Annotated in this window: 46 protein-coding genes, 3 pseudogenes and 1 riboswitch (2 of these 50 cut by a window edge); of the genes and pseudogenes, 31 read left to right on the top strand and 18 right to left on the bottom strand. The window is 41.3% G+C overall.

Annotated features, from left to right (window positions below; genetic code table 11):
- From tnpC to B6K08_RS06170, 4 genes and pseudogenes are all read left to right on the top strand, one after another.
- A pseudogene (gene tnpC, locus B6K08_RS06180) lies at positions 1 to 537 on the top strand (IS66 family transposase) (its annotated part extends 498 nt beyond the left edge of the window); the annotation flags it as partial.
- A gap of 11 nt (positions 538 to 548) precedes the next feature.
- Positions 549 to 959 carry an IS66 family transposase gene (locus B6K08_RS14185; RefSeq protein ID WP_080325697.1) on the top strand — a complete coding sequence of 137 codons (411 nt, stop codon included), beginning with the start codon at positions 549 to 551 and terminating at the stop codon, positions 957 to 959.
- A gap of 138 nt (positions 960 to 1097) precedes the next feature.
- Positions 1098 to 1322, top strand: a pseudogene (gene tnpA / locus B6K08_RS13965) (IS200/IS605 family transposase); the annotation flags it as partial.
- Positions 1311 to 2350 (top strand): annotated as a pseudogene (locus B6K08_RS06170) (terminase large subunit); the annotation flags it as partial. The pseudogenes tnpA and B6K08_RS06170, both read left to right, overlap by 12 nt.
- Here B6K08_RS06170 and B6K08_RS06165 read toward each other — a convergent pair.
- Together B6K08_RS06165 and B6K08_RS06160 are read right to left on the bottom strand one after the other, a co-directional pair.
- Positions 2347 to 2658 (bottom strand): helix-turn-helix domain-containing protein, encoded by a 312-nt coding sequence (locus B6K08_RS06165; protein ID WP_052212421.1) that lies wholly within the window; start codon positions 2656 to 2658, stop codon positions 2347 to 2349. The pseudogene B6K08_RS06170 and the gene B6K08_RS06165 sit on opposite strands and share 4 nt — an antisense overlap.
- A 4-nt stretch (positions 2659 to 2662) precedes the next feature.
- Positions 2663 to 3016 carry a hypothetical protein gene (locus B6K08_RS06160; protein ID WP_039210514.1) on the bottom strand — a complete coding sequence of 118 codons (354 nt, stop codon included), beginning with the start codon at positions 3014 to 3016 and terminating at the stop codon, positions 2663 to 2665.
- Positions 3017 to 3428: 412 nt separating this feature from the next.
- Positions 3429 to 3531, top strand: a riboswitch (glycine riboswitch).
- Between the two features lie 109 nt (positions 3532 to 3640).
- Between B6K08_RS06160 and B6K08_RS06155 the strand changes: the two genes are divergently transcribed.
- The gene (locus tag B6K08_RS06155) at positions 3641 to 5056 is read left to right on the top strand and encodes an alanine/glycine:cation symporter family protein (protein WP_039210518.1); all 1416 of its coding nucleotides are present in this window, start codon (positions 3641 to 3643) and stop codon (positions 5054 to 5056) included.
- Between the two features lie 80 nt (positions 5057 to 5136).
- Here B6K08_RS06155 and B6K08_RS06150 read toward each other — a convergent pair whose 3' ends face one another.
- Together B6K08_RS06150 and B6K08_RS06145 are read right to left on the bottom strand one after the other, a co-directional pair.
- The gene (locus tag B6K08_RS06150; protein ID WP_039210513.1) at positions 5137 to 5838 is read right to left on the bottom strand and encodes a response regulator transcription factor; all 702 of its coding nucleotides are present in this window, start codon (positions 5836 to 5838) and stop codon (positions 5137 to 5139) included.
- Between the two features lie 60 nt (positions 5839 to 5898).
- On the bottom strand, positions 5899 to 7509 hold the full coding sequence (locus B6K08_RS06145) for a sensor histidine kinase (protein WP_200810395.1): 1611 nt from the start codon (positions 7507 to 7509) through the stop codon (positions 5899 to 5901).
- Positions 7510 to 7677: 168 nt separating this feature from the next.
- On the opposite strand from B6K08_RS06145, the gene B6K08_RS06140 reads away from it, so the two are divergent.
- The 3 genes from B6K08_RS06140 to fba all read left to right on the top strand — a co-directional run bounded on the left by B6K08_RS06140 (position 7678) and on the right by fba (position 12359).
- Positions 7678 to 8424 (top strand): hypothetical protein, encoded by a 747-nt coding sequence (locus B6K08_RS06140; RefSeq protein ID WP_039210509.1) that lies wholly within the window; start codon positions 7678 to 7680, stop codon positions 8422 to 8424.
- 131 nt (positions 8425 to 8555) lie between these two features.
- On the top strand, positions 8556 to 11240 hold the full coding sequence (locus B6K08_RS06135; RefSeq protein ID WP_039210508.1) for a 3'-5' exonuclease: 2685 nt from the start codon (positions 8556 to 8558) through the stop codon (positions 11238 to 11240).
- Positions 11241 to 11390: 150 nt separating this feature from the next.
- On the top strand, positions 11391 to 12359 hold the full coding sequence (fba, locus tag B6K08_RS06130; RefSeq protein ID WP_039210506.1) for a class II fructose-1,6-bisphosphate aldolase: 969 nt from the start codon (positions 11391 to 11393) through the stop codon (positions 12357 to 12359).
- Between the two features lie 111 nt (positions 12360 to 12470).
- On the opposite strand, the gene B6K08_RS06125 is transcribed toward fba, so the two are convergent.
- The 4 genes from B6K08_RS06125 to B6K08_RS06110 all read right to left on the bottom strand — a co-directional run bounded on the left by B6K08_RS06125 (position 12471) and on the right by B6K08_RS06110 (position 16291).
- The gene (locus B6K08_RS06125) at positions 12471 to 13388 is read right to left on the bottom strand and encodes an RluA family pseudouridine synthase (RefSeq protein WP_080325694.1); all 918 of its coding nucleotides are present in this window, start codon (positions 13386 to 13388) and stop codon (positions 12471 to 12473) included.
- Position 13389: 1 nt separating this feature from the next.
- Positions 13390 to 14637 (bottom strand): uracil permease, encoded by a 1248-nt coding sequence (uraA, locus tag B6K08_RS06120; RefSeq protein WP_080325693.1) that lies wholly within the window; start codon positions 14635 to 14637, stop codon positions 13390 to 13392.
- Positions 14638 to 14763: 126 nt separating this feature from the next.
- A complete protein-coding gene (locus B6K08_RS06115) occupies positions 14764 to 15267 on the bottom strand; it encodes a hypothetical protein (protein WP_080325692.1) in 504 nt (167 codons plus the stop codon).
- A 7-nt stretch (positions 15268 to 15274) separates the two neighbouring features.
- A complete protein-coding gene (locus tag B6K08_RS06110; protein WP_234985254.1) occupies positions 15275 to 16291 on the bottom strand; it encodes a site-specific integrase in 1017 nt (338 codons plus the stop codon).
- Positions 16292 to 16409: 118 nt separating this feature from the next.
- Between B6K08_RS06110 and murI the strand changes: the two genes are divergently transcribed.
- Positions 16410 to 17189, top strand: a complete 780-nt coding sequence (gene murI / locus B6K08_RS06105) for a glutamate racemase (RefSeq protein WP_080325715.1) — start codon at positions 16410 to 16412, stop codon at positions 17187 to 17189.
- Between the two features lie 56 nt (positions 17190 to 17245).
- Here murI and B6K08_RS06100 read toward each other — a convergent pair whose 3' ends face one another.
- Both B6K08_RS06100 and B6K08_RS06095 read right to left on the bottom strand, forming a co-directional pair.
- A complete protein-coding gene (locus B6K08_RS06100) occupies positions 17246 to 17809 on the bottom strand; it encodes a chromate transporter (RefSeq protein ID WP_039210297.1) in 564 nt (187 codons plus the stop codon).
- A gap of 14 nt (positions 17810 to 17823) precedes the next feature.
- Positions 17824 to 18432 carry a chromate transporter gene (locus tag B6K08_RS06095; RefSeq protein ID WP_080325691.1) on the bottom strand — a complete coding sequence of 203 codons (609 nt, stop codon included), beginning with the start codon at positions 18430 to 18432 and terminating at the stop codon, positions 17824 to 17826.
- A 383-nt stretch (positions 18433 to 18815) separates the two neighbouring features.
- Here B6K08_RS06095 and B6K08_RS06090 point away from each other — a divergent pair, with 383 nt between their 5' ends.
- The 8 genes from B6K08_RS06090 (at position 18816) to B6K08_RS06055 (ending at position 27621) form a co-directional block, all read left to right on the top strand.
- Positions 18816 to 19040: a hypothetical protein gene (locus B6K08_RS06090; RefSeq protein WP_039210294.1), complete on the top strand. Its 225-nt coding sequence runs from the start codon at positions 18816 to 18818 to the stop codon at positions 19038 to 19040.
- 108 nt (positions 19041 to 19148) lie between these two features.
- The gene (locus B6K08_RS06085; RefSeq protein ID WP_080325690.1) at positions 19149 to 20528 is read left to right on the top strand and encodes an amino acid permease; all 1380 of its coding nucleotides are present in this window, start codon (positions 19149 to 19151) and stop codon (positions 20526 to 20528) included.
- A 125-nt stretch (positions 20529 to 20653) separates the two neighbouring features.
- Complete coding sequence (locus tag B6K08_RS06080) at positions 20654 to 21805, top strand: L,D-transpeptidase (protein ID WP_159446716.1); 1152 nt, start codon at positions 20654 to 20656, stop codon at positions 21803 to 21805.
- Positions 21806 to 21867: 62 nt separating this feature from the next.
- Positions 21868 to 24561 (top strand): DNA polymerase I, encoded by a 2694-nt coding sequence (gene polA / locus B6K08_RS06075; RefSeq protein ID WP_052212373.1) that lies wholly within the window; start codon positions 21868 to 21870, stop codon positions 24559 to 24561.
- 14 nt (positions 24562 to 24575) lie between these two features.
- Positions 24576 to 25406, top strand: a complete 831-nt coding sequence (mutM, locus tag B6K08_RS06070; RefSeq protein ID WP_039210084.1) for a bifunctional DNA-formamidopyrimidine glycosylase/DNA-(apurinic or apyrimidinic site) lyase — start codon at positions 24576 to 24578, stop codon at positions 25404 to 25406.
- A gap of 39 nt (positions 25407 to 25445) precedes the next feature.
- Positions 25446 to 26048, top strand: coding sequence for a dephospho-CoA kinase (coaE, locus tag B6K08_RS06065; RefSeq protein WP_039210082.1), 603 nt, complete (start codon positions 25446 to 25448; stop codon positions 26046 to 26048).
- Positions 26048 to 26683, top strand: a complete 636-nt coding sequence (locus tag B6K08_RS06060; RefSeq protein ID WP_052212372.1) for a lytic transglycosylase domain-containing protein — start codon at positions 26048 to 26050, stop codon at positions 26681 to 26683. The genes coaE and B6K08_RS06060 overlap by 1 nt, the downstream gene beginning before the upstream one ends.
- Positions 26684 to 26688: 5 nt before the next feature.
- Positions 26689 to 27621 (top strand): Abi family protein, encoded by a 933-nt coding sequence (locus B6K08_RS06055; protein WP_039210079.1) that lies wholly within the window; start codon positions 26689 to 26691, stop codon positions 27619 to 27621.
- A 123-nt stretch (positions 27622 to 27744) separates the two neighbouring features.
- On the opposite strand, the gene larA is transcribed toward B6K08_RS06055, so the two are convergent.
- On the bottom strand, positions 27745 to 29031 hold the full coding sequence (gene larA, locus B6K08_RS06050) for a nickel-dependent lactate racemase (protein WP_039210077.1): 1287 nt from the start codon (positions 29029 to 29031) through the stop codon (positions 27745 to 27747).
- A gap of 236 nt (positions 29032 to 29267) precedes the next feature.
- Between larA and B6K08_RS06045 the strand changes: the two genes are divergently transcribed.
- Positions 29268 to 30152 carry an Ltp family lipoprotein gene (locus B6K08_RS06045; RefSeq protein WP_052212369.1) on the top strand — a complete coding sequence of 295 codons (885 nt, stop codon included), beginning with the start codon at positions 29268 to 29270 and terminating at the stop codon, positions 30150 to 30152.
- 67 nt (positions 30153 to 30219) lie between these two features.
- Here the strand turns inward: B6K08_RS06045 and B6K08_RS06040 are convergent, their stop codons facing one another.
- From B6K08_RS06040 to B6K08_RS06030, 3 genes are all read right to left on the bottom strand, one after another.
- Positions 30220 to 30909 carry an MgtC/SapB family protein gene (locus tag B6K08_RS06040; RefSeq protein ID WP_407639835.1) on the bottom strand — a complete coding sequence of 230 codons (690 nt, stop codon included), beginning with the start codon at positions 30907 to 30909 and terminating at the stop codon, positions 30220 to 30222.
- Between the two features lie 539 nt (positions 30910 to 31448).
- A complete protein-coding gene (locus B6K08_RS06035) occupies positions 31449 to 32579 on the bottom strand; it encodes an acyltransferase family protein (RefSeq protein ID WP_159446715.1) in 1131 nt (376 codons plus the stop codon).
- 51 nt (positions 32580 to 32630) lie between these two features.
- Positions 32631 to 33212 (bottom strand): TetR/AcrR family transcriptional regulator, encoded by a 582-nt coding sequence (locus B6K08_RS06030; protein ID WP_039205965.1) that lies wholly within the window; start codon positions 33210 to 33212, stop codon positions 32631 to 32633.
- A gap of 231 nt (positions 33213 to 33443) precedes the next feature.
- Between B6K08_RS06030 and B6K08_RS06025 the strand changes: the two genes are divergently transcribed.
- Positions 33444 to 34436, top strand: a complete 993-nt coding sequence (locus B6K08_RS06025) for a Fic family protein (protein ID WP_039205964.1) — start codon at positions 33444 to 33446, stop codon at positions 34434 to 34436.
- 136 nt (positions 34437 to 34572) lie between these two features.
- Positions 34573 to 35802, top strand: coding sequence for an ATP-binding protein (locus B6K08_RS06020; protein ID WP_039205963.1), 1230 nt, complete (start codon positions 34573 to 34575; stop codon positions 35800 to 35802).
- Positions 35803 to 35950: 148 nt separating this feature from the next.
- Here B6K08_RS06020 and fucO read toward each other — a convergent pair whose 3' ends face one another.
- The 3 genes from fucO to B6K08_RS06005 all read right to left on the bottom strand — a co-directional run bounded on the left by fucO (position 35951) and on the right by B6K08_RS06005 (position 41160).
- Positions 35951 to 37096 (bottom strand): lactaldehyde reductase, encoded by a 1146-nt coding sequence (fucO, locus tag B6K08_RS06015; protein ID WP_027407017.1) that lies wholly within the window; start codon positions 37094 to 37096, stop codon positions 35951 to 35953.
- Positions 37097 to 37285: 189 nt separating this feature from the next.
- Positions 37286 to 38410 (bottom strand): DUF362 domain-containing protein, encoded by a 1125-nt coding sequence (locus tag B6K08_RS06010; RefSeq protein WP_039205962.1) that lies wholly within the window; start codon positions 38408 to 38410, stop codon positions 37286 to 37288.
- Between the two features lie 95 nt (positions 38411 to 38505).
- A complete protein-coding gene (locus B6K08_RS06005; protein ID WP_080325686.1) occupies positions 38506 to 41160 on the bottom strand; it encodes a DUF4127 family protein in 2655 nt (884 codons plus the stop codon).
- Between the two features lie 161 nt (positions 41161 to 41321).
- Between B6K08_RS06005 and B6K08_RS06000 the strand changes: the two genes are divergently transcribed.
- The 9 genes from B6K08_RS06000 (at position 41322) to B6K08_RS05960 (ending at position 55721) form a co-directional block, all read left to right on the top strand.
- A complete protein-coding gene (locus B6K08_RS06000; RefSeq protein WP_039207875.1) occupies positions 41322 to 41870 on the top strand; it encodes a DJ-1 family glyoxalase III in 549 nt (182 codons plus the stop codon).
- 112 nt (positions 41871 to 41982) lie between these two features.
- Positions 41983 to 42534, top strand: a complete 552-nt coding sequence (gene apt / locus B6K08_RS05995; protein ID WP_039207877.1) for an adenine phosphoribosyltransferase — start codon at positions 41983 to 41985, stop codon at positions 42532 to 42534.
- Between the two features lie 15 nt (positions 42535 to 42549).
- On the top strand, positions 42550 to 43128 hold the full coding sequence (locus B6K08_RS05990) for a hypothetical protein (protein WP_039207879.1): 579 nt from the start codon (positions 42550 to 42552) through the stop codon (positions 43126 to 43128).
- Positions 43129 to 43234: 106 nt separating this feature from the next.
- Positions 43235 to 45703 (top strand): replication restart helicase PriA, encoded by a 2469-nt coding sequence (gene priA / locus B6K08_RS05985; protein ID WP_039207881.1) that lies wholly within the window; start codon positions 43235 to 43237, stop codon positions 45701 to 45703.
- 11 nt (positions 45704 to 45714) lie between these two features.
- A complete protein-coding gene (locus B6K08_RS05980; protein WP_039207883.1) occupies positions 45715 to 49374 on the top strand; it encodes a dynamin family protein in 3660 nt (1219 codons plus the stop codon).
- 148 nt (positions 49375 to 49522) lie between these two features.
- Positions 49523 to 52612 (top strand): type I restriction endonuclease, encoded by a 3090-nt coding sequence (locus B6K08_RS05975; RefSeq protein ID WP_143254850.1) that lies wholly within the window; start codon positions 49523 to 49525, stop codon positions 52610 to 52612.
- A gap of 12 nt (positions 52613 to 52624) precedes the next feature.
- Positions 52625 to 54268: an HsdM family class I SAM-dependent methyltransferase gene (locus B6K08_RS05970; protein WP_080325685.1), complete on the top strand. Its 1644-nt coding sequence runs from the start codon at positions 52625 to 52627 to the stop codon at positions 54266 to 54268.
- Positions 54261 to 55472 carry a restriction endonuclease subunit S gene (locus B6K08_RS05965; protein ID WP_039206969.1) on the top strand — a complete coding sequence of 404 codons (1212 nt, stop codon included), beginning with the start codon at positions 54261 to 54263 and terminating at the stop codon, positions 55470 to 55472. Before B6K08_RS05970 ends, B6K08_RS05965 begins: the two co-directional genes overlap by 8 nt.
- Positions 55473 to 55541: 69 nt before the next feature.
- On the top strand, positions 55542 to 55721 hold the full coding sequence (locus B6K08_RS05960) for a hypothetical protein (protein ID WP_039206971.1): 180 nt from the start codon (positions 55542 to 55544) through the stop codon (positions 55719 to 55721).
- A gap of 35 nt (positions 55722 to 55756) precedes the next feature.
- On the opposite strand, the gene B6K08_RS05955 is transcribed toward B6K08_RS05960, so the two are convergent.
- Positions 55757 to 56359 carry a hypothetical protein gene (locus tag B6K08_RS05955; RefSeq protein ID WP_039206974.1) on the bottom strand — a complete coding sequence of 201 codons (603 nt, stop codon included), beginning with the start codon at positions 56357 to 56359 and terminating at the stop codon, positions 55757 to 55759.
- Between the two features lie 615 nt (positions 56360 to 56974).
- Here B6K08_RS05955 and B6K08_RS05950 point away from each other — a divergent pair.
- Positions 56975 to 57358 carry a PBECR2 nuclease fold domain-containing protein gene (locus tag B6K08_RS05950; protein ID WP_039206976.1) on the top strand — a complete coding sequence of 128 codons (384 nt, stop codon included), beginning with the start codon at positions 56975 to 56977 and terminating at the stop codon, positions 57356 to 57358.
- Positions 57359 to 57630: 272 nt separating this feature from the next.
- Positions 57631 to 57671: the beginning of a diaminopimelate epimerase gene (gene dapF / locus B6K08_RS05945; RefSeq protein ID WP_039206979.1), read on the top strand. It continues 799 nt past the right edge of the window; only the first 41 of its 840 coding nucleotides appear in the window; its start codon is at positions 57631 to 57633; its stop codon lies off the right edge, out of view.

Here is a 57671-nt window from a genome sequence, read left to right as displayed (position 1 = left end):
CTGGTTCCCAATTCGCCGGTTACCCCATCCGTAATGACTGCCACCATGCTTAACAAATTCCAGTTTGCATTGCCACTGCAGCGGCAGGAAAAACTGTGGCAGATTATGGGACTTAACCTCAGCAAGCAGACCATGGCCAACTGGATTCAGCACGCATACAGGGATTATCTCAAGCCACTTATTGGGCTTATGAAAAAACAGCTTCTTGGGGAAAATATCCTTCATGCGGATGAAACACCGGTTCAGGTGCTTAAGGAGAAGGGACGCAAGAACAAGAGCAAATCCTATATGTGGCTGTACTCCACTGGACAATATGCCAAGCACCACATACGGGTCTTTGAATACCAGCCTTCCAGAGCCGGCGCATGTGCCAGCAAATTCCTTGAAGGATTCCATGGTTATCTTCACACGGATGCCTATGCAGGATACAGCCAAGTGGATGATGTAATCCATTGCTGCTGTATGGCCCATGCAAGGCGTAAATTTGTTGAGGCCCTGCCAGAAAATATTGAGCATCCAGAGGAATACCAGGATGTGTCATTAAGGAAATGGGCCGCGTATTTAAAATTGAACAGGATTGTCAGGAGCTTTCAGCTGAAGAACGGCAAAAACAGCGGGAAAAAGAGGCCAAGCCTATTCTTCTGGCTTTATTTGAGTACCTTGAAAAAGAACAGGGTCATGTTCCACAGTCATCCAAGCTTTCCAAGGCCATAAATTACTGCTTATCTCACCGCAATGAACTGATGAACTATCTGCGTGACGGTGATTGCAGCATTTCCAATAACCTTGCTGAAAGAAGCATCCGTCCATTCACCATCGGCCGAAAAAACTGGGTATTTTCCGGCTCTCCTGCCGGTGCCGAGGCCAGTGCCGCAGCATACAGTTTAATAGAGACATGCATAGCCAACAAAGTTGATACCAAAGAATATCTGGAATACATCTTTACAAACATGTCCTAGGAAGAATCCTTAAAGGACGATTCAGTTTTGGAAAAGTATCTCCCGTGGAATGTAGCCTTACCAACTAAATGATGAAATCATTACGCAGCCGACCGGCTGCGTTTTTATTTGGGCTTGTTTAGGCATAGGATATTTTGACGCTTACGAAGAAAAGTATTTTTTGAGGAAAAAAGGCTAGCAATAAGAGATATTTTACGGACTTTATGTGAATGGAAAGGTGTGGAAATAATAGAGGGTGAAATTTGCCCAGATCATGTTCATTTAATGGTTAGTGTACCACCGAAATTATCCATATCCAGTTTTATGGGCTACTTAAAAGGAAAAAGTAGTTTAATGATTTTCAAGAAATATGCCAGAATGCAGCCATTGTACTTTCTGATTACCACAGCGGGAACCGATACCAACAGTATCTGCTATGAAACACATCTGAAGGCCAAGGATATTCTGGAGGGACGCAAAAAAGATGCGACTTTCTATCCGGTAATCTATGGTGCTGATGAGCAGGATGATTGGACAGATCCGAAGGTATGGAAGAAAGCAAATCCTTCACTTGGGATTACAGTAGGTATTGATAAGGTCGTAACGGCCTGTGAGTCAGCCAAGCAGAATCCTGCTGAGGAAAATTCCTTCAGGCAGCTTAGACTCAATCAATGGGTAAAGCAGTCTGTACGCTGGATGCCAATGGATAAGTGGGATAAATGTGCCTTTGTTGTAAATGAGGATGATCTGGAAGGTCGCATCTGCTATGGAGGTCTTGACCTTTCAAGCACCACAGATATTACGGCCTTTGTGCTGGTGTTTCCGCCTTTGGACGAAGATGATAAATACTATATTCTTCCTTATTTCTGGATTCCTGAGGAAAACGTTGATGTAAGAGTAAGGCGTGACCATGTGCCTTATGATGTGTGGGAGAAGCAGGGAAAATTGCTGACAACTGAGGGCAATGTGGTCCATTACGGCTACATTGAGCAGTTCATTGATAAGCTGAATGAAAGGTTCAATATCCGTGAAATAGCCTACGACCGCTGGGGAGCTGTTCAGATGGTGCAGAATCTTGAGGGTATGGGTTTTACTGTGGTTCCTTTTGGCCAGGACTTTAAGGATATGAACCCACCAACCAAGGAGCTTATGAAGCTCACTTTGGAGCAGAAAATAGCTCATGGTGGTCATCCGGTCCTCAGATGGATGATGGATAACATCTTCATAAAGACAGACCCAGCCGGGAACATAAAACCGGACAAAGAAAAATCCACAGAGAAGATTGACGGTGCGGTAGCAACCATAATGGCGCTGGACCGTGCCCTAAAGGACTAGGCTTTGCCGTCGCAATCCGCTGTAGATTGGATAACAGTGAAAGTATTTATGATGAGCGTGGGCTGCTATTGATTTAAGACACAACAGGTGCTACAGCCTTTTTGGCCAATAGCTCAAGCAGACGCTTGGATGGTCCGTTTGGAGTGTTTCTGCCAGCTTCCCATGCTTCTATAGTTTTTTTGCTTACACATAAAAATTTGGCAAGTAGGTTTTGAGTAAGATTATTTTCCATACGGATCTTTCGTATTTCACTTGGGGTGAAGTTTCGTACAGTATCAACATCGATGGTCAATACAGTTTGTTTCAGATTGGCGCCGTCGGTAGTTTCAATATCATCGATAATCTCATTTAAAGATGCACTTATCATATCGTATGCTTTACTCATATTATTACACATCCTTTCTGACATAAATCTTCTCAAGTTTTTCAATCAATAATTTGATGTTGTTCTTTTCAGTTTTGGAGAGATTTTCCATCTCATTTTTCGCAAATACCATAATAAGGAAAATTGTACCTTTAATTTCAAAATCAACATAACAAACCCTGGCACAGTGGGATTTGCCTCTATTTCCATAGCTATAACGGACTTTTCTGAGACGGCCGGTGCCTTGCATAACAGGACCAATTTTAGGGTTTTCCAAAAGAATAGATTGAAGTTCCCTAAGATTTTCATCTGTCAGTCCCAGTTCTTTCCACTGCTTTTCAAATAATTCACCGTGGATAAATTTTCTGCTTACTTTCATTGGATTACCTCTATTTAGATTTACCCTATTCAGTAGGGTAGTTCAATATAGATATTATCATAGGATTATGAATATGTAAAGGAGGCATCAGCCTATGAATATATTTTCTTAACTGTTTCGTTCAAGGGACAAGCCAAGGGATTATCTGTCAATCCATTGGCCTTTTTTATTTGGCGGCACTGCCACTGGGAGAAATGTTAATGAACGGACATCCATGCCAGATTATGCCAGAATATAGCAATAATCATATATGTTTCAAGCCTTGGTAAATAAGGGATTATGGGAGAAATAGGGGGATCGGCTAATACAAATACAAATATCCGCTTGACACGAACATTAAACAGTAGTATATTACTCTATGTTAACTACATTAATCCGAAGAAGTCATCAGAATGCGATGCAAACTGGTGATGGAGGGTACTCTGGAGAATCCCATTAAATTGGGTGCCGAAGGTGCAAGGTTTACATTTAAAGTGTAAGCTGAATCTCTCAGGCAAAAAGACAGTGATGATGAGTGACATGCCAAGTAATGTTCTAGAAGTTATGCGGCCTTGTTTATTTATTTTGTCTTTATGGAGTATCGTCCTTCGGATGATACTCTTTTTTATTTTGGAGGATTTGATTATGGACTACTTATTAGAACTTGTACAAATGGTCAACACCTATTTATCAGATTACATTCTCTGTTTCCTGTTAATCGGTTTGGGACTGTATTATACCATTAGAACCCGCTTCGTTCAGGTTCGTTGCCTTGGTGAAGGCTTCAGACGTTTTTTTGGCAATTTCTCCCTTCATGGTGAAAATGGCAAGAGCGGTATGAGCTCCTTCCAGGCTTTGGCAACTGCGGTTGCAGCCCAGGTTGGTACTGGTAATGTGGTTGGTGCATCCGGTGCAATCCTTACTGGTGGTCCTGGTGCTATTTTCTGGATGTGGATTATTGCTTTCTTCGGCATGGCAACCAACTATGCTGAGGCAGTTCTCGCTCAGGTAACTCGTGTCGTTAAGGAGGACGGCACAGTTCTTGGTGGTCCTGTTTACTACATCCGTAAGGCATTTCCAGGCGCATTCGGCAAATTTTTGGCAGCATTCTTTGCAGTAGCAATTACCTTGGCATTGGGCTTCATGGGATGCATGGTTCAGTCCAACTCCATTGGTGAGACCAGTGAGGCTGCCTTTGGTATTCCGGCCTGGGGTGTTGGTATTATAATCGCATTATTGGCTGGCTTCGTATTTATCGGTGGTACCAAGCGTATTGCCAGAATTACTGAGAAGCTGGTTCCTGTTATGGCTGTTTTCTATCTCATCGGTGGTGCGGCTATTCTTCTGGCAAACTATGAAAGGGTGCCGGAGGCTGTTTCTCTTATTTTTTACTACGCATTTAACCCTGATGCCATTATTGGCGGTAGCTGGGGTATGGCAATAAAAACTGCTATTTCTCAGGGCGTAAAGCGCGGTCTGTTCTCCAATGAGGCTGGTATGGGTTCCACTCCACATGCCCACGCTTTGGCAAATGTTGAAAAGCCACATGATCAGGGCGTTGTTGCTATGGTTGGTGTATTTATTGATACCTTCGTTGTTCTTACCATGACTGCCTTGGTTGTAATTACTACCCTTTATACTGGTGACGGCGTACTGGCCAACGGTGCGGCAGAGGGCATTTCCAAGACAAATATGGCTCAGATTGCTTTCAGCAGTCTTTTTGGCAGCTCTTTGGGCAGTGCATTTATCGCTGTCAGCCTGTTATTCTTCGCATTTTCTACTATTCTCAGCTGGAACCTCTTTGCAAAGATTAACGTAGAGTACCTTATGGGCAAGTCTGCAGTAAAGGTTTTCTCTGTAATTGCTATTTGCTTTGTTTTCATGGGCTCCTGCCTGTCCAACAATCTGGTTTGGGAGCTGACTGATATGTTCAACAATCTCATGGTTATTCCAAACTCCCTGGCTCTGTTTGCACTTAGCAGTGTAGTAGTAGGTCATGTGGATACTTCCAACCTTGAGGAAAATGATGCAAATGAATATATTGTGCAGACTGATAATTAATTGTTAAATTTAAAAGCGGTTGTAGTCGTAAAGTCGATTGCAGCCGCTTTTTTAGTGTCAATATTTTATGTTAGGAAGGCTTATTTATTGCAAAATCTGTAGCCGGCTCCCCACACTGTTTCTATATAAATAGGGGAGGAAGGATTCGGCTCTATTTTTTCCCGCAGCCGGTTTATGTGTACCATGACTGTGGCAGTGTCACCCATGGCGTCAAGACCCCATATCTGGTCAAAGAGCTTGTCCTTGCTGAAGACAATGCCGGGGTTTTCCGCCAAAAATAACAGCAGCTCAAATTCCTTGTTGGTAAGGGTAATCTCATTGCCCTTATGATATACCATGTGGGTATCTGGCTGGATTTCCAGATCTCCCTTTTGAATAGCGCGGATTTTTGGCGTTGTGTCACCAGCTAGCTTGGTTAGACGCTGGTAACGGGCGAGATGAGCCTTGACTCTGGCCACCAGCTCACTGGGACTGAAGGGCTTTATTACGTAATCATCGGCACCGAGTCCCAGAGCCCGGATTTTATCGATGTCCTCATGACGGGCTGAAACCATAAGAATAGGTAGCTCCTTTTCCTTCCGCAGCTCACGGCAAATCTGAAAGCCGTCCTGTCCCGGTAACATTACGTCCAAAATAAGCAAGTCAAAATCCTCGGCTAAGGCCCGTTTTAAACCAGCCGTGCCGTCAGCTTCAATTTCCACCTGGAAATCGCTGGCTTCCAGATAATCTCTTTCCAGTTCTGCAATTCCTGAATCGTCTTCTATAATTAAAATTTTTTTCATGTAATCACTCCTCGTAAAAAATATAGCTTATCCATTAGCATCATGGCTGTCACTGGCCTTTTAAGAGGAAGGCGTTATTTGGGGCAGCTGTATTATAATGGTCAAACCTCCAGCTGGTCTATTTTCAGCCCAAATTTTTCCATTCATACCGTCAATGATTCGTTTGGTGATAGCCAGTCCCAGACCACTTCCCTTGGACACATTGCTGCGGGCCTGATCGGTGCGATAGAAGCTGTCAAATAGCTTTGGCAAATCCTCCGTTGGTACTCCCGGGCCATTATCGGCAAAGGTAATACGAACGCTGTCATTGAGGGCTTCAAGGCGAATGTTAATATCTACATTATCCCTGTTGGAATATTTACTGCTGTTGCTGATAAGGTTATCAATGACCCGCTGAAATTGAATTCGGTCAATGGAAACCAGTCCCTCGTCTTCATTTGCCAAATTAATTTCCATGGTGAGATTGATGTTCTTTTCTGCCAGGAGAGGCTTTTGCTCATTGTAAAAATCCGTAAAATAATATTTTAGAGGAACATTTTCCAAATTAAAGGGTATCCGCCCCAAATCCAGCTTTGAGAACAAAAACAGGCTTTCCACCAGCTTTTCCATGGTGGTGGCCCCTTGGAGTATCATTTCCACATAGTGGCGTTGCTTTTCAGGAGTTTTGGCAATTCCATCAAGAATGCCGCTGGCATAGCCCTTCATGGATGTAAGAGGTGTGGACAGGTCGTGGGAAATGCCGGCTATGAGTTCCTTGCGGTTTTCCTCGTATTTTTCCTGCTGTTCACGGGCTGCCTTCAGCTCCAGACGCATGGCCTCAAAATCACGGCAGGCATCACCAAATTCATCCTGGGTTTGGATATCTATAGGTGTATCAAGGTTACCCTGACGGATTTCTGCTGAGGCCTTACGGAGAGCGGACAGCGGCTCCAAAATTTGTCGTGACAGTAGTCGGGAAAAATATAATCCCAGCAGGATAATGGTTATGATGGCTACAATGATAATTACAGTAATAATATCATCCCAGTATAGAAGAGGGTTAGGCTTTGGCGGAGCATCCGGTGTAATAAGTGGTGCTTTTCCATAAGAATAGATTTGGGTACGTTGGTCAGAGGACTGATATTTAAATAAAAAAATATCATCGTCCCAAAGCATAATGGAGCTTCCATTACTACGTGAGGATACCTTTTGTATTATTTCCTGTGAGTCAGCCTCAGGGGATATATAGGTTATATTATTGTCCTGGGTCAATACACTTTGGATTCCCAGCTGCTCTAAATCGTGAAGTTCTTTTTCTATATTTGTGTCAAAGGGCATATTGAGTCCGGGACCTTGATTCATGCCCTTGCGCATACCACGACCATGATGGTGTCTTCCCATGCCTGGACCGGGCATAGGATCATTGCTGTTCTCCAGCTTTACCTTAATAGAGCTGATGGCAAACTGTATGGAAGGAGCCGGACCCTTTTCGGGCCACATAGAATTAATCTTGTCCTGGTTGGAGCCGTTTATCAGCTTCATCCCCAACATAAGACTGCTGCTGATAATGACTAGTACGCAGAACGGAATAAACACCATCATAAAATTAGTTATAAGTAAACGCTTTCTCACGGAAATATCCCGTAATCGCATGGAAACACCCTCTTTATACTTAATATTATTTAATTTCAATAATAGTATACGCCTTAATTCTAACAAATATTTAAACAAGTAAAAATCCGTATTTGTGAAAATATTAATGTACAGTTTATATTTTGTTTAGATTTAGGATTTATACTTCAGGTGTACCCAATAAGGATACACAAAATACAAGATGATAAATTCAAGGAGGAATTTACTATGGATAACAAAATTATTTCTAAAAAAACCATGAAGAAGGCAGGGGCTGCGTTGGTTGTATGTGTTGTGGCATTAGGTGGACTTGGCTGGTACGGCCATCAGCAGAAAATCAATCAATTCCATAATGTTGCACAGGCCAACAGCAAAATCGTGGAGACGAAATTAGCTGCCAATAATGTGGAAGTAATAGATGAAGCTAGTGTAAAGGCTGCAGCAGCTGAATCTATGGGGGTAGATGAGTCCAGCATTTCCTGGAGGGAAATCATACTCTGTGATGGTCCTGGCGGTCACTTCATGGCCCGTGGTAGAAATTTTGATGGTACCCAGGGCGTTTACAACGACAGATGCTATGGCCCTAATCATGATATAAACGACCATGGTCCATATTGGAATCGTGACGACAATGATAACAATGGTTGTTATGGATATGGTGGTAACGGGTATCATCGTGGTCCCCATCACGGTGGGCGTCATTACGGTGCCGGTTACCAGGGTGGTTCTATGAATGGAACTCAGGAAGGTCAGCAGTTTGGTCCTGGTAGAGGGCCTGGCTATGGAATGATGGCAAATAACGCGAATGCTCAGGATGCAAACGCTCAGGACGAAAATACCAAGTCTGCACCTGCACAAATGGAATTCCATCCAGTATATAATGTATTATGCAATGCCAATAAGGTAGACTACATGGTACATGTTGATGCAGTAACTGGTAAGGTTCTTCATTGTCGGGCTATCGCCAGCAGATAATTAAATATCATAAATCCTTAAGCGACTGATGCATTAATTTCAGTCGCTTTTTTTATTCAAAACATACATTTGTTTTTCTTTTGTGTTTATGGTTAAATATAAATAAGGATTTTATATTGGAGGTTTTAGCTTTGCCAGAGCAGGAAAGTGAAAAACAACGGGAACAGCTTAATGAAAAGCAGCTTGAGGTGGTCAACGAGCTGGAGAACAACATTCTTCTGATTGCCTCGGCAGGTACTGGAAAAACAAATACATTAGCTTATAGAATTGCCCATATCATAGAAGAAAAGAAGGCCGAGGGAAAAGAAATAGCCTGTCTTACCTTTACCAACAAAGCCTGCAGCGAAATGAAGGCACGGGTAATGGAGGTGGTGGGGGAAGCCGCCAATGATGTTACCATCAAGACCTTCCATGGGTTTTGTTATGAAATTATCCGTCAGGAGTCAAAGCATAGGGATATTGGTATTTCAGCAGATTCTATCATTTATGATGAGGAAGACTGTCTGGAAATTATCAAAAACGTGCCGGAAATGACGGATATGGCTGCTCAAACTGGTTGGGCTGGGGCTATACAGAAGATTATTGCTCTGGTTAAGGAGTATCGGGGAGAGTATGACTATTTTAGCGGTGAGCCCAGTGATGACTATCAGCGGGTAATTGATCGTTTGCTGACGGAAAACGGTCAGAGGTTTTCTGATGCCAGCCGTGTTAATTGGAAATCATGTACTGACCTTATTATGGAATTTCAGAATAGGGGCGGTTTTCTTGTTAGTGCTTATGATAATGCCCTTAGAATGGCCCATGGCATGGATTTTTGCGATCTTATCAATATTGCCTATGAGCTTTTGAAAAATCCTGAAGTACAAGGGGCATGGAGCTCCTATTTTAAATATTGGTGCATCGATGAGGTGCAGGATACCTCCCGCTTGGAGTACAGCGTACTGGAGCATTTATTCGGACAGAATAATGTCATTATGTGCGGTGATTTTTTTCAGACTATATATGAGTGGCGTGGATCTCAGCCGGATCTGATATTCGATAAGTTTTATAGCGAGTATCAGCCCCGGCTTATTGTGTTTAATAAAAATTATCGTTCCACAAGAATACTTTTGGATAGCTCATATTATTATTTGAAAAAGCGTTTTCCCGATAAGGTTACGAACTTTTTCCCGGATGACGCCTTGGCAATGAGTGATAATGAAGGGGAGAAAATAGTTCATGCCACCTTTAGGGATACATATATTGAGGCTGACTGGATTTATAACACCCTTCAGAGGCTAAGGCCCCAGGATTTGTCCAAGGTATGTATTTTGACCCGTTCCAATGTATATAACAAGCGGTTGTCAAATTGCTTCAGCAAGATAATGGAAACGAGGCAGAGAAATCAGATGCTCCAAAAGGGCGTATTTGATGATTTTCCTCTTGAATTTATGCTGGTGGATGAGTTTCATTTCTTCCGCAGGCAGGAGATAAAGGATGTTTTGGCTGTATTTAATATGCTGATTAATGAATGGGATGATACCAGCATTTGTCGGGTAGCCAAGGAATATGCCAAGGGTATCGGTGCCAGAACCATCGATAAATTACAGTCGGAGGAAGCGTTGGACTTGGGAATTCACCCTAGCGATATGGTTCATCCCTCTACTCTTAAATATGATGAACCCTTTGAAATGCTGCGTCGTGAACTGGAAAGGGGCAATGTGGTGGTATTTGATGTGGAATCCACCGGCCTTGACACTTCCAGGGATGAAATTATTCAGATTGCGGCCATAAGAATTGACAGGACTGGAAAGGTGCTGGATAAGCTGAATCTTTTTTTGAAGGCAACTAAGTCCGTGGGACAGTCCGTCAACACCCATCATATTACTGATGAACAGCTGCAGCGGGATGGCGTAGATCCTAAAAAGGGACTTCAGGCATTTTTGACTTTTGCCAATGACAGCGTTGTTGTGGGACATAATGTGGGCTACGATTTGACCATTTTGGCAAGTCAGCTTAAACGCTTGGGACTTGAAGGCCTTAAGTGTCAGGCCCATTATGATACTCTGGATATTTTTCGCCGGTTCTACCCAAAGCTGGAAAACCATAAGCTGTCTACAATAGGGGAGTTTGTTCAGGTCAGTCATAAGTCAACCCACGATGCCTTTGATGATATTTCTGCTACTGGTGAAATCCTTATATATGCAGTAAACAATAATATTGTTGAGGGCATAGATGAGCGACGTCGCTTTTTCAGCAAATATTCCAAGGTTTTTGCTCCCTTCGCTGATAAGATTAATGAATATAAGCGGGATATGTATGATATGAGACCTCAGGAGCTGATGAACAAGGTCATTAGGGAAGTGGGCATATTGGAGCGCTATACAAATGAGGATATACGAAATAACAGCACCAACAAGCCTAACAGCAAGGTGGGGAATCTTCGCCAGTTATATCGTTTTATGCGGGAGCGTGACGATAAAAAAATGTCCTGCCTTGACGGTATAAAGAATCTGCTGAATCTTACCTCCCTTTCAAATACTGAATTCGATTTAATGTTGGCATCACATCCGAAGATTCCAATTATAACAGTCCATCAGGCCAAGGGGCTTGAGTTTGAGCAAGTATTCTTTGCAGGACTACAGGAGGGAGTATTTCCAAGTAAATTCGCTATAGATGCGGATTATTTTGATGAGGAGGCCAGACTTTTTTATGTGGGGATTACCAGGGCGAAGAAGGCTTTATATCTTACTTCTGCTTTGGAACGGTCAAAAAATACCAACCCATGCAGATTTATTTATTCCCTTCCTCAAAAAAATATTGAAAATTGTCAGTAAATAATAAAGTAGTAAAAATTGTTTTTTCGTATTTATTGCGAAAAATACCACAAATCTGTAGATTTGTTTGATGATTTACCTAGTATTTAAAAGGTTTGTATGCTATAATACCAAATAAGAGAAATTTAAACAGAGAGGGAGGTATTATTTATGCCATTAGTTGATACCAAAGAGATGTTTAAGAGGGCATACGAGGGTGGCTATGCCATTGGTGCTTTCAATGTAAACAATATGGAGATTGTTCAGGGAATTGTTGCTGCCGCTGAGGAAACCCAGTCTCCAGTAATTTTGCAGGCTTCTGCTGGTGCCAGAAAGTACGCTGGTGCTGAGTATCTGTTCGGTTTGGTTGAATCTGCCCTGAAGGTCAGCACAGTGCCTATTGCCCTGCATTTGGATCATGGTGCAGATTTTGAGACCTGTAAATCCTGTATTGATGGTGGCTTTACATCGGTTATGATTGACGGCTCTGCCCAATCCTTTGAGGCAAATATCGCCATAACCAAGGAAGTTGTAGAGTATGCTCATGCCCACGGCGTAGTGGTAGAGGGTGAGCTTGGTCAGTTGGAAGGCATTGAGGATGATGTTAATGTGACAACAGGTTCATATACTGATCCTGATGATGTGGAGGAATTCGTATCCCGCACAGGTGTAGATTCCTTGGCTATTGCTATCGGTACCAGCCATGGCGCATTTAAGTTCAGACCAGAGCAGTGTACCAGAAACGAACAGGGTGTGCTGGTTCCACCAGATCTGCGTTTTGATATTTTAGAGGAAATTTCCCAGCGTCTGCCTGGTTTCCCTATCGTGCTTCATGGTGCTTCCTCTGTTGTGCCTAAGTATGTAGAGATTATTAACCACTATGGCGGTAATCTGAAGGATGCTATTGGTATTCCTGAGGATCAGCTCCGTAAGGCTGCCCGCAGTGCTGTTTGCAAGATTAATATCGACTCTGATATGCGTCTTGCTTTGACTGCTGGTATTCGTGAACACATGGCCAAGTATCCGGAGCATTTTGATCCACGTCAGTATCTGAAGCCAGCTCGTCAGAATATTCAGGATATCGTTGCTCATAAGATCAGAAATGTTCTTGGTTCTGATGGCAAGGCAATTGACGTTTAATAGGTTTATATTTCACTAAAAAATTAGGACCGGCCTGTGGGGCTGGTCCTTTTTTAGTGCATGAAGGCTTTTATTGTTTAAAAGCTTTATTCTGCTTTTGTTTCATGTAATTTATTTGTAAAAGGCCTGAATCATATCCTGAGGGATATCTGAATAAACAGAAATAGTTTCTCCGTTTAGTGGATTAAATACCTCCAGATGATAGGCGTGGAGGGCCTGACGGTTGATTACAGCATGATTACCGCCGTATAAATCATCTCCCAAAAGAGGATAACCAATGGAGGCAAGGTGAACCCTTATCTGATGTGTCCGCCCGGTTTTCAGCTCCAGTTTAATAAGGGATTTGCCATTATTAACTGCCACAGTTTCATAATGGGTTTCTGCATATTGACCATCCGGAGAGCATATCCGCTGTATAATGCTGTCTGGATGACGGGCAATGGGTAAATCGATGATTCCCTTTCTTTGAGGCAGTATGCCGTTTATAAGGGCAAAATAGCTTCTGTGAAAGAATTTTTGGGTAATATTATGCTTTTGCATATTTCCCTTTATACGGGAGCCCGGCTGGGTAAGGGCACTTTGAAGCTGGGGCAGCTTGGCTACTACAACAAGTCCGGTCGTATTTCTATCTAGTCGATGAACTGGGTGAAAATCAATATCCTGTCCAGTCAGCTGATAATAATATTTTAAGCCATTACCAAGAGTATTATCATGGTCCCCGCCAGTGGGGTGTACCAGAATACCATCTGGTTTATTCAAAACAATAAGGTATTCATCCTCGTAGCGAATGTCCAAAGGCATCTTTCTGGGAACAATGGAGGATTCTTCCTCCAATATGCAGGTGATTTTATCTCCGACCTTTACAGTTGCCATGGTGGCCTTTACTTTCTCACCATTAACTAAAATGGTTCCGTTCCATTTCAGACGTCGCCAGAGACCATGGGAAACACCACAGCTGCTTCTAAGAAAAGCCCTGACCGAAACAGGGGTCAGGGCTTCATTATCCTTAACTTCGTAAGTAATGTTCATTTTAGTTCTCACCGCGGAGCTTCTTGATTATATTGAAGCAGATGCTGAGAATAATGGCTACTACAGTTGCCAGGGACATACCGGCCAAGGTAGTGGAGCCAATGGTGATGCTGGCGGTAGATACGCCGATACCGAGAACAATAGCAGTAAGCATCAAATTAATTGGCTGATTGTAGTCAATTTTGGCATCTACCAGAACACGGATACCGGAAGCGGCAATTACGCCGAAAAGCAGCATGGAAACACCGCCCATTACAGGTACAGGAATACTCTGAATTGCAGCGGCCAGCTTGCCGAAGCAGGACAAAATAATGGCAAAGATTGCTGCACCACCAATAACCCAGGTGGAGAATACCTTGGAAATTGCCAATACACCGATGTTCTCGCCATAGGTGGTATTAGGGGTGGAGCCGAAGAAGCCAGACAGGATGGTGGAGATACCGTTACCGATGATGGAGCGGTCAAGTCCAGGATTCTTGGTGAGGTCAGAGCCTACAATGTTACTGGTTACAAAAAGATGGCCCACATGCTCGGCGATAACAACCAAAGCTGCCGGAAGAATAATTGTAATGGCAGTGAGATTGAATTCTGGGGTGTAGAAGGTAGGCAGTGCGAACCATGGAGCCTTTTCAACACCAGTAAGGTCAACAATGCCAAAGCCCAGGGAAATGATGTAACCGCAGATGATACCAATAAGAATTGGAATAATGCCCAAAAAGCCACGGAACACAATCTGGGAGAAAAGGGTAATAACCAGAGTTGCAACAGCCACGATAATGTTGCTCATATTAGGCTCTGCCTCGGTGAGACCAGCCATCTTAGCCGCAGTTGGCATAAGCTCCAGACCGATAACGGCCACAATGGCGCCCATGGCAGCTGGCGGGAAGATGAAGTCTATCCAGGAGGTACCTACGGCCTTCACAATTAAACCCACAATAACGAAAACAAGACCTACGGCAATGAAACCACCAAGAGCAGCTTCATAGTTGAACTGGGATAATACTGCAAATACAGGGGAAATGAAGGCAAAGCTGGAACCCAGATATGCCGGAATCTTTCCCTTACATATAATCAAGTAAAGCAATGTACCAATACCGTTAAACAGCAGTACAGTTGCAGGATTTACATTGAACAGAATTGGTACTAACACAGTAGAACCAAACATAGCAAATAAATGTTGTAAAGATAGCGGAATAGTTTTTGTAATAGGTGGCCTCTCATGGACCTGAATTACTCGATTCTCACTCATTAATAAAAACACTCCTTTAAGTAAATAGCAAAAGTGGGTTCAAAAAACCCTATAAGACTTTAACACAAAAAAAACAACTTGTCTATCAATCTTTGACAAGTTGTTCATGTATACAAAATAATTAAATTATTTTCGCTGATCCTTCAGGTGCTCCTTCCAGTATTCCATATCCGGCTCACTAAGTGGTAGCGAAACCTTATCACCATTGTCATAAGCAAATTGTATGGTGATTACCTCAGCCCTGCGCATGGAGTCGAAGGCTTCAGGAGGAAATTCCACAAAGAGCTTGTTGGTATTTTTTAAAGTGGTTTTGTCGTTATAGAATGCCACAGAATAGCTTGGGGGAGTTTGGCGGACAGCTGCTTCCATGGTGTAGGTATCATCGTCGCAGATCATGGTCATGGCGGCCAGCAGATTGGCACTGGAATAACGATAGTCCTGAATGGTTAGGTTTGCAGTGTTAATCTTGCCATTAATATCCACACCTGTTTGAAAATCAATATCGCAGTAGCCGGAAAGATTATCCGCAGGGCGATGGTCAAAAACATAGGTGAACCCCCAGCCAAAGCCACCTAATAAAATTAACATAATACCAATTCCCATAAAGAATTTACTTGGTGATTTAGACATTTAAAAATTAATCCTTTCTATGTGTAGGGCCAAACATACGATTAAGAGGGTTTTCTTTGAAGAGATTACCTTGTTCAATGTAGCGGTGAACCATTTTTTCAGATTTGTGCCTGGTTTGCCTCATAATGGAGAGTGCATCCAGGTCATGCTGGGCAGCAGAGGTGGCAAAGCCACGGCGTAAGCTATGACCGGCAAAATCATCAGGGTTCATTCCCAGCATTCCCATGTATTTTTTTACAATAATTGCCACAGATTTGTCGGAAAGCTGTGTTTCCCGTGGATCAAGGTTTCGCTTAAAGCCTCTGAAAAGTGGCCCATCCTTTATGTTTGCTGCTTCAATCCAATCCTGTACAGCGATTACAGCACAGGTGTGAGGATCAGGGGCGTAGGGAATGGCAATTTGACTTCCGTGCCCCAGCTGGTCACCTTTTGACTGAGGAATAAAAATAACCATACCCTGTGGGGAAAAGGTGATATCCCTAAGCTGTATAGCTACCAGCTCAGAACGTCTGAAGGCTCCTGCAAAGCCAAGAAAAAGTAAAGCCTTATCCCGAATGGACACCAAATCGCCTGCATCAAAAAGATCAGCCAAAAGGGACATGGTTTCCATCAATATAGGGGCCTTGCCGTGTTGGAAGGTACCCTTTTCACGGCGAATAGCCTGCATGGCATTGCGAACCATACCATCCTTGGCTGGATTGTTGTCATAAAAGCCGGCTGCAATATGGTTTTCAGAAATGGCGGTAATGCGCCTGGAAACCGTATTGGCATGGGCATGGTCTGCCAAATCATTAATATAGTTTACTATGGTTTCAGCTGTGCAAGGTAGAGGTGGCACCTCATGGGCCTCGCACCAGTCAGTAAAGTCATTCCAGTCAGCTGAATAGGATTTCAGGGTGTTATCAGCCTTGGATTTCCTCATTCTACGCTTACTTTTGGCAGACAGCTTTACATTTTGGTTTATATTGTCGTTTTTATAAAGTAGAAAATCATCACGAATATTCATAAACAATTCACCATTCATATTTTATACAAGAAAACTCTGTAAATCAATAGTCGTGCCTTTATCAAGGAGGCGTATAGGTGTATAATAATGAATTAATTATTGAAATATACCATTAATGGGAAAGGTTCTTGATAAAATGAATTCGGAAAATCCAATAGGAATTATGGATTCAGGTATGGGTGGAATTAGCGTTCTGAGGGAAATAACCAAGCTCATGCCTAATGAAAACTATATATTTTACGGAGATTCCAAAAATGCCCCATACGGCAGCAGAAGTACCCAGGAAATATATGAGCTTACGTCAGACGTGGTAGATAAAATGCTGGATAGAGGCGTAAAGGCTGTTGTTATAGCTTGTAATACAGCCAGCAGTGCTGCTGGAAAGCGACTTCGGGAAAAATATCCTCAGCTTCCAATTATTGCCATAGAGCCAGCATTAAAGCCTGCTGTAATAAACTGTCCCGGAGGCACAGTGCTGGTATTGGCTACAGAAGCTACTCTCAGGGAGCAGAAGTTTGCCACATTAATGGAAACATGGAAGGACAGAGCTGAAATTATAAAAATGCCACTTCCTGGACTTCCTGAGTTTGTGGAACGTGGTGAGCTTGATTCCCCTGAGCTGAGAGAATTCCTTATGGGTTATTTCAGCAAGCTGGAGGGCAAAAAAATTGATGGGGTAGTCCTTGGCTGTACCCATTATCCTTTTGTTCGAAAGGTAATTAGTGAGCTTTTTGATAATAAAGTGAAGATATTTGATGGAGCTGCTGGTACAGCCAGACAACTAAGAAGAAGGCTGTATTCCAGAAATATGATTAATACTTCCATGAAGTCGGGAACAATTACCTGGCTTAACAGCTCTGATAATCCAAAAATGATTGAGCTGTCAAAAAAACTGTATAATTTAAAGCTGGATTAATTAAAATAGGCTGATGCACTTTTTGCACCAGCCTATATTCTTAAGTAGCCTAATTTTTACATTAGTAATCCCAGAACTAAGCCTGCAACTCCACTACCAAATAGCAGAGTTATAACGCTGACCTTCTTTTTTACGGCGATCATGGCAATTACTAAAATAATGATACCTTTAATATCAAAGTCGGCAAAATTTGTGGGAACGCTTTCTGTGTTCCATACGGAAAGCCATATAAAGCTAAGACCTGCAGTGCAGATAAGGGCCACCACAGCGGGACGAAGGCCGTTTAAGGTTCCCTTTATTGCACTGAGCTCACCATATTTTTTCATGAGATAGGTTATTAAAAGACATAAAATCAGGGAAGGCGTTACAAAGCCAAGGGTTGCCACAATAGCTCCCAGTGTTCCCGCAATTTTGGTTCCTACAAAGGTAGCTGCATTTATGCCAATAGGTCCTGGTGTCATTTGGGAAATGGTGAATATATCAATAAATTCTGTCATGGTAATCCAGTGATAATCATCCACGACTGCAGCCTGAATCCAAGGGAGGGAGGCATAGCCACCACCAACGCAAAAAAGGCCAATTTTACAAAATTCCCAGTATAAAAGAAGTAATATATTCATTATACGGCCTCCTCTTAATTATATTTAGGGTCTCTCAACAGCATGAGTCCAATGATTGCATCCACCAGAACACAGTACATTGGATTTACATTGAAACAGAGAGAGGCTATAAAGGTTCCGGCAGCAATCAATATTGGAAGCAGCAGCTTCTTCTTGAAGAGCTTATATACCAGATTAAGTCCCACATCAATAATGACAGCAGTGGCACCACATTGCATACCCTTTAATAGCATTTGTACATAGTAGTTGTGGGCAAAGAGATCGTAAAAGAATGCGATAATTGTAATGGTAATAAGGGGAGGCAGCACGGTAGCCAGTATGGTAACCAAGGTTCCCATAAAACCTGCCATTTTATATCCCAGCATGATGGAGGCATTAACAGCCATTACGCCGGGAAGGGACTGGGCGATGGCAGTAATGTCCAAGGTGTCCTTGTCGTTAATCCAGCCATATTCGTCCACGTATTTTTTCTTCAGAAGTGGTATAATTACCATGCCACCACCTACAGTGAAGGCACTGATCAGAAAGGTGGATTTAAACAGCACCCAGAAGAAGTGGCGGGTACCAGGAACGATATTTAGTTTATTTACAGCATCATCCAGCTGTTGGTTTTCATTGCTCATAGACAACTCCTTACTATATTAATTCATCATACAATTTTAATATATAATATTAAAAAATGCAAAAAATAAGGAATGATGATGAAAAAAAGATAAAATAAAAGAAGCCCCTTGGAGATGAGGGGCTTCACACGGAGAAGGAATGATAATGGGATCTACATCAAGGTAATTTTTCTGTAACAAGCAATTGGAGAGGTTTGTCTGTTACATTAACCTTGATTAACCTTCATAGGGTAAAAAATACTCCCCTATGACGTACACTAATATTACTATTTATAAATTAAATAAATATGAAACAAAGATTAAAATAAGATTAAAAACTGCAAAGTATACATTTTAGTGTTACAATATGAATTGTAAAGTATTCTCTGAAAGGACTAATGATTATGAATATCCTAAAATTTTGTCTGGTAGCGGTGCTGGTTTTCTGGCTTATTTCTGAATTTGCACCGGAAAATGTATCTGCTGTAACAAGTATGATGGGGATTGCTGTAGCAGTGGTGGCCATGATTATGTACAACCAAAAGCATAATAACTCAAAAGAGGATTCTGATGAATATGATAACAGCAATGATGATAGTGCTAAAGAGGATTTGTTAGATAAAAAATAATTTTTATAGAATTGTGGTCATAAACGTGGTATATTTAACAGGATATTTGCATGATGTGCATATCGATGAATGAAAGGTTGTGTTAGTGAGGCAATGGAAGATAAAGGAATGAAAAGGGGATTGAAGAATCGCCATTTGCAGCTTATTTCCTTAGGTGGTGTAATTGGCAGCGGATATTTCCTTGGTACCGGCTATATTCTGGAAAAAGCAGGACCGGCTGCAATAGTTTCCTACTTGTTGGGAGGAGCCATTGTACTATGTGTCATGCTTTGTCTGGCAGAATTGGCGGTAGCTGAACCCATAGCGGGCTCTTTTGTAACTTATGCCAGAAAGTATATTAATCCAACATGGGCGTGTGGTGTAGGCTGGACATATTGGGTCACATGGGTTTCCTATGTCCCGTCAGAAATGATAGCCGCCGGCATAATAATGAATAATTTCGTGCCAGCGGTCAGTCAGCTTTGGTGGGCTGTTCTATTTTGTCTGCTAGTCACTTTAGTTAATCTGTTTCAGGTGGATAAATTTGGCGAAAGCGAGTTTTGGCTGGCAATCATAAAAATTGTTGCCTTGATGGCTTTCGTTGTGGTGGGTGTCCTAATAATACTTGGCTTAATCGGTGATCAGGGTTATCTGGGAACTACATTGCTGCTAGGCAGTGGTGGTTTTACCCCAAATGGTTATTGGGCTATTATTGTAACCATGACCATTATTTTAGTAAATTTTCAGGGAACTGAAATCATCGGTCTGGCAGCTGGTGAATGCGAAAAGCCAGAGGAGAGTATTCCTTTGGCAGTACGTAATGTAACATGGCGCATTATTGCTCTTTATATTATCCCAATTTCCGTTTTGATATCCATTTTGCCTTGGGATAAGGCGAGTCTGGAGGAAAGCGTATTTGCAGTGGCGTTGTCTGAATATGGCTTGGATAAGTTTGCAGCCTTCTTTAGCTTTGTTGTACTGACAGCGGCATTGTCTTGTACAAATTCTGGTCTTTATGGTACCAGTCGTGCTCTTTATTCATTGTCAAAGATTGGCATGGCTCCTAAAAAGCTTTCAACTTTAAACAGAAATGGGATGCCTCAGAATTCTGTTGTGGTTACCATTGCCACCTGCTGGCTGATTATATTGCTTTGTAGCTTTGATACCAGTGACATGGCATATACATATCTACTTTCCTTGTCTGGTTTCACTGGAGCTATTGCCTGGATTTCTATTTGCTGGAGCCAGTACAATTTCCGTAAGCATTGTGAGGCAAGAAATTCTGTGGAAAGACTTCGCTACAAGACGCCATTCTTCCCCTTTGTCACACATTTCGGCATTTGGGCTCAGGTTATCAGCATTATCATAGTTGCATCGGAGCCGGAGCTTCGGGAGACAATTTATCTTGGTGCTATATGCTTGATAATTCCTATGGTAATTTATAAGATTGAGCATGGTCGCTGGAAGCGAAAAAAGAAGAAGCGTATTGAGCAAATGAAAAATAACTAAAATTGTCTTAGCCCTTTTCAGTAAGCATCTGAGAAGGGCTTTTTCTTATGTTTTTTACATTGAAAAAAATAAGTCACCATGATAAACTTAGAGATGGAATTTATTTTATCCGGGGGATGAATATAATGGCATTTAGAATGAAAACATTGGCTGGCATGATATGTGCAGCAACAATGTTTACATTTGGTACAGCTTGGGCAGCTGAACCAGAGGGAATAGATATTAATATAGCCGATGTTACAAGGGAACAGGCAGCAGCTGTGGCTAGTGCACAGGTGGAGCTTCATGAAGAGGAATTGATACCCAAGGTTAATGACGGCACGAAAATTATGATTAATTTGGCCAATCGTGGGCTTTATTTATTTGAGAAGGGAGTTAAAACCAAGCTGTATCCTATAGCTTGTGGCCGATATACCAATCGTTCTCCTGTTGGCTATTATAAAGTTAACGAGAAAGAGGTTAATCCTACTTGGGTTGATCCTGCTGACCGTAGCAATGTGGTTACTTCCGGTCCATCTAATCCACTGGGGTATCGTTGGATTGGATTTAATGGTTATTATGGTATTCATGGTACAAATAACCCTTCCAGTATTGGTACCTACGCCTCCAAGGGGTGTATCCGTATGCTGGAGGAGGATGTGGAGGATCTGTATGAACGGGTTGAGGTAGGCACTCCTGTGGAGGTTTTCTACAATCGCTGTGTTATGGAAAAATCGAATGACGGCACAGTGGTGTACTACATTTACCCAGATGCCTATGACTGTCAGCCACTTTCTGTTGAACAGATCAATGAATGGCTTCATGGTTATGGTGTGGAATGCTTTGAAAGTGATGATGCCATAAAAGAGAAAATTGCTGCCGAGGATGGCCAGCCTACATTTGTGGCAAAGCCGTTCAATTTAACAGTTAATGGTAAGACCTTGGAATGGAAGGCTGTTCAGAAGGATGGTATCTATTATTTGCCGGTTTATCAGATGGCTGAGGCTCTGAATATGCCAGTTTACGTTGATAATGCTGCCGGAATGGTGAGAACATCCTATGGCACTGCTACCATTAATAACTTTAAGAATGTTCTTTATATCAATGCAGATGAAGCAGAGGCTATTTTTAATATAAATGGCGGTAAATACTCCAGTAATTCTATGGTGTATACAACTAATCCACCTAAAAAAACTGCAGAAGTAACAAATAGTGATACTGGAACCAAGGTTAATGAAACTGCCGTATTTAATAGAAATATAGATCCTGTGAGAAATATAGAGCCTGTAAAAAAATAATTTTTAGTGAGTTTGTTTTGACAAAGCAGAGGTATATTATATCTCTGCTTTCTTGTGCCTATATGCGGAAGCGTGTAGATGGGGGTATCGGTTTGAAAAAGAAATTTTTTATTTTAGATGGAAGTTCTCTCTTGTATAGGGCATTTTATGCTTTGCCACTTTTGGAATCAAAGTCCGGGGAATTTACCAATGCGATTTATGGCTTTTCAAATATGCTGGTAAAGCTTATGACTGAATGGAAGCCTGATTATTTGGTTATAGCCTTTGATGCGGGGAAAAAGACCTTCCGTAATGAAATGTTTGCTGAATATAAGGGCACCAGAAAACCTACGCCTCCTGAACTTTTAAGCCAGATTCCTTTATTGCATGAAATGGCTGAAGCATGGGGGATTTCTCTGGTGGAGCTGCCTGGTTATGAGGCAGATGATATTATTGGCACTTTGGCCAACAAGGCTGTGGATAATGGCTGCGAGGCCTATGTTGTTACCGGGGATAGGGATGCTCTCCAGCTTGTGAAGCCTGACTTAAGTGTGCTTTTCACCAAGAAGGGCATTTCTGAGCTTAAGGTTTATGATGTTACAGCCTTTCAGGAGGAATATGACGGTCTTGATCCTATTCAGCTCATTGATATGAAGGGGCTTATGGGAGATACCTCCGATAATATTCCTGGAGTTCCGGGAGTGGGACCAAAGACAGCCTCCAAGCTGCTTGCAGCCTATGGAAGTGTGGAGGAGGTTCTTCTTCATATTGAGGAAATTGCGGGCAAGAAGCTGCAGGAAAATATTCGTGAGAATCAGCAGATGGCCATTTTATCAAAGAAACTGGCTACTATACGTTTAGATGTTCCAGTGGAATTTGATGATACAGCCTTTAAAATTACTACTGCTGGTAATGAGCTGACCCGCTTTTACACGCGTTACAATATTAAGTCTATGCTGAAGGCAATTCAGCCATTTATTTCTGAAGGGGTGGCAGTGGAAGCTGCTTCTGAAGAAAGGCTCCCTGAATGTCAGGTGATAAATGATGCTTCTGCAGCCAAGAAGCTGGTGGATGAGTGCCGTCAGGCCGGTAGAATAAGTGCTGCTGCTGTTTTCAGTGGTAAGATTCCTTCTGTAGCCCTGACTGGACTTGGTGTTGCGGTAAATGGTAAGCGCTATTTTGTAGATGTTTCAACCAAGGGGGATTTTGGACAGGATTCTCTGTTTTTTGATGAAAATGCCGCAGAAAATGAGCTATGGAAGATTTTAAAGGTGCTGTTCTCTGATGAGTCAGTGGTTAAATATATTCATGGCTTAAAAAATTATTATCATGCCAATGTTGAAGTGACAGGCAAGGTTTATGATTTGGAGCTCATTGGCTATCTATTGAATCCTGCAAGCTCAAAATACGATGTTAGTGAGTTGGCAGCAGCCTTTGCTCCTACCCTTACTGCTCCTGAAAAGGGGACCGACATATATAATAATGTGTCATGGCAGGCCTTTGCACTGGAACATTTTAGTGAAGACATGCTTCATCAGCTTGAGGAAAAGGAGCTGGAAAAGCTCTACAATGACATGGAGCTTCCATTGGTGGATGTATTGGCTGATATGGAGAAGAATGGTATTTATGTGAATCGGAAAAATCTTCATGAGCAGTCTGTTGCTGTAGGTAAGACTATAGCTGATCTTGATAAGGAAATCCGTGAGCTGGCTGGCATGGATTTTAACGTAAATTCTCCAAAACAGCTAGGGGAGGTTCTCTTTGAAAAATTAGGTCTTCCAGTTATTAAAAAAACAAAGACTGGTTATTCTACTAATGCCGAAGTGCTTAATCAGCTTCGTGGGGAGCATCCTGTTATTGAGAAGATATTGAGCTACCGCCTTTGGACTAAGCTGAAGTCTACCTATCTTGACGGTATAAGCCAGCTTATTGATAGCGGAACCAACCGGGTTCACACATCCTTTAATCAGACTGTTACCGCCACTGGCAGACTTAGCAGCTCGGATCCTAATTTACAGAATATTCCTGTCCGTACTGAGGAGGGAAAGAAAATCCGTCAGCTGTTTGAGCCAGGTGCTGGGTATGATTATCTCCTTAGTGCAGATTATTCCCAGATTGAGCTTAGGGTTTTGGCCCACATGTCACAGGATGAGAATTTTATTAAGGCATTTAAAAATAATGAGGATATTCATGCCCGTACAGCAGCGGAGGTATTTGGGATTCCTATGGAGGAGGTAACGCCAACACTCCGTCGTCACGCCAAGGCAGTTAACTTTGGTATTGTTTATGGTATCAGTGATTATGGCTTGTCGCAGGATTTGGGCATTACCCGTAAGGAAGCGGCAGGCTATATTGATAGCTATTTTGAAAAATGTAAGGGCGTTAAGACCTTTATAGATAAGGTCGTTGAGGATGCCCATGCCAAGGGGTATGTTCAGACAGCCTATGGCCGTAGACGTGAGCTTTCATCTATTAACAGCTCTAATTATATGCAGCGTATGTTGGCGGAAAGAATGGCCATGAATACGCCTATTCAAGGTACAGCAGCTGATATTATTAAGCTGGCAATGATTAAAGCCCATAAGATGATTAAGGATGCCAAGCTGAAAAGCAGGATACTCCTTCAGGTTCACGATGAGCTTGTTTTGGAAGTGGTTGAGTCTGAGCTTGAAGCTGTAAAATCTATCCTTAAGGATGCTATGGAAAATATAGTTTCCTTAAGTGTTCCGCTTTCCATTGATATTAGCATGGGCAAAAACTGGGCTGAGGCCAAGTGATAGGGGGAATTAGTATGCCTGAAATGCCGGAGCTGGAAACAATAAAACGTTCATTGGAGCCCCATATTAAAGGTAGAAGAATTGATGATGTGGAGCTTTTGCTGTCCCGTCAGATTAAGCACCCTTCCCCTGAGGAATTTGTATCCCGTATTAAGGGACAGAGGATAAGGGAGCTTCAGCGAAGGGGAAAATATCTTATTTTAGTACTTGATAACCATATTTTCCTTGTAATTCATCTAAGAATGAGTGGACAGGCCTGCTATTGTGGTCCCAATGATTCTGATAGAAAGCATTCCCGTATAATTTTCCACTTAGATGATGGTGCCCGTTTCGTATTTGCCGATACCCGCACTCTGGGTACTATTTACGCTATGCGGGAAGATGAGCTGTCTATGATTAATGGACTTGCAGAACTGGGGCCGGAGCCTCTTAGTGATGATTTTACAATAGAGTACCTTAAAGATGTTTTGTCCGGGAAAAAGGGGAAAATTAAATCCTTTTTGTTAAAGCAGAACTATATTGCTGGGCTTGGGAATATATATGTGGATGAGTGCCTGTTTTTGGCTGGAATAAATCCTCTTAGAACTCCGGATTCTGTAACTGGTGCAGAAGCAAAAAAGCTTCATGCTTGTATTAATAAAGTCATAGAGGACGGAATAAATGACGGTGGTACCACCTTCCGTGATTATCGTGACGGCGTTGGCGGGAAGGGAAGTCATCAGAATAATCTCTATGCTTATGGTCGTGGTGGTCAGCCATGCCGAAAATGTGGTACTATAATGGAGAAAATAAAGGTTGGCGGCAGGGGAACAGTTTATTGTCCTAAGTGCCAAAAGTTGAAATAAATTTTGGGATAAATTTAATTTTTAAGGAACGCTTAAAATATGAAGATTATCGGTTTAACAGGTGGCATAGCCAGCGGTAAGAGTACCGTTACAAAGTATCTTCGCCAGCAAGGCTATACTGTAGTGGATTGCGATAAAATTGCCTGGGAGCTGGCGGAGCCTGATTGTTCAATATGGCAGGTTTATTTTGCCCGCTATGGCAGTAAGGTTATTAATCCAGACAGATCCTTGAACCGCCAGGCTGTAGCGGATATAGTTTTTCGGGATAAAAAGGAGCTGGATGCTATTAACAGTCTGGTTCATCCTCTGATAAAGGATGAGATGATGTCTCAGGTGAAGGCTGCCGGTGATGAAGGGGAAAAGGTAATTTTTCTCGATGTGCCCCTATTATTTGAGACGTCATACGATAAGCTGGTAGATGAGAAATGGCTGGTTTATGTCAGCCGTGATACACAGCTTAGAAGGCTTATGTCCCGTAATGATTTTAATCACGATGAAGCTGTTCGGCGTATTGATTCCCAGATGAGTCTTGAAGAAAAGAAAAAATTAAGCGATGTAATTATAAATAATAATGCTGACAGGAAGAGACTTCGCCGTCAGTTGGATGAAAAACTGGAACATTTAAGGATAGAGGGTGAGTAATGGACAGGGAAGACGAACGCTTAAAACGTCGCCGTGAATATCTACTCAGGAAAAAGGAATTTCAGAGAAGAACCTGGAGCTGTGCTGTAGGAATAATTATCCTCCTTATGGCATTTGTTACTTTTTTTGTAATGCAGCAGAAAAGTGTCCAGCGGACTTTTATGTTTCCTTATGAGTATCAGGAGATTGTCCAGGTTTGCTGTAAGGAAAACAATGTGGATGAGTTTTTGGTTGCAGCTGTAATAAAGTCAGAAAGCAACTTTAAAAATAATGCTGTTTCTACACCGGGGGCAGTTGGCTTGATGCAGCTTATGCCGAGTACGGCTGAGTGGATAGCCTCTGAAATGCATGATAATGACTATTCCAAGGAGCGGCTGGAAACTCCTGAAATTAACATATATTACGGTTCATGGTATCTTTCACGGTTATTAAGAGATTTTCATGGAAACAAGATATTGGCATTGGCAGCTTATAATGCAGGTCATGGCAACGTGGAGGAGTGGATGGAGCAGTACGGCTGGGATTACGATTTTAGTGATATTTCCGCCATTCCTTTCAGGGAAACTGAAATGTATGTCAGGGGCGTTTTAAGAAATGAAAAGAAGTACATAGAACTTTACGGAAAGAGGGAGTAAACCTTTTGGCTAATAATAAGCTTAATCTTGAAGGTCAGATACAGCAAATGAAGTCGAAAAATATCGGCTTTAATATTGTAAAAGAGCCAGAGGCATTGGAATATCTGGCAAAACATACTTATTATTTTCGTCTGAAGCATTATGCTGAGAATTTTGAAAAAATAAAAAAGCCTGGTGTGGGCACCAGATATCTTGCTTTGGAATTTGCACATTTGAAGGAGCTTTCCCTGCTTGATTTATATTATCGGCGGGTTATGTTTAATATTGTGCAGGATGTGGAGCATTATGCCAAGATTCAGCTTCTTAATGCGCTTGCAAGAAACAAAAAAGAAAACGGCTATGATATAGTCAATGAATACATGGAAAAGCGTAAATACCTTGATAAGGAGCTTTCCCGCCACCAAACTAAATATGCCAAGGGACTTATTGAGAAATACAGGGGGAATTTTGCGGTTTGGAATATTATAGAGGTTCAGACCTTTTCCCAGTTTATTGACCTTTATGATATGTATTTTGAGAAATACCAACAAAAGCATGTTGATACAAAATATATTAATGTGGTAAAGAACCTTAGAAATTCCATTGCCCATAATAACTGTTTGATGTTTAATCTACATCCTTCTGCGACGGCCAGTGATACTGAGGATGCCATAAGAATAGCAGTCGGCATGGGGTTGGATGAGGATGAATCCAGGGAAATGAATCATGTCACCTTTATTAAGGAGCTGAATATTACCTTATATGTCTTCTGGAATATTGTTACCAGTGAGGAGGAAAAGGAATTTCAGCTGGAGCTTTTACATGATTTGGTAAATAAGCGTTTTAATCGTCACATGTTTTATTTCGAGAATAATAATATTGTTTTGCCGGTGCTAAAATATGCACAAAAGCTTGTAAAATTTTATTTTGATAAAATTTGTGACAACAAGAATCATTAAAAATAATAAATAAGTAAACAAAAACAGCTGCCGGGGGTATATGGCAGCTGTTTTTGCTTGGATTATCATTGGATAATCATGTTTGGATAAAAATGTGTATGTAATGTTAGGGAACGACAATAATTAATCGCGTACTATAACGGATATTCCGTTTGGAATACAGGTTACAGTAGCATTTTCGCCTTTAATGCGGCGAGCCTCAGCATAAGCCTCTTCCAAAGTAGGGAAGTAGTGGGCCTTTAGGTCCTCAATAAGCTGTTTTTGCTCTGGAGCGGCCACAAAGAGTACAGTGTGTTTTCTTAAAATACGGCACCACACCTGGGCACACCACTGATCAGGCAGAGTTTCCTTCTGAGGAGTGTTAACGCACTTCTGGAAGAATTCGTCGGCAGTGGCAGCATCGTGTATAGAGTCATAATAAGACTGACCGCCGTGACCGTCTTTACAGGTGGCCAGCATTATTATGACACCGCCTTCATTAATGGAGGCTTCAGCGGCAGTCATACCCTTTGGACACTGGTATGCGTTCTGGTCCAGTGGATAACCACCGTTGGTTGTAATGACAATATCAGCAGGAGCTGGTTTTACGGCACAGTATTTTGCGAGGAATTCTGTACCCTCCAGATGTGCTGTTTCGAAGTTGCCTGCATAAGCAGCAACGGTTTTCTTGTCCTCATCAATAATTACGTTACAGATAAAGGCCAGCTTAGCCATACGGGCAGCAGCCACCATATCTATATGGAGTGGATTACCCTCAAGGATACCGGTGCGGGCATAAGGAGATGCAATAAACTCACCGCAATGATTGCCCATAACAGTAACGGCATCGCAGATACCAGGTAATACACTCTTGCGGCCTCCGGAGAAACCAGCGAAGAAGTGGGCCTCAATAAATCCCTCAGCAATAAGCAGGGAGGATTCAGCTGCAACCTTATCAATGATGCAGTCAGGGCCTGAAGGAAGTACACCAACCTTGGTGTTGCATTCAGGGTTATGTGCATCATGTACTATGATATCATTTTTAAATTCATCATACAAGTCATTACCTAATTTGTTGCGCAATTCTTCCATATTTGTAGGTCTGTGGAAGCCGGTAGCCACCAAAAACTTAATCTTTATATCCGGGTTCCCCTTGCGCAGCTCAGCAATCATTTCAGGCAAAATATCCTGACTTGGAACAGGACGGGTGTGGTCAGAAATGATAATGCAGCAATCAGGCTTACCCTTAGCAAGCTCTGAAAGAAGTGGGCTATCGATAGGATTCATCATAGCTTCGTGAACAATTTCCCTGCCGGAGCGGGTGCTTTTTAGCTCATCCACACGGGATGTCAATACGGCACTTTCTGCAGGAACTTCCAGATCAATGGCCCCATCGTCATAGAGAAAGCTTACTGTTTTTGTATTAGACATAACGATTTCTCATCCTTTCGTATATATATCCTCGTTTAAATTCGTTCGACAAATATTTTTAAAATCCTTCTTTTCGTCTGATAAATTTTAACATTTTTTGAGGATAATTACAATTCATATATGATTCTCATCCAATTCTAACTTGCAATAACCAATTCAAAACTAATACAATATTGTCATAGAAGGCTGATTAAGCCATGGAAGCTTTTATTTTAAACTATAACAGGAGCCCAAAAATGTTTAAGTGTAAAAAAATATTATGCCATATATTGCTGTCTGCAGCCATCCTGTTTTTTGTGCCTCAGTTCAGTGAAGCAAAAATGGAAAGCTATATTGCTGTGGGAGAATATACCCTTAGTGACAACGAAACCCTGCAGCAGGGGGAGGATAATGCTGTAAAGGAGGCACTGCGGAATATTTCTGAACAGTTGGGAGTTATTGTGGCCAGCAATACCAAAGTGGAAAATTCAGTGGTGACTCGTGATGAAATTATCACCTTCAGCAGCAGCTTTTTAAAGGTTCAAAATAAAGTAATTAAGCGCAGTATTGACGCAGATGGTGATATTCATGTATTTGCCCATGTAACTGCAAATGCAGATCCGGATTTGGTGCTTTCGGAATTAAATCAGCTTGCCATTCAAAGACTTAGTGGGGGCCACCAGCCTAGTGCTGGACATCAGCCTACTGTTAATACCCCTACACAAAATCAGGGAATAGCTCAGACGGTGGAAGAATATGCAGTTCAAAAGCACCTATCAAAAAAAGGCTTCTTTAGATATCTTCTGTCAATGGGATATCCAAGAGACAAAGCCACTAATACATCTGAGCACGCTGCCATAGACTGGAACAATAACGCTTTGGAAAGGGCAAAGGAATATTTGTCCCAGGGATATTACGCCAAGAAGGGCATTTACACCCAGCTTTTATCACCAAATGAGGGCTTTACAAGGGAAGAGGCCTTTTACGCTATGACTAATGTATATGCAGACTGGAATAATCAGGCTCTGGGTAAGGCACGGCAGTATTCACAAATGGGGTGGACGGCAAATAAAATAAGCCAACGTCTTTCCATCGAAGGCTTTTCAAAGGAAGAAGTGCAGTTTGCCATGTCACATATTTAAAAATTAGGAATAAATTGTGAAAAAGAGAAGGAGACCAAACGGCCTCCTTTATTTTTGGTTATTTGTATTATGTAAGCTCTACAGTTTCTACACCGTCCAGGGCATATAGGGCATGGGTTACCTCTACCTCCCGAATATTCTTGGTATTTATAAGCTCCATTTCCACCACAACCTGTGAATCATCATGGGCATGCTCTGCATTTTTCATTTTTATTTGGCAGATCTTAATATTATGAAGCTTTAAGGTATCGTACACCTCTTGGACGGCGGTGGAATTATTTTTTATGATTATCTTGGCGGTTAGCTTTTTATCTATTTTGTGGAAGGAATCCAGCTTGGCAAATACCTCCAGTACCAGGAATACTAATACAGAAGTAAAGAAGGCACTAATATAATATCCCGCACCTACAGATAGACCTACTCCAGCTACTACCCATAAACAGGCTGCAGTGGTAAGTCCGGTGACATTAAGCCCTTCCTTCATTATTGCACCGGCACCAAGAAAACCTATTCCACTAACCACCTGAGCCGCCAGTCTGGCTGGATCTGCATTGGTTTTTCCTTCAACTGTGGAATATATTTCAGTAGAAAGTATCATTATAAGACAAGAGCCAATACATACCAGCATATTGGTTCTCAGACCTGCTGATTTGCTTTTGGACTCACGCTCGTATCCGATGAGGCCACCTAATATACAGGATAAGGCCAATCTTCCTAATAAAACCATGTCATTGGGGGTTACAAAACTCATTTCCATACTATCACCGCCAAAAAATATTAATAACGAGCTTTCAGATGTCCCCTTCCTCTTTAGGTGGGGGAAAACAAACTACAACAGCTGGTGAGCATATCTCCCAGCTCGTTGAAACGCTAATTGGAAGATTTTTCTTCTAAAGAAGAAAAATTTGAACAATGGCGTTATCATATTTTAAAATAATACTTGACACTAATCAATAATTGTTATAAACTATCAAACAGGTTGTTGAAAACTGAATATCGCCACGAAAGGAGTGGGAACATTGACTAACATCGATATGTTATTTTCAATGGTAGGGTTATTCGCCATAGCAGCAGCTATTCCTTGCATCTTTGCACCAGAGCTGGCTATGAGTGAAGTACGTGCCCTTGTGAAGTCTATTCTCTAATTTTAGAGAATTCTTCACTAAATAGAAGCTGCAGCTGACATTTGTCAGGTGCTTTTTTTATTTTCAAAAACAATTTAATTGCTTATTCTACAAAAAGAGGAGTTTTCCCTTTTTTAATCAAGAAAAACTCCCCGTTAGCTTGTTATTTAATTTAAGAAATCTTTGCTTTTTTGCTGCCGGCAAAGCATGGCAGGAACAGTAATAGCTTGCTGACGCAATAAACTATTATGAGACCGATTATAGAGCTTAATATCCATTTTGGGAACCAGGAAATATCCAGTGGTAACAGGAAATATGCTACCGGGAATACTATCTGCATGTGACAGTAGTACATAGTATAGGAATTTGCCGCCATTTCGCTCCAGAATTTATTGGTGCGGTTGAAAAAACGACAGAAAATTGCCAACAGGCCATAAAAGGATGATGTAAACATTGCTGCCTGCAAAATTCCTCTAATAAAAACGAACTGAAGTGCATTGGCAACAAAAAATCTTCCCATAAGAATCCACATAGGGTATGCAAAGGTCATCACAGCAAATAAAGGTACCCATTTAGCAACAGAGGGCTTGTATCCATCCTCGGTGAACCACTGATGCCTCCAGGCGTAAGCTCCCAAGAAAAATGCCCATACATAAGGAAGAACACGGCATGGCTGCAAAACAAGGAAATAGCTAAGGTGAATCCACAGATCATCAAAGCCTGTAATAATATCCATGGCCACAACGTTGCAGAATACAAAAATAAATAAGCTCCAGGCCATAACCTTTCCAGGCTTTGAAGGGGCACACTGCTCAAGCATACTCTTGTCCAGCTTGGTTAATATAAACAATATAAGGTAAAAGACCGTAAGGATACCTAAAAACCAGTATTGAATATGTGAAAAGAAAACACCGGAGCCACCGTTTACAGGGTCAAAGAAAAACCAATTACTGCAAAATTCAGAAAAGCTTACAGGAGCATTACGACTAAAAAATGTAAGATATGATACTGGAGCCGCAAATAATAAAGTACCGCCAATCCATGGAACGATAATTCTCTTAAAGCGACCGGACCACCATTTACCATCGCCGTGCTTATTTAAGGTCATTATGCCAAAATAGCCGCTGACAAAGAACATTATCGGCATAATAAAAACATCTACCCAGCAAACAAAGCCGGTAAGGAACAATGAACAATGCTCTGTATCCACGACATACCACCATTCAGGTGCATAGGCCATATAGCAGAGTCCCAAATGAAAAACGATCATTAAATTAATAATGAACATTTTCAGATTGTCCATAAAAAATAAACGCTTTCCCATCATCTTAAATTAACAACACCCTTCAAAGAATTATTTATGTATAGTAACAGCATCCCAGCTGGTATCAAAAATTATTTGGTAAACCAGATCATCAGCCCTGTTTCCCCAAAATAGCTTGCCCTTTTCAATATTGGCGGCCAGGAGAGAGAAATAGCTCAGCACCACAATTGGATGAAGCTCCTGCTTAATAATGCCTTCCCGTTGACCCCGTTCAACAAAGGCATACATAGGCTGAAATAGATCTGTGACATTATCCAGCACCAGTGATTTGCCCATCATGGAGGACATGAACTGTTCGTAAACCTGGAATTCCGTAGGATAATGCCGGAAATAATCCACCATGCGCCAATAGTACTTTTTGAAGCACTCCTTTATATCACCGTTGAGATCAAGATCCTTCATGATATAGTCGCAGTTTTTCTGTATAACATATTTATACAGTTCCTTGAGCAGCTCCTCCTTGCTGCTGAAATAAACGTAAATAGTCGCCTGTGGTACCCCCGAAGCCTTGGCAATCATGGCCATGGATACGCCATTTATTCCTTGTTTTGCCATGAGAGTGGCAGTGGTTTTCAATATTAAATTCTTCTTCTGATCATCACGCTTTCTCATGTTTTTTATAATAACCGATTAATCGGTCGGTGTCAAATGAAAAGGATATAATATACAGTAATTAAGTTGTTTGTTTATTTTATGGTGATATGTTTACTAAGATATTCCATTATTAAAAGCTCCTGTCTCAGGCCTAAAGTTTTTGCGTAATATATTGCTTTTTACGAGGATAAAATATAAGATAATAGGTAAGATAGAATGTAAGATAATGAGTAAGATGGGGGTGAGGTAATGGGTGAGTATATGCCACCATATACAATTTCAAACCGTATGCTGGAGCTGGTTTCTTCCATTTCAGAAAAGGTTGGCAGGATTACCAGTCATAAGGATCTGGAAGCAAAGCCGCATTTACGCAGGAATAACAGAATTCGCTCAATTCATTCATCCTTAAAAATTGAGGACAATTCCTTGTCTCTGGATGAAGTCAGGGATGTTATTAATGGACACATGGTTATTGGTGACAAGACGGAAATTCAGGAAGTAAAAAATGCTTTTGCTGCCTATGATGAGATTGGCAAAATTAATCCCGGAAGTATTGATGATTTAAAGCGGATTCATGGAATTATGACTTATTTGACGGTGAAGGAGTCAGGTGATTTCCGCAAAGGGGAAGAGGGCGTTTTTTCAGGTGATAAATGTATTTTTGTTGCGCCGCCTCCCAATATGGTTCCGGAGCTGATGGAGCAGCTATTAAATTGGGTGAAAGATTATGAGGGAAAGGTCCATCCTTTAATAATGGCCGCTGTTTTTCATTATGAATTTGTATTCATTCACCCCTTCGCCGATGGCAACGGCCGAATGGCAAGGCTTTGGCATACAGTAATTCTGTATAGATGGCGAAAAATCTTTGAAGCTGTTCCACTGGAAAGCCAGATTGAGAAATACCAGCAGGAATATTATGATGCCATTGCCAAGTGCCACATTAACGGCAACTCTGATTTCTTTATTGAGTTCATGCTGGAAATAATTGATGGAATAATGGATGAGGTGATTAACCAGATCAGTAAGTCTGGTGCCAATACCAGCGAGTATGTTAAGCGTATGCTGACGGTAATGGAATATGATGTGCCTTATACCGCCACTTCTGTAATGGAGCAGCTGGGGTTAAAGTCCAGAGACACCCTCCGCAAAAATTATATCAATCCTGCCATTGAACTGGGGCTTGTAAAAATGACCATTCCAGACAAGCCCAATAGCAAAAATCAGAGGTATGTTAAGATTTGAAGATAAGAATGCTGGGAGATTTTTATTAGTTAAATGCCAGTTATCGTTGCATAAAATGAAAAAATATCAAAATATGTAACGATAACTTGCGAATAACGGCATATAATCATATAATGATTTTAACGGGGGTGATAATATGAAACTATATCAACGGGAAAAATATCTGAGAAGGATTCGCCCTTTTTACAATGATGATGACATTATAAAAGTTATCACAGGAGTTCGTCGTTGCGGTAAATCCAGCCTTATGGAAACCATTGCTGAGGAGATAAAGGCTCAGGGCGTACAGGCAGATAATATAGTATATATTGACCTTGATAAAAGAGGTTTTCATAATATAAAAACCCCGGAACAGCTTGAAGAACTAATAGAAAAGCATGCTCAAGCTGATGGATTAAAATATTTGTTTATTGATGAAATTCAAAATGTTGAGGCTTTTGAAGAAGTGATAAATGGTTTTCGTAATGAAGGGGGTTACTCCATTTTCATAACCGGTTCAAATTCCTATCTTTTAAGTGGTGAACTGGTCACAAAGCTTACTGGTCGTTATCTTGAATTCGAGATGTTTCCATTGAGCTTTGATGAATACGAAGGCATGAAAAAATTTTATAAAAAGCCTATCAGCGGCAATGGTGCCGTGGAATTGAACTCGTATATTCTTGAAGGCGGTTTTCCGCGTACCATACATATAGATGAGCTGTCAGCAAAAAGAACTTATGTTAATGGTGTTATAGATGAAATTATTAAAAAAGATATTCGGCGGAGAGTAAAAATAAAGGATATCGCTGCTTTTGAGACGGTACGAAATTATATTATCAGTAATTTTGGGGCCACAACCAGTATAAAAAAGCTATATGATGCCTTAAATAATAATGGGCTTAAAATCAGCAGGGCAACTATTTCCAAATATATACAAATATTACTGGATGCAAAAATATTGTATGAATGCCCACGTTTTGATATAAAATCCAAAAAATCACTTTCGGGAGAGAAGAAGTATTATCTGGCGGATTTGAGCTTTTATTATTCATTGAATACAGATAACCGAATAAATTATGGCCCAAATTTGGAAAATATTGTATTTACTTATGCTAAAAGCATGGAATATGCTGTAAGTATAGGACGTATTGGAAAGCTGGAGTGTGATTTTATCCTCAGGAGTCGAAATATGGATTATTCCTATGTGCAGGTTGCATATACAATATTGGAAAGCAAAGCGACAGAGGATAGGGAATATAGGGCATTAGAGGCTATCAGGGACAATTATAGCAAGTACGTAATAACAACGGATTATTTAATGCAAAAGAGAAATGGCATACATCATGTAAATTTGATGGATTTTTTAAATGACCAGCAAGAATTTTAACATTTGCCGGCCACAAAAATTATAATAGCTACACAAAAAATAGGAAGTGCTACACAAAAAAGAGGCGCTGGTTCGCGATGAACCAACGCCTTTTTGGGTACGCACAATATGGCGCAATATAATGGGGTAATTATATTATGTTAAATACTTAAATAAGTTTGCGGAACATATCGATAACCTGCTCCTTGGTTGCCTCACAAGGGTTGCCAGGATAGCAGGCATCAGCCAGAGCATCCTTGGCCAAAATTTCCAGATCTTCTTCCTTGATACGGTCGTTTTTGGCTGGAATACCAACATCCTCGGAAAGCTTCTTTACTGCGGCAATGGCAGCATCACGGTATTCGGACTGAGACATGGAATCAACATTCTTTACACCCATTGCCCGGGCAATTTCACGATAACGCTCACCGGTGTGCTCTTTGTTAAATTCCATTGCAATTGGCAGCAGCATAGCACAGGCAACACCATGTGGAGTGTCATAATGGGCGCTGAGGGTGTGAGCCATGGCGTGGTCGATACCAAGACCAACATTTGAGAAGCCCATGCCAGCAATGTACTGAGCCATTGCCATGCCCTTGCGTCCTTCTGGCTTATTGGCTACGGCATCACGGAGATGCTGGGAAATGAGCTTGATTGCCTCAAGATGGAACATATCCGTCAGTTCCCATGCAGCTCTGGTGATATAACCCTCGATAGCATGGGTAAGAGCATCCATACCAGTAGCTGCAGTCAGTCCCTTTGGCATTGAGGACATCATATCAGGGTCAATAATTGCCACATCAGGAATATCGTTAGGGTCAACGCATACAAATTTACGCTGCTTTTCCACATCTGTGATTACATAGTTGATGGTTACCTCTGCGGCGGTTCCGGCGGTGGTAGGCACAGCTATGGTTGGAACTGCATGATTCTTGGTTGGTGCAAGACCTTCCAGAGAACGTACATCAGCAAATTCTGGATTTGTGATAATGATACCAATTGCCTTGGCAGTATCCATGGAAGAGCCACCACCTACAGCAATAATAGCATCGGCCTTGCATTCCTTAAAGGCAGCCACGCCATCCTGCACGTTCTGGATGGTAGGGTTTGGCTTAATTTTGTCATATACAGTGAACTTAATATTATTCTTCTGGAGCAAATCTGTAACTTTTGCAGTTACGCCGAATTTTACAAGATCCGGATCGGTGCATACAAAAATGTGAGTGTACCCTCCACGGTTAACCTCACCAATAATCTCGTTGATAGCACCTGCTCCGTGGTAAGAAATTGAGTTTAATACGATTCTGTCTGCCATATTGTCATCCTCCAATCATTGTTTCTAAACAAACTCTATGTAAATTTTAACCCTTTTTATATATAAAGGCAATAATTATAAAGAATTTTCTCACAATTCCAACAAATATAACAGAATTTGATTTGTTCTATATCAGATAAGCATAATAAAAAAGCACCGGTTCATGATGAGCCAGTGCCTTCTGTCTTCTTATTTCATAACAATCAATTCATAATCTCTGGTACCCATGCCGATTTTCTCACCATGCTCCAGAGTTTCCTTCCAATGAACATTAGGGTTGTTGTTAAGCCAGTGGTCTCCATGGTCGTGGTGGTGCGGGTCAGCCATATTGTCACCTAACTGGGAATTGCGGATAGGCTCAGCCTTCTGACAAATATCTACGCAGGCCTGGTCAAGAGCTACAGGATCGAAGGAGCAGGCAATACCCAGATTTGGCAGAATAGGTGCATCATTTTCACCGTGACAGTCACAGTTTGGAGATACGTCCATAATCATATTGATATGGAAGCAAGGTCTGTCCTGAACAACGGCCTGGGCGTACTCAGCCATCTTTTTGTCAAGAAGATCTCCGGCATCCCACTGGTCATTGTGGATGGCATCAAATGGACAAGCACCTATGCAACGGCCACAGCCCTTACAAATATCCTTGTTGATAATGGCCTTCTTGTTTTCGTAGGTAATGGCATTGGAGCCACAATGCTTGGCACAAACCTGACAGCCACGGCATTTTTCCATATCAACCGCCACCTTGCCGGAGGAATGCTGTTCCATCTTGCCTGCACGGCTTCCACAGCCCATGCCGATATTCTTGACTGCACCGCCAAAGCCTGTCATTTCATGGCCCTTAAAATGAGCCAGGGAAATGAATACGTCAGCATCCATAATGGCACGGCCAATCTTGGCAGTCTTGCAGTATTCACCATTTTTTACAGGAACTTCAATATCATCTGTACCCTTAAGACCGTCGCCAATAATAATCTGACAACCAGTGGTAACAGTATTAAAGCCGTTTATGTTAGCACAGTCCATATGCTCCAAGGCGTGCTTTCTGCTGCCTGGATAAAGGGTATTGCAGTCAGTAAGGAATGGAATACCGCCCTGTTCCTTAACCACATCGGCAACAACCTTGGCATAGTTTGGACGGAGAAACGCCATGTTACCAAGCTCGCCAAAATGCATTTTGATAGCCACGAACTGATTTTCCATGTCAATATTTTTAAATCCAGCTTTGATAAAAAGCTTTTTCATTTTGGCCAAAATACTGGTGCCAACCGGAACGCGAAAATCGGTAAAATAAACCTTTGATTTATCCATACAATAACCTCCAACATATTATTACACACAACATATCTACCTAAAGAATAACATAAGTAAAGCAGTGAATCAAAGCAATGTTTTTTTAGGTTAATTCAGTGCCCTGGTAGTTTAGCAAATTTACTTTTTAGGATTGTTTCTACCTTATTTTTTAGATATTCAGCTATTTTTCTGGAACCCTCCTGGGTCGGATGAACACCGTCACCGACATAATCAGAATCATTAAGTAGTGGGGTATCCTTGTTAAGCGGAATATAATAAAGGTCTTTATCACCGTTATTTTTTAGCTTTGTTACTGCTATTTCAGTCCAGCTTGCAGCATCAGGACCAATAACTGTTGGTACAGGCTCCAGACAAATAATGGCTGCTGTTGGATTGTTTTTTCTAACGACCTTTATAAGGTGTATATATTCCTTTATAAATTCGTCTTCTGTTGGCCTTGGTTCAAATAAAAAATCATTCGCTCCAATAGAGATGAACACAGCATCAGTTTTGTTGTTGGAAAAATCCCAGTTTAAATGATGGTCATTCCAGTTAAAAGAATAATAGGTCCAAGGGTAGCGATCAGCGGTATGAACCTGGTTGTATGGCCATTCCTCAGAGTAATTATGTACGAGGCCTTCACCGGATTTAGCCAAAACACTGTAATCCGCATCCAGCATTCTGGCAAGCTGTGGGCCATAGGACATATCGTTGTTCTCTACATCGTGGTAACTCAACACATCATGAGGACCATCATTAAAGGCTCCTGCAGTAATGGAATCTCCTACAAATTCCAGCTTCAGCCGTTTCGGCTCATCTGGTGACAAAATCTCAGCCCCCTCATTAAGAACAAAGCCTTTGAAGGTGCTTAGTCCTGCTTCACCTTCAGTGGAGCGTACCAGTTTTATTTTGTGCTCACCCTTTGGCAGGTTCTCAGCAAGGGTAGTCAATTCATTCCTAAATTTTATTCGGTTATATGGCTTACCATCTATCTCATAGCGCCACCAGCAATTTCTGTCATCCATTTTTGCGGCAATACTTGTACCTGTAAAACGGGCAGTAACATAGGTAGCCCCATTACCACAGGTGGCCTGATTATTTTCAATATTCCAGCGTCCATTAAAGATTAATTTTTTTTTAGGAATGTTCTCATTTATGGTAATACCTCCAATAAAGGTAATATGCCACGGAAAAGTAACCTTGATATCAGTGGCATTTGGATATTCGCTGAGGTGCCAAGCGGCAAATTCACGCAATTCCTTTGTCACCAAATCTTCAGCGTATTTTTCGTATTCTGCCAGATTAAAGTAATACTTACTATCGGGAAGACTCCACATCAGCTTTTCTCTTGCATAGGCCTGATAGCCCCAATCATCAAGATAACGTTTAACCAGCATTCTGTTACAGTCCTCCTGACTGTTTTTTAAGTTTACCAATCCCTGTCCCAAAGCAAAGCCAGTACTGTTGGTTGGGGTATTCCAGCCGGAATAGGAGCGGAGTCTAAACAGCAGCTTATTATCGGAAAGCAGGTTCATAAGGGCCTTATCACTGCCGTTGGCAAAGCATACATCAGCCAGTGCAACATTTCGTTTTTTGGCAATATTTTCCTTTACCATATCAAGGAAATATTGAGTGCCGATTCGCGGCTTGCCATCATTGTACATCGGGTCAGGATCATTTGGTTCAGGATACCCATCAGTGGTGCGCCCCTTAGGATCAGTGTTTACCAGCAGGAATAAATCAGCATTTGGTTTGTTGGTTTCCTTTGCTCCTGCCATTGTCAGCTCATCACGAATGGATTTAAATAGCTTCTCATCTGAGAATTTCGGTATGGTATCCTTGCCTACTCCTGTATTGTATTGGACATTGACGGTATATTGCTTATTTTCAATAGTATTGGCAGCTCTGGCCAACAGCAGCATGGCAAATTCATCAATACCGGTAGCTACCATGAATTTGTCCCTTGAAAGTCCCTGCTTTTTTGCAAAATTATTTAGCTCCCGTGCCTCCTGGTGGGTGGCACAGAAAGGAGCATTGTCATCTTTACCAATAACCAGAAAATTTAAGATTCCATTTTGGGCTAAATTCATAAGGTTTTTGGTAACATTAATATTTTTTGTCCGCCTTCCAAAGTAGTCCTTGTAAACTCCACTTGGAATGGAATTCATAAGTCCCTCACGTTCTTCCTTTTCCAATTTAGTCAGTTTTCTGGTTTCCTTTTGGTCATTAAGGGCAGAGACCCTAAAAATTTTATCGCCATATTTCTGATAATATTCCGGCTCCTCAGCCCCGGCAGCAGCACCATTTTTGGGGGTACGCATAAGTGAGCCAAAAGCAAATATCTTTAATTTTTTGTTTGATTTTTTTAACTGTTTGAATTTGTTTGTACGATAAAGAAGCACCTCCTCGCTATTGTTATGGTTGCGGGAGGCTACCAGTCCACCATAAATAAGGGAGTCAGTGGAAACTACAGCTACATCAGCTTTGGAAATATTTTTATTAACCCAGCCCCAAAGCTCATTTGTATCAGCTGTATTTCTAAGTCCTCCAAGCATATCCTTTGGTGGCATGATAACATTGTAGCCAGCCAGCTCCAAAGCCTCGGTGGATTGCTCACAGGAGGTAGGGCGATTGTCGTGAGGCACAAAAAGAATGGTGCACTGCACGGTGTTTTGAACTTTTGCTTCGGCCGGGGGCATATCTACCGGTGAGGACAGCCCAAACATAATGGATAGCATGGAAAGTATAAGGGATAATTTCTTTTTCATATTGTCACTCCGATATGTAGTAATCTGTAATATTTTTAATATTATTTAATACTCTATAGACAATTATACATACCTATTAATTTGATTTGCAAGGTTCTCGGTTCTTTATGGTATAATTAGAGTAGCGTGATTATTATTTTAAATTAAGGAGCGATACAGATATGAAAGCATTAGTTTTATTTGCCAATGGTTTTGAAGAAGTGGAGGCCATTACTCAGGTTGATTTTCTTCGTCGTGGCGGCATTGATGTAACTGCTGCCTCAATTCATAATGACAAGAGAGTTGTGGGAGCACATAACATACCTGTTGAAGCAGATGCGCTTCTCACTGATGTAAACGCTGATGAGTACAGCATTGTTGTATTGCCTGGTGGCATGGATGGTATGCTGAATCTTGGAGGCAGCAAGGAAGTAGTGGCCATTTTGAAAAAATTTAATGAGGCTGGCAAGTGGGTGGCTGCAATCTGTGCATCTCCATCTATTTTGGGTGACAACGGATTGGTAGAAGGAAAACGCTGCACCTGTTATCCAGGCTTTGAGGACCACATGAAGGGCGGTAAGACCTGCACCAACGAGGTTGTTGTGGACGGAAATATTATCACCAGCCGCGGTCCTGGTACATCCATTGCCTTTGCTCTTAAGATGATTGAGCTGCTTAAGGATAAGGAAACAGCTATTGAGGTTGGTAAGGACTGCTTATATCTCGATTAATACAAACGCTGATTAGTATATTTTTCTATCGAAGATAGAAAAATTTGAACAACTGCGTTATAATTAAATGGTTTGTGAATTTTATTATTAAACTATAAGGAGTATTTTTCTGATGAGCTTAACAGCAAATGACATAAACTATGTGAAGGACCATATTCGTCTGGTGGATAATTTTCCAAAAGAGGGCATCAAGTTTGTAGATATTACTACTACTCTTAAGGATGCCAAGGCTTTTGGGCTGACCCTGGATTATATGAAGGATATTCTCAAGGATGAGAATATAGATTTGATTGTGGGTCTTGAATCCCGTGGCTTCATCTATGGTGCAGCACTTTCTGCAGCTACCAATATCGGTTTTGTACCAATTCGTAAGCCAGGCAAGCTGCCTGCTGAGGTTGTAAGTGTTGACTATGATCTGGAATATGGCAGTGATACCATTGAAATGCATAAGGATGCCATAAAGCCTGGTCAGAAGGTACTTATTGTGGACGATTTGCTGGCCACCGGCGGCACTGCCACTGCTGCGGCACAGCTGATTAAAAAGGTTGGCGGTGAGGTTGGCGCTGCTGTATTCTTTGTGGAGCTGACTACTCTTGGCGGTCGTCAGAAGCTGGAAAATAACGGTATTAAGGTTATGTCCATGCTTCAGTACGATTTGGATTAAGGGGGCAACAGCTTTATGGCAGTTATTAATTTTAAGAAGCTGATGACTTTTGTGGTCACATTGTCTGTTATGGCACTTAGTATTCTGGTGACCGGATGTGGCTCCAAGAATATTGAGCTTCATGATGTCAGTGTTAATGGCCATGCAAGCACCCTAACCATGAGTTTGCCATTTGATTTCAGAAATCCAATGGCACCTAAGACCTTCCCAAATGGTACTACTATTTGTACCAGTGCAGACCATAATAGTGATTTTGAGATAACTGTTATGAGTGTTCATTATGATCGGGCCAAATACAAGGATTTTACTGCTTCAGAATTTAAGCCTGACCTTAATAAATTCTCCGAGGATCTTTTAAAGACCTATAAGAGCAAGCGCAAGTCCACTGGTGGTCAGCTCGAGAACACCACTGTTGCCGGGGAGCCAGCCAAGGTAGCTGTTTTGGATGGTACCAGCAATGACATAAAGATTAAGACCAGATTCATTTCCTTCTTTAAGGGAGATGAGCACTGGTGCATTACCATATCCTACAAGGCCGACGACGAGGATTATGAGAAGGCTGCGGATAAAATGGTAGAAAGCATTCATTTTTAAAGAATAAGAACACTTAATAAATTGAAACGGGACTAGCAACAGGGTCCCGTTTTTTCATCTATATCCATTTTTAATACAGGACTAAAATACAGGACGGACTGATATTGTGATACTTGCTGATGTTTATATTAACATTCCCATAAAAAGCATATCTCAGGCATATAGCTACATTGTGCCGGATCATCTTGGCTTTCTTAAAGAGGGCTGGAGGGTTATTGTGCCATTTGGTGGCAGATCTATCGAAGGTTTTATTGTGTCCGTAAATGATGTGGATGAAAGCAGTATCAAGGGAGATTTTAAGCTTAAGGAAATAAAGGGCACTCTGGATGAGGAAGCCTGGTTTACCCATGAGGTAATAGATGCTGCCCGTTGGATGGCGGAATTTTACCTTTGCTCTGTGGGGGAAATGATGCGTCTTTTTATCCCCGGAAAAAGTGGTGCCCATATTCAGCTGGCTTATGAGGCGGTGAATGATGCTGGTGATAATGTCCTTTTACAGGTTCGGTCCTATGGTTGTGTTTATAATGCCATTATGGCTGCTGGTGTGTCCAAGAAAAAAGAGATAAAGGATCAGTTGATTGCTGATGGCAATGAGGAGCTTGCCACTGACCTTGATAATATCTTGGAAAAGCTCCTGCAATATAAGCTGATTAAACGGATATACAATGCGGATAATAAGGCCAAGGCTGCCTTTGAAACTGTTTATACTCCTGTTGTGCAAGTCACGGAGGAGCTTCTTGGGGATTATTCAAGAAAGCCAGCCCAGAAAAAGGCATTGGAGCTTATTATGAACCAGCAGAAGGGTGAGCAATCCCTTACTGCTGAAAACTCGATAGCGGCAGAGGATTTTAAATCACGGGGTGTTTCAGCGGCAACCATTAAAGCGCTGACAGAAGCAGGATTATTACGAAAGGAACAACGCCGTGTTTTCCGCAACAGTTATGATGCTCCCAGCCAAAGGCATAAGGAAATCGAGCTTACCACCGAGCAGCAAAATGCTGTTGATGCTTTGGAAAAAGCTATAAACAGCAAAGAATTCAAGGAATTTTTGCTTTATGGTGTTACTGGCAGTGGCAAAACACAGGTGTATATTGAGGCTGCCAGAAAAGTACGGAAATTAGGCCGCAGAGTTGTGGTTCTAGTACCGGAAATTGCCCTTACAGGCCAAGTGGTACAGGCCTTTAAGAGCTACTTTGAAGAAGACATTATTGTAATTCATAGCCGGCTGTCCATTAGCGAGCGTAATGATGCCATTTTAAGGGTACGTCGCGGTGAGGCGGGTATTATTATTGGTGCCCGATCCGCCCTATTTACTCCAGCTGATGACATCGGGCTGATTATTATGGATGAGGAGCAGGATAATTCCTATAAGCAGGATGAATCTCCACGTTATCATGCCAGAGTAGTGGCAGAAAAGCTGGCTGAGATTTACGGGGCACCGCTGCTTTTGGGAAGTGCCACTCCTTCATTGGAAACATATCATAGGGCCCAGATTGGTAAATGTACCATGCTTCAACTGCCAAATCGTATTGGCAATAAGCCACTTCCGCAGGTGGCCTGTGTAGATATGCGCCAGGAGCTTAAAAAGGGAAGGCGAAATATTATAAGTCACCCTTTGCGACTTCTTATTGAAGACACCATCTCCAAGGGAGAGCAGATGATCATTATGTTGAACCGTCGTGGCTTTGCTACCTTTGTAATGTGTCGTTCCTGCGGAGAGGTTATTAAGTGTCCTCAATGCACCATGCCTCTTGTATATCACAAGGATAAGCGTCTGATGTGCCATCATTGTGACATTACAGTTCCTGTGCCGGATGTGTGTCCAAAATGCGAGAGCCGCTATATCAAGTATTTTGGTTCGGGTACAGAAAAGTTGGAGCAGGAGCTGAGGACATTGGTTACCAAGGCCAGAGTTATTCGCATGGACAGGGATACCACTACTGGCAAGTTTGGTCATACTAATATTATTGAGCGGTTCCGCAATAAGGAATTTGATATACTTCTTGGAACCCAGATGGTGGCCAAGGGACATGATATTCCAAATGTTACGGCAGTGGGTATTATCAGTGCAGATTCGGCCCTTAATATGCCAGATTTCCGTGCGGCAGAAAGAGTGTTTATGCTCATAACCCAGACTGCTGGACGGGCAGGCCGTGGAGATATTCCCGGCAAGGTTATAGTTCAGAGCTATTCGCCAGAGCATAATGCAGTACAAAGCGGTATAAAGCAGGATTATCAGGCCTTTTACGAGGAAGAAATGAAGCTGAGGGAAAGTCTCTTCTATCCGCCATTTTGTCGTATTGTTAAGCTGATAGTACACAACGAAAAGCCGGAAAACGCCCGTCAGCAGGCTCAGAATATAAAGGATAATTTCTTAAATAAATTCGGTTATACCAAGCATCATCAGATTATCGGCCCGGCTCCTGCCATGATTCCTGTTTTTAAGGGAGTTCACAGATTTTCCATGCTGATAAAAACCGATGATCTAAAGGCGGTAAATAAATTCCTCCGTGACCAGGGAGTACACCGTGATATGAATGTAATGATAGATATCGACCCTATCACCACGTCCTGATTGGAGCAATTATGAATAAAGAATTATTGGAAAATAAGCTAACAGCAGCTTACGAATATTTTAAAAAAATTAATCATACCCGCAATATGAACCATGTCCGTCATCTGGCCCAGAAGCTCACTGACAAGACATATGGTATTGCCTTTGCAGGGCATTTTTCTGCGGGAAAATCCAGACTTATTAATTCCTTTTTAGGGGATAATATACTGCCTTCCAGCCCTATACCAACCTCTGCCAATCTGGTGAAGGTGTATAAGGGGGAGGACTACGCCCGTGTGTTTTTCAGCAAGGGAAAGCCACGGAAATATCTGGCACCATATGACTATGATCTTGTTAGGAGCTATTGTCGTGATGGTGATGCTGTCTCCTGTATTGAGCTGAGTTATTCCAATCTCCATATTCCGGAGGGTGTGGAAATTATGGATACACCGGGCATTGATTCTGTTGATGATGCCCATCGAATGGTTACAGAGGATGCTATTCATCTGGCGGATATAATTTTCTATGTCATGGACTACAATCACGTTCAGTCAGAGCTGAATTTCTCCTTTACCCGTGATCTGACCAAGGCCGGCAAGGAGGTATATCTGGTAATTAATCAGATAGATAAGCACCGTGAAAAGGAATTGTCCTTTGATACCTTCAAAAATTCTGTGTATAAGGCCTTTGAAGGCTGGGGTGTAAAGGCCAAGGGCGTATATTTTATATCTGCCAAATATCCTGATGCGCCTCACAACCAGTACCAGGAGCTAATGGAACTGCTGGAGGATAAGATTGCCCACCGCAATGATAATCTTGAGGATTCCATTTACGCTTCCTTAAATAGAATTATTACGGAATATATTAAGGCATCTGAAAAGGATTCTGATGCAAAAAAGAAGGAAGCAGGTGCTATCCTTGAAGGGATTGCATCAGATAAGCTGCAGCTTATGCGTCAGGAATATGACAGTCTTTCCAATGAGCAGGATATTCTTAATGAGGATTGGGAGGAAACATACAAGGCGGGAATTGCCAAAATATTGGATAATGCTTATTTAATGCCAACCTCCACCCGTGATTTGGCCAGAGATTATCTGGAGGCCTGTCAGCCATCCTTTAAGGTGGGATTTTTTGGCCGTGGCAAGAAAACTGAGGCTGAGCTGGAGCGGAGAAAGCAGGTTTTCTTTGAGGATGCCTCTGAAAAGGCAAAGACCCAGATTGAATGGCATTTAAAGACATTTTTATTGGATTTTGTCCGTCAGCATAATGTTAATAACAAGGAGCTGCAGGAGAAAATTCAGTCACTGGAAATCCTGCCGCCACAGGAGCTGCTTACTGAAGCAATGCGTTCCGGGGCTAAACTCACCCAGGACGGCAGCTATGTAATGAACTATACCTTAAACTTTGCGGAGGGTATAAAAAATGTGGCACGCAACAAGGCAGCAGACATTAAAAATATATTTGCTGAGCTGTTGAATAATCACAGGGGACAGCGCATTGATATCATCAATTCCCGTTTAAATGAACTGGAGGAATACCATAGAGCCTGGAGCACTATGGATTCTTTGGATACTGAAATGTCCAGTCTTTCAAAGGAACTTGGGGATATGCTTACCAATGAATCAATGGTGGATACCAATGAAGATATTGCTGAAATATTAAAAGTTGAAATCCCGGATGAGGAAATAGTAGCCCCAGAAGCAGCCTTAGATTCTAAAGATTCCTTAATAAATACAGTTGATAAGGCAGAAACAGGCGAGCAGGCCAATGGTGATAAACAAAATTCCCATGACCATAACAATTTGGTTCCTAAACACCTTGATATTTTCACTGCTTCTGGTACTGAAAAATTAAAGGAAATGTCCGTAAGACTTCACAAAAGTGCTGAGCTTATTGGGGAAATACCAGGAGTGGGGCAGATGGCCCAGGAGCTTCAGGATAGGGCTGAACGCCTTAATAATAAAGGCTTCTTGGTAACTCTCTTTGGTGCCTTCAGTGCGGGAAAGTCTTCCTTCGCAAATTCACTTTTGGGAGAAAGACTGCTGCCTGTATCACCAAATCCAACAACAGCCGCCATCAATATGATTTTGCCTATAGATGAGGACCATCCTCATGGCACAGTGGACATTAAGCTTAAATCCGAAAATATGCTGCTGGATGATTTACGAAGGGCCTTTAAGCCATTTAATATGTCACCAGCCAGCTTAAAGGAAGCTGTTATCTTGGCCAAGGAGGCCATGAACAAGGGGGGCAACACTCACCAAAAGGAAAAATCCTTCCTGCGGGCCTTTATATCAGGCTTTGATGCTGTTGAAAGCAACCTGGGCAAAGTGTTTGCCAGTGATTTAAAGGGCTTTGGTGAATATGCTGCCCAGGAGGACAAGTCCTGCTTTGTGGACTGGATTAAGGTGTATTACGATTGTCCGCTGACAGCTAAGGGAATAACTTTGGTGGACACTCCGGGAGCTGATTCCATTAACGCCCGTCATACCAATATGTCCTTTAACTTCATTCGCCAGTCTGATGTGGTGCTTTATGTAACCTATTACAACCATGCCTTTGGCAAGGCTGATAGGGAGTTTATCATTCAGATGGGCCGTGTAAAGGATTCCTTCCAGCTGGATAAAATGTTCTTTATCGTTAATGCCATTGATTTGGCTGAGGATCAGGACGAGGCAGACCATGTGGTTAATTATGTCCGCAAGCAGCTTAAATCCTACGGCGTTTCCAAGCCACAGCTCTTTGCTTTATCCTCACAAGAGGTCTTGGAGGAAAGAGAGGCTGGCAACACCACACCAACAGAATTTGAAAATGCCTTCTACAATTTTGTTGTCAACGACTTAAATGATATAGCCCTTTCCGCCGCCCGTCAGGAGTTTGATAAGGCAGTGGAGCGCATCAGGGATCTTATTAATATAAGTAAAAGTGACAGCGTTCAAAGAGAGCATCGGCTGGCTGAATTAAAGAGGTTCCAGCAGAAAATTGGCTCTGTGCTTTCAGATTTAAGCAATACAGAGCTGGTGAAGGGGCTGGAGCAGGAGGCCTCTGAGCTTATTTATTATGTTAAGCAGAGAGTTTTCTTAAGATACCTTGATTTCTTCCGTGAGTCCTTTAATCCTGCCACTCTGAAATCCGGGGGCAATTCCAATGAGCAGCTTAAGGAGGCTCTGGATCAGCTTCTTGAAAGCATTGGCTTTGATTTGGCCCAGGAGCTTAGAGCCACCAGCCTCAGAACTGATAATTACATCAGAAATTCCCTGCTGAAATTTCAGGAGCATACCAACCAGCGCCTTTCCCAGATCAGCAATGAGTTCACCTTATCAATTAAGGAATACAGTTATGAAAATCAGCTGAATTTCCAGCAGGCATTTGTTGGTGTTGGACGTGACAGCTTTTCCAAGCCACTTTCCATCTATAAGAATCCAAAGGACTTCTTCGAGGAGGGTGCCTCCAAGATAATGGCTGAAGAAATGGAAGTTATACTTTCCAAGATGGCGGATGATTATCTGGCCCAGGAAAAATCAAAGCTCCTAAGTCAGGAAACAGAAGCCCTTTGTGGCCTCTATGACAAGGTTTGCCAGCGCTTCAGCAAACGTCTTAAGGAGCGTCTGGAAACAAATATCAAGGCCCTTGACGGCGGCCTTGATATTACAGAGCTGGAGCAGGTGTATAATCAGCTTATGGAATTATGATATTTTCGGAAAGAATAGCATAAATATATAAATTATCCCCTGATATCAATATTATTGTTAATAATGATATCAGGGGATTTATATTTGGTAAAAAATTCTAACACCACAAATTGAGCTTATATTTTTAAAGTGTTAAAATACTTATAAAATGAAAGTGAATTCTGCAGTGCTATTGGGCATTAGGGAGATGAGTCACATGGGGAAGAACTTCAGCGAAGATTCAAGAGTTAAAATACCAGCATTGATGTATTTTACACGTCTGGGATATCGTTATCGTTCTTTGAAAGATATTCGCCCGGTTTTGGATTTTGAAACAAATATAAATACAGAAATTCTCCGTGATTCATTGGATCGTGTGAATGAACTGGAGGAGCCATTAACTGATGACGAGATTAAAGGCATCGTTTCGGCCTTGTCAGATTCATTGGCCGTGGATGATTTAGGACGTGAATTTTTTAAAAAGCTCCAGACAGGTGTTGAATGTCGCGGTCAGTCAATGATGCTGATTGACTACAATAACATTGATAACAATACCTTTGAAGTTGCCACCGAAGTGGAATGTCTGGTGGACAAAGAAACAAAGGAAGGCAGCTTCCGCCCAGATATTACCCTTTTCATCAACGGCTTGCCCCTGGCATTTTGCGAAGTAAAAATTCCAAACAACCGAAAGGGTATGCAGGCTGAGTACATGCGGATGAATGACAGGACTTTAAATCCAAAGTATAGAAAGTTCCTCAACATTACTCAGATAATGATGTTTTCTAACAACATGGAATATGATGATACGGAGAGTGTACCAATATCAGGGGCTTTTTATGCCACCAATGGTCATGGCCGATTATTTTTCAGCCATTTCCGTGAAGAAGATTCCTCCATATATGAGCGTATAGGAGAACTGGATCCGAAGGTAGAGGAGTTTATTCTGCAGGATACCAATATGGCCATGCTGAAAAACCAGCCAGAGTATCAGACCAATATGCAGCCGGGGACACCTACTCATCGCATCATTTCTTCATTGTTTACCCCAGAGCGTTTATTGTGGCTTTTGAAATATGGCATAACATATGTGGAGAAGGTCAATAAGGAAGGCGTTATGGAAATTGCCAAGCATTTAATGCGCTATCAGCAATTCTTCGCTTCCCATGCCATTATGAAATATTTGGATGATACGGCTGGCAAGGAACAGGACCATCGTGGCGGAGTTATTTGGCACACCCAGGGCAGCGGCAAAACAGAGCTTTCCTTCTATAATGTAAAAATCCTTACAGACTACTACGCCAGAAAAGGTGTTGTGGCAAAGTTCTATTTTATAGTGGACCGTTTGGATCTTATGCAACAGGCCGCTGACGAATTCCGTGCCCGTGGCTTAAATGTTGTGGAAATAGGAACCCGTGCAGAGTTTTTGAAAAACATTCAGAGTACCAGCGAGGATACCACCACAGGCGGGCTGGTAATGAATGTGGTTAATATTCAGAAATTCGACCAAGAGGCAGTGGGCAAAGAACCAGATTACAATGTTTCCATTCAGCGGGTTTACTTTATAGATGAAGTACATCGTGATTACAGTGCTGAAGGTACTTTCCTTTCCCTGCTGTTTAATTCTGATCGGAAGGCTGTCCGCTTTGGCCTTACTGGCACACCACTTATTGGAAAAGTAGCCACTAAAAATCTCTTTGGCAATTATATCCATAAATATTACTACAACCAGTCCATAGCAGACGGTTATACCCTTCGCCTTATTCGCGAAGGCATCAAAACTGAATATCGTCTGCAGTTGGGGGCTGCCTTGGATAAGCTAAAGACCGAGGTTCAGAAAGGCCTTATACAGAAGAAGGATATCACCTGTAACGAGAACTATATAAAGCCACTGGTTGATTATATTGAAGAAGACTTTGTAGGTTCACGGATCATATTGGGCGACAAAACAATTGGCGCCATGGTTGTGGCCGATTCTTCAAAACAAGCCCAGGCTATATGTGATGAAATAAAGAGCCGAGGCGTTTTTACAGCTGAGCTGGTATTGTCTACTGTAGGCGACAGCCGTGATGAACTTAAAGATAAGCGGGATGCCTTCAAGCGGGGCGATGTGGATATATTGGTAGTATTCAATATGCTCCTTACGGGCTTTGATTCACCGCGCCTTAAAAAGCTATATCTGGGGCGGGTTATTCGTGAGCACAATCTTTTGCAGTGCTTAACGAGAGTCAACAGACCATATAAGCAGCAGAGATTTGGCTATGTTGTAGATTTTGCAGATATCCGCTCTGAGTTTGATAAAACCAACCAGGCATATTTGGCTGAACTAAAGGAAGAACTGGGAGATGATTTCCAGCAATTTCAGAATATCTTCAAGACCACGGAAGAAATACAGCAAGACTTAGACGAAATCAAGGAAAAGCTGTTTTCTTACGATACTGCCAATCTTGAAATTTTCCAACAGCAAATCAGTGCCATTGAAAACAAAGATGAGCTTTTGGAGTTGCGCCGGGCCCTGGCTCTTTACAAAGAACTTTACAACTTGGCCCAGTTATTTGGTTATGAGGATCTTGCCAAGCAAATGGACCGTGACCGTGTTCGCAAGCTCTATCAACTGGCAGACCAGCGGATTCAGCTTATCAATGAAAAGGAAGCCCTGCAGAATCCAGAAGACATTGACCAGCTGGTGGAACTGGCGGCCCGTGATATCCAGTATTCTTTTAAAAAGGTAAGCGAGAAGGAACTGCCATTGGCTGATGCCTTTGCCAGCAAGCGCCGTATAACTATCAGTGAGTTTGGCCGTAACCGTGATAAAAACGACCCTGAATATCTTAATCTTTGGGATGAACTGCGCCGTATTCTTGAGGGCCATGATATCCAGCAAATGACTGTGGAAGAAATGCAGGAACAGGATAAAAAGCTGGAAGCCCTGCGTAAAAAGATGCACGATATCAACGCCGCCAATGAAAGACTGTCACAGCGTTATGGCGGTGATGAAAAATATATGCGCATCCATAAGAGTTTGCTGCGCAAAGAGTTGATAAAAAATCAGACGGTGTTGTTTAATTTCTTGGTAGACATGAAACAGCGTATTGATGACCAGCTTCTCCATAAAGAGAGTATCTTGGAAAATGAAAATTTCTTCGAGAAAAACTTATGGAAAGACATCAAGCTGGGGCTTAAGGATATACCAGGCCAAGAACTGACATTGGACATCGTAAAACAAATTGGACACGAAATAAAAGAGCAATATATACAGTAACAGGAGAATGAAATGGTATTAATATCTGAAAAAGAGAAGATTTATGGGCTGATTGATGACCTTAAGGCCATTTGTTCAAATTATGGCCTTGGCAACAGTGGTAATGAGTATAAAATCATCACGGAAACTTTTCTTTATAAGTTCCTCAACGATAAATTTATCGCCGCCGTAAAAGAGCTGGATGAATTTAAAGGCATGAGCACCAAGGAAGCAGAGGAAAAGCTGTCTGGTCTTTCAGATGATGATTTTGATTTCCAGATGCTGGACCTTGATGCAAAAGTAGCTCGCATCCGTCCCGCTGACCTTATCAGTAGCCTCTTTTCCCGCAAGGGAGAACAGGGCTTCCATATTACCTTTGATAATGCTCTGCTCCATATTTCCGATGAAAATAAGGATGTATTCTCCGTGGCAGCCGGGGCCCAGAGCAAAGTGCGCCTCTTTGATACCCTGTCAAATCTTGTTACAGAAGTAGAAAGACAGGATGATTTTTGTCGTGCCATTATTAACAAACTTGCAGCTACCAGCTTTGACAAGATTTTCCAGCAAAAGTACGATTTCTTTGCAGATATTTTTGAATATCTTATTAAGGACTATAACAAGGACAGCGGCCAGTATGCAGAATATTACACACCACATTCCATTGCCCAGATTATAGCCAAAATCCTTGTGCCGGAAGATGTGAAAAATGTCAGCATCTATGACCCAGCTGCCGGATCCGGTACCCTTGTATTGACTCTGGCAGAGCAGATTGGCGATAAAAACTGCGCCGTCTACACCCAGGATATCAGCCAAAAATCCAATGAGATTTTGCGCTTAAACCTTATTCTGAATAATCTGGTGGATAGTCTTCCAAATGTAATTCAGGACGATACTCTTGTTAACCCGCGCCATTTAAGCGATGACAAGAAAACCATAAAACTCTTTGATTATATCGTTTCAAATCCACCTTTTAATACTGACTTTAGCGAAACCCGTGATGCCTTGGCTGGTGAAGGCTATAAAAAACGCTTCTTCGCTGGTGTGCCAAATATTCCAAACAAGAAAAAGGAAAGTATGGCCATATATCAGATGTTCCTTCAGCACATTATTGTCAGTATGAAGAAGGGAAGCGGCAAGGCCGCAGTGGTTGTGCCAACAGGCTTTTTGACTGCAGCTACTGGTATTCCTCTTAAAATCCGCCAGCATATTGTAGATAATAAAATGCTGCGTGGGGTTGTTTCCATGCCTAGTAACATCTTCGCCAATACTGGAACCAATGTATCCGTTGTGTTCCTTGATGCCGCTGGAACAAAGGATGATAAAGTCCTGCTGGTGGATGCCTCCAATATGGGAACCAAGGTAAAGCTGGAAGGTACCAAGAACCAGCGCACCTACTTGTCCCAGGAGGAAATGGATACCATTGTCAGCACTATGAACGAATTAAAGGAAACTGACGATTTCAGTGTCTTGGTAAGTCTGGAGGATATTACCAATAAAAAATACTCCTTCTCCGCTGGCCAGTATTTCAAGGTAAAGATAGAATATGTTGATCTTACCCCAGAGGAATTCCAGCAGAAAATGGCAGGCTATGAGAAGCAGTTAAAAGAATACTTCATTGAAGGCCATAAACTGGAAGAAGAAATTCTGAAAGGACTGGGGGAGTTGAAGTATGAGTAATACAATTTCAAGTTTATCAGAAGTAATTGATAGTTTACATGCCACACCGAAATACCAAGATGACGGATATTCTATGGTCCGCGTGGTAGATGTAGAAAATGATTTTTTATCATTAGAAGGATGTTTTAAAGTAGACAAAGAAACATATCTCAACCATAATAAAAAACATCATCCTGTTCGTGGTGATATTATTATTACACGAGTGGGCTCTTATGGCATGGTAGGATATGTTGATATAGATGATAAATTTTGTTTGGGACAAAACTTGTCAATCATTCATCCAGAAAATATTTTTGACGGAAAATTCCTTTATTACTACATACTATCCCCATTTATGCAAAAAGTAATATATGGTAATATTGGCGGTTCTGCATATAAAAGTTTGGGCCTTGAAGAAATTCGTAAATTACCTTTGAAAATCGAGGGATTAAATCGAAAGAGGATAGGTGAATTTTTATATATCATAGACAAAAAAATCCATACAAATAAAAAGATTATTTCTACCCTTGAATCCATGGCCAAGACCCTCTACGACTACTGGTTTGTCCAGTTTGATTTCCCTGATGCCAACGGCCGCCCTTATAAAACCAGTGGCGGTAAAATGATATGGAATGAAGAACTGGGGCGTGAAATTCCAGAGGGGTGGCAGATACTTTCGTTAAAGGAATTGGCAAGCTATAGCACTGAACGAATATCAAGTAGTGAAATGACTCGTCAAAACTATGTTGGAATGGATAATATGATTGCAAATCGATGCGGAATTAAAGAATCAGAATATGATCCGCCAGAAGGAGATATGATACGATTCAAGGCGAATTATATCTTATTAGGGAATATTCGTCCGTATTTTAAAAAAATATGGTTAGCTGGTTATAATGGAGGATGCAGCCCAGATGTATTAGCTATAATGCCTAATGAAGATAGTATATCGGAGTTCGTATATACAACCTTATCGCAGGATACATTCTTTGATTACGATACAGCAGGTGCCAAGGGAACTAAGATGCCGCGGGGGGACAAAGATCATATAATGAGTTATCCAATTCCGTGGAATAAGAAGCTGGCAATTATTTTTGGAGAGCGTTTAAGAGCAGGATATAAAATGAGAAATAAATTAATGATTGAAAATAAAAGTCTTACAAAACTCCGTGATTTCCTTCTTCCTATGCTTATGAATGGCCAGGTAGGATTTAAAGAAACATAAAACACCTATAAAGTGTTTAAATACTGCATAGGTGTTAAGTAGATATAATGCCGTAAGGAGGATATTTATATGGCAAATAACATAAAAAGTACCGGTAGGAAATTCATGGAAGATAGTGCTTCATCTGTTAGTGCTGCCAAGATTCAACATCAAAGACAGCACATTGCGCAGATGTTTAGCCAGCAGCAGAATAAAGCTCAACAAACATCCGGTAATGCTGGCAATAATTCTAATAATCAAAGTCAATGAAATGATATGGCGCATCGTTAGTGATGCGCCATTTGCTATTTCTTGCAATTTTCAATATCAACTTCTCTAATCATTATTCCGCTTTCCCAATTTATATAGGTCTTTTTATATACTAACTGTCCGTATTGTTCAATTAGCTTAAATTCTTCATTTGCATCTTCAAGGAGAAGTTCTTTGTTATCAAAATACATATTAGACAAAATACCCTTATATAAAAGAGTGTTGTCTTTATAAACCTCTATCAGATGAACTTTTCCGTCATTAAAGTTCATGTTATAGATAGATTTACCAATAGTAATTTTGTTGTCGTTATCACGTAAGCGGTTAATGATGTTTTGGTATATTTCTATAAGATATTTGGATAACCAACCCAATAAAATACTCACAACAATGGAGCAAATTCCGTAAATTATAACATTGTTCATATTCATAAAAAATGAACTGATATCATCAATTTCTGGTGTCAATAAGCGAATTATAATATAAACCAATGGAATTATCACAATATCATAAAGTAGTGATTCCATAATAGTATCAAATTTATTATTACTAACAATACTATCACATAAATGATGATTTATTACGCGTGCCAGGTAACCAGGCATTATAAGTAAACATAATGTAATATAAGAATCCATTTGCGCTACTCCTTAAATGAATAAAAGCTAGGCTTTTTTATAAAATAGTACCTCTGTGCTATATTATACTTATTTTAGAGATAAAAAGTCATTAGAATTAGTAAAAATGATAGGGGAAGGTAACTCTATTTTCAACTTGTAGAAAGCATGGCTTATTCCTTTATCGAATAGCTCATTAATTTTCTGTTGTTGTAGGAATAACTAACCAATGTAAAGAATTAAAATGATTATATGATAGTATAAATTAACAAATATGTGGAGGATACTATGGCCTATTTATAACGCTCATAATAACCATGGATTCCAAGGCTGTTTTTACGAAAAAATAGGCTGTCGTAGTGACAGCCTTCTTTAGCGAACCTCGAAAGTAGTCGATTAAACAATGTTTCAAAAAGGAGGTTCTGATTATGATTAAGAGATAATAACTTTTAAAGGAGTGTTTTGAGGTCGCTAAATCATTTGTTGTGTGTATTATATCACCATAATTTCTCCATGCAATAAAATGGTGAGTGAAAAAAACTAGCACCATAATGAACTTTGATCATGCTTGCTATTGAAAATAATTACCTAGAATGTTAACATATTAATATAATATATGCAAAGGTATTTAATAAAATGTATTACATTGGTAAGATTAACCTAAAAATATATTGTTGTGTTACGGATAATATTTCTAATGATGATGTGGTATTGTCTGATACTCAGAAAAAACATATCCAGGAACATCATCCAGGTGATTATGAAAAATTTTCTAAATACCTACGTGATATACTCTCAGAGCCTGATTATATATTAGAATCAAAGAAACCTTTTACAGCTATAGTGTTGAAAGAAATAATAACCGACAATAAGAAGTTCAAGGTAATATTACGGCTACAAACATCTCATGATCCCAAGGGCTTTATGAATTCTGTTATAACATTTCAACAAGTGGAAGATAAAAGATATCGCCGTTATATTAAGAATGGCAAGATACTTTACCGGCGGAGAGGCTTGTAGTATAATAAACTAAAAGGCAAGGGTTCTTTGAGGTGGACAATTTCGTGGCATCCACACGCCGATGGTTAGACAGGGGCAACCCGAGAGATGCAGGGGTACGCCACGCCTGCCAAAGAATTCTTGCGTATACGGTATAGGAACTATGAAGGGCACATGTTGTTGTTCATGGTTCCTATTTTATATTTAGAGATATTTTACAATGCCCAAAAATATGATAAAATATATTGACGTGTAGACTGCAAACTCCTATGAAAGTTGTGGAGGAATAGATAATGAAATTCAACTTTACCAAGCTCCAGGGCACTGGTAATGA

This window comes from Anaerovibrio lipolyticus DSM 3074 (genome assembly GCF_900141865.1).
GTDB lineage: Bacteria > Bacillota > Negativicutes > Selenomonadales > Selenomonadaceae > Anaerovibrio > Anaerovibrio lipolyticus.
This window is presented reverse-complemented; position numbering and strand designations above follow the sequence as displayed.

Coding starts and splice junctions, on each gene's coding strand:
- B6K08_RS05975 (WP_143254850.1), top strand. CDS start 49,523: ATGAAAGTGAATTCTGCAGTGCTATTGGGCATTAGGGAGATGAGTCAC.
- B6K08_RS14185 (WP_080325697.1), top strand. CDS start 549: ATGGGCCGCGTATTTAAAATTGAACAGGATTGTCAGGAGCTTTCAGCT.
- B6K08_RS06025 (WP_039205964.1), top strand. CDS start 33,444: ATGGGTGAGTATATGCCACCATATACAATTTCAAACCGTATGCTGGAG.
- B6K08_RS06110 (WP_234985254.1), bottom strand. CDS start 16,291: ATGAATGGTGAATTGTTTATGAATATTCGTGATGATTTTCTACTTTAT.
- B6K08_RS06060 (WP_052212372.1), top strand. CDS start 26,048: ATGGACAGGGAAGACGAACGCTTAAAACGTCGCCGTGAATATCTACTC.
- polA (WP_052212373.1), top strand. CDS start 21,868: ATGCGGAAGCGTGTAGATGGGGGTATCGGTTTGAAAAAGAAATTTTTT.
- B6K08_RS06035 (WP_159446715.1), bottom strand. CDS start 32,579: ATGGACAATCTGAAAATGTTCATTATTAATTTAATGATCGTTTTTCAT.
- fba (WP_039210506.1), top strand. CDS start 11,391: ATGCCATTAGTTGATACCAAAGAGATGTTTAAGAGGGCATACGAGGGT.
- B6K08_RS05960 (WP_039206971.1), top strand. CDS start 55,542: ATGGCAAATAACATAAAAAGTACCGGTAGGAAATTCATGGAAGATAGT.
- apt (WP_039207877.1), top strand. CDS start 41,983: ATGAGCTTAACAGCAAATGACATAAACTATGTGAAGGACCATATTCGT.
- coaE (WP_039210082.1), top strand. CDS start 25,446: ATGAAGATTATCGGTTTAACAGGTGGCATAGCCAGCGGTAAGAGTACC.
- B6K08_RS06000 (WP_039207875.1), top strand. CDS start 41,322: ATGAAAGCATTAGTTTTATTTGCCAATGGTTTTGAAGAAGTGGAGGCC.
- B6K08_RS05950 (WP_039206976.1), top strand. CDS start 56,975: ATGTATTACATTGGTAAGATTAACCTAAAAATATATTGTTGTGTTACG.
- B6K08_RS06125 (WP_080325694.1), bottom strand. CDS start 13,388: ATGAACATTACTTACGAAGTTAAGGATAATGAAGCCCTGACCCCTGTT.
- B6K08_RS06045 (WP_052212369.1), top strand. CDS start 29,268: ATGTTTAAGTGTAAAAAAATATTATGCCATATATTGCTGTCTGCAGCC.
- B6K08_RS05990 (WP_039207879.1), top strand. CDS start 42,550: ATGGCAGTTATTAATTTTAAGAAGCTGATGACTTTTGTGGTCACATTG.
- B6K08_RS06040 (WP_407639835.1), bottom strand. CDS start 30,909: ATGGAAATGAGTTTTGTAACCCCCAATGACATGGTTTTATTAGGAAGA.
- B6K08_RS06090 (WP_039210294.1), top strand. CDS start 18,816: ATGAATATCCTAAAATTTTGTCTGGTAGCGGTGCTGGTTTTCTGGCTT.
- B6K08_RS06030 (WP_039205965.1), bottom strand. CDS start 33,212: ATGAGAAAGCGTGATGATCAGAAGAAGAATTTAATATTGAAAACCACT.
- B6K08_RS05980 (WP_039207883.1), top strand. CDS start 45,715: ATGAATAAAGAATTATTGGAAAATAAGCTAACAGCAGCTTACGAATAT.
- B6K08_RS06100 (WP_039210297.1), bottom strand. CDS start 17,809: ATGAATATATTACTTCTTTTATACTGGGAATTTTGTAAAATTGGCCTT.
- B6K08_RS06115 (WP_080325692.1), bottom strand. CDS start 15,267: ATGTCTAAATCACCAAGTAAATTCTTTATGGGAATTGGTATTATGTTA.
- B6K08_RS06140 (WP_039210509.1), top strand. CDS start 7,678: ATGGATAACAAAATTATTTCTAAAAAAACCATGAAGAAGGCAGGGGCT.
- B6K08_RS06085 (WP_080325690.1), top strand. CDS start 19,149: ATGAAAAGGGGATTGAAGAATCGCCATTTGCAGCTTATTTCCTTAGGT.
- uraA (WP_080325693.1), bottom strand. CDS start 14,637: ATGAGTGAGAATCGAGTAATTCAGGTCCATGAGAGGCCACCTATTACA.
- B6K08_RS06010 (WP_039205962.1), bottom strand. CDS start 38,410: ATGGATAAATCAAAGGTTTATTTTACCGATTTTCGCGTTCCGGTTGGC.
- B6K08_RS06155 (WP_039210518.1), top strand. CDS start 3,641: ATGGACTACTTATTAGAACTTGTACAAATGGTCAACACCTATTTATCA.
- B6K08_RS06150 (WP_039210513.1), bottom strand. CDS start 5,838: ATGAAAAAAATTTTAATTATAGAAGACGATTCAGGAATTGCAGAACTG.
- fucO (WP_027407017.1), bottom strand. CDS start 37,096: ATGGCAGACAGAATCGTATTAAACTCAATTTCTTACCACGGAGCAGGT.
- larA (WP_039210077.1), bottom strand. CDS start 29,031: ATGTCTAATACAAAAACAGTAAGCTTTCTCTATGACGATGGGGCCATT.
- B6K08_RS06165 (WP_052212421.1), bottom strand. CDS start 2,658: ATGAGTAAAGCATACGATATGATAAGTGCATCTTTAAATGAGATTATC.
- B6K08_RS05965 (WP_039206969.1), top strand. CDS start 54,261: ATGAGTAATACAATTTCAAGTTTATCAGAAGTAATTGATAGTTTACAT.
- B6K08_RS06005 (WP_080325686.1), bottom strand. CDS start 41,160: ATGAAAAAGAAATTATCCCTTATACTTTCCATGCTATCCATTATGTTT.
- B6K08_RS06080 (WP_159446716.1), top strand. CDS start 20,654: ATGGCATTTAGAATGAAAACATTGGCTGGCATGATATGTGCAGCAACA.
- B6K08_RS06095 (WP_080325691.1), bottom strand. CDS start 18,432: ATGAGCAATGAAAACCAACAGCTGGATGATGCTGTAAATAAACTAAAT.
- B6K08_RS05970 (WP_080325685.1), top strand. CDS start 52,625: ATGGTATTAATATCTGAAAAAGAGAAGATTTATGGGCTGATTGATGAC.
- B6K08_RS06160 (WP_039210514.1), bottom strand. CDS start 3,016: ATGAAAGTAAGCAGAAAATTTATCCACGGTGAATTATTTGAAAAGCAG.
- murI (WP_080325715.1), top strand. CDS start 16,410: ATGAATTCGGAAAATCCAATAGGAATTATGGATTCAGGTATGGGTGGA.
- mutM (WP_039210084.1), top strand. CDS start 24,576: ATGCCTGAAATGCCGGAGCTGGAAACAATAAAACGTTCATTGGAGCCC.
- B6K08_RS05955 (WP_039206974.1), bottom strand. CDS start 56,359: ATGGATTCTTATATTACATTATGTTTACTTATAATGCCTGGTTACCTG.
- B6K08_RS06020 (WP_039205963.1), top strand. CDS start 34,573: ATGAAACTATATCAACGGGAAAAATATCTGAGAAGGATTCGCCCTTTT.